This is a genomic window from Methylorubrum podarium (assembly GCF_040270385.1).
Taxonomy (GTDB): Bacteria; Pseudomonadota; Alphaproteobacteria; order Rhizobiales; family Beijerinckiaceae; genus Methylobacterium; species Methylobacterium podarium.
The window spans coordinates 1-49916 of the sequence record NZ_JBELQE010000068.1 but is presented as its reverse complement, the minus strand read 5'-3'; the positions used below and the strand labels follow the sequence as shown (position 1 = coordinate 49916).

At 70.3% G+C, this 49916-nt stretch carries 46 protein-coding genes; 22 read left to right on the top strand and 24 right to left on the bottom strand.

The window, feature by feature from the left end; genetic code table 11:
* Positions 1–1399, top strand: a 1399-nt coding sequence (locus ABS772_RS11975; protein WP_350394804.1) for a cisplatin damage response ATP-dependent DNA ligase, incomplete at its 5' end; no start/stop codon positions are given.
* Positions 1396–1878 (top strand): secondary thiamine-phosphate synthase enzyme YjbQ, encoded by a 483-nt coding sequence (locus ABS772_RS11970; RefSeq protein WP_350394802.1) that lies wholly within the window; start codon positions 1396–1398, stop codon positions 1876–1878. The genes ABS772_RS11975 and ABS772_RS11970, both read left to right, overlap by 4 nt.
* A gap of 6 nt (positions 1879–1884) precedes the next feature.
* Here ABS772_RS11970 and ABS772_RS11965 read toward each other — a convergent pair whose 3' ends face one another.
* Positions 1885–2331, bottom strand: coding sequence for a DMT family transporter (locus tag ABS772_RS11965; RefSeq protein ID WP_350394800.1), 447 nt, complete (start codon positions 2329–2331; stop codon positions 1885–1887).
* 97 nt (positions 2332–2428) lie between these two features.
* Here ABS772_RS11965 and ABS772_RS11960 point away from each other — a divergent pair, with 97 nt between their 5' ends.
* Entirely contained in the window at positions 2429–3325 is an 897-nt protein-coding gene (locus ABS772_RS11960) for a LysR family transcriptional regulator (RefSeq protein ID WP_350394796.1), read from the top strand.
* 190 nt (positions 3326–3515) lie between these two features.
* Here ABS772_RS11960 and ABS772_RS11955 read toward each other — a convergent pair whose 3' ends face one another.
* From ABS772_RS11955 to ABS772_RS11935, 5 genes are all read right to left on the bottom strand, one after another.
* Complete coding sequence (locus ABS772_RS11955; protein WP_238257294.1) at positions 3516–3680, bottom strand: YqaE/Pmp3 family membrane protein; 165 nt, start codon at positions 3678–3680, stop codon at positions 3516–3518.
* A gap of 210 nt (positions 3681–3890) precedes the next feature.
* Positions 3891–6095: an FAD-dependent oxidoreductase gene (locus ABS772_RS11950; protein WP_350394790.1), complete on the bottom strand. Its 2205-nt coding sequence runs from the start codon at positions 6093–6095 to the stop codon at positions 3891–3893.
* A 92-nt stretch (positions 6096–6187) separates the two neighbouring features.
* Positions 6188–6685: a DUF2059 domain-containing protein gene (locus tag ABS772_RS11945; protein ID WP_350394788.1), complete on the bottom strand. Its 498-nt coding sequence runs from the start codon at positions 6683–6685 to the stop codon at positions 6188–6190.
* Positions 6686–6809: 124 nt separating this feature from the next.
* Complete coding sequence (locus ABS772_RS11940) at positions 6810–8018, bottom strand: acetyl-CoA C-acetyltransferase (protein ID WP_238257297.1); 1209 nt, start codon at positions 8016–8018, stop codon at positions 6810–6812.
* 184 nt (positions 8019–8202) lie between these two features.
* Positions 8203–9993 carry an acyl-CoA dehydrogenase C-terminal domain-containing protein gene (locus ABS772_RS11935; RefSeq protein ID WP_350394782.1) on the bottom strand — a complete coding sequence of 597 codons (1791 nt, stop codon included), beginning with the start codon at positions 9991–9993 and terminating at the stop codon, positions 8203–8205.
* A 321-nt stretch (positions 9994–10314) separates the two neighbouring features.
* On the opposite strand from ABS772_RS11935, the gene ABS772_RS11930 reads away from it, so the two are divergent.
* Together ABS772_RS11930 and ABS772_RS11925 are read left to right on the top strand one after the other, a co-directional pair.
* Positions 10315–13590 carry an SEL1-like repeat protein gene (locus ABS772_RS11930; protein WP_350394779.1) on the top strand — a complete coding sequence of 1092 codons (3276 nt, stop codon included), beginning with the start codon at positions 10315–10317 and terminating at the stop codon, positions 13588–13590.
* A 415-nt stretch (positions 13591–14005) separates the two neighbouring features.
* Positions 14006–14326, top strand: a complete 321-nt coding sequence (locus ABS772_RS11925; RefSeq protein ID WP_350394776.1) for a hypothetical protein — start codon at positions 14006–14008, stop codon at positions 14324–14326.
* Positions 14327–14383: 57 nt separating this feature from the next.
* Here the strand turns inward: ABS772_RS11925 and ABS772_RS11920 are convergent, their stop codons facing one another.
* On the bottom strand, positions 14384–15328 hold the full coding sequence (locus ABS772_RS11920; protein ID WP_350394774.1) for an alginate O-acetyltransferase AlgX-related protein: 945 nt from the start codon (positions 15326–15328) through the stop codon (positions 14384–14386).
* Positions 15329–15463: 135 nt separating this feature from the next.
* Here ABS772_RS11920 and ABS772_RS11915 point away from each other — a divergent pair, with 135 nt between their 5' ends.
* The 3 genes from ABS772_RS11915 to ABS772_RS11905 all read left to right on the top strand — a co-directional run bounded on the left by ABS772_RS11915 (position 15464) and on the right by ABS772_RS11905 (position 18163).
* Entirely contained in the window at positions 15464–15982 is a 519-nt protein-coding gene (locus ABS772_RS11915) for a 2'-5' RNA ligase family protein (RefSeq protein WP_350394772.1), read from the top strand.
* A complete protein-coding gene (locus ABS772_RS11910) occupies positions 15979–16782 on the top strand; it encodes a phosphatase PAP2 family protein (RefSeq protein ID WP_238256435.1) in 804 nt (267 codons plus the stop codon). Before ABS772_RS11915 ends, ABS772_RS11910 begins: the two co-directional genes overlap by 4 nt.
* A 73-nt stretch (positions 16783–16855) precedes the next feature.
* Positions 16856–18163, top strand: a complete 1308-nt coding sequence (locus ABS772_RS11905; RefSeq protein ID WP_350394767.1) for a Gfo/Idh/MocA family protein — start codon at positions 16856–16858, stop codon at positions 18161–18163.
* A 186-nt stretch (positions 18164–18349) separates the two neighbouring features.
* Here the strand turns inward: ABS772_RS11905 and ABS772_RS11900 are convergent, their stop codons facing one another.
* The 11 genes from ABS772_RS11900 to coxB all read right to left on the bottom strand — a co-directional run bounded on the left by ABS772_RS11900 (position 18350) and on the right by coxB (position 28357).
* Positions 18350–18496 carry a hypothetical protein gene (locus ABS772_RS11900; protein WP_350394764.1) on the bottom strand — a complete coding sequence of 49 codons (147 nt, stop codon included), beginning with the start codon at positions 18494–18496 and terminating at the stop codon, positions 18350–18352.
* Positions 18497–18570: 74 nt separating this feature from the next.
* Entirely contained in the window at positions 18571–19866 is a 1296-nt protein-coding gene (locus ABS772_RS11895) for a M16 family metallopeptidase (protein ID WP_238256432.1), read from the bottom strand.
* A gap of 6 nt (positions 19867–19872) precedes the next feature.
* Complete coding sequence (gene thrC / locus ABS772_RS11890; RefSeq protein ID WP_350394760.1) at positions 19873–21285, bottom strand: threonine synthase; 1413 nt, start codon at positions 21283–21285, stop codon at positions 19873–19875.
* 85 nt (positions 21286–21370) lie between these two features.
* A complete protein-coding gene (locus ABS772_RS11885; RefSeq protein WP_350394757.1) occupies positions 21371–21808 on the bottom strand; it encodes a DUF4864 domain-containing protein in 438 nt (145 codons plus the stop codon).
* 80 nt (positions 21809–21888) lie between these two features.
* A complete protein-coding gene (locus tag ABS772_RS11880; protein ID WP_350394753.1) occupies positions 21889–22659 on the bottom strand; it encodes an SURF1 family protein in 771 nt (256 codons plus the stop codon).
* A gap of 244 nt (positions 22660–22903) precedes the next feature.
* Positions 22904–23761, bottom strand: a complete 858-nt coding sequence (locus tag ABS772_RS11875; RefSeq protein WP_350394750.1) for a cytochrome c oxidase subunit 3 — start codon at positions 23759–23761, stop codon at positions 22904–22906.
* Positions 23762–23907: 146 nt separating this feature from the next.
* Positions 23908–24516, bottom strand: coding sequence for a cytochrome c oxidase assembly protein (locus ABS772_RS11870; RefSeq protein ID WP_350394747.1), 609 nt, complete (start codon positions 24514–24516; stop codon positions 23908–23910).
* A 13-nt stretch (positions 24517–24529) separates the two neighbouring features.
* Positions 24530–24694 carry a hypothetical protein gene (locus ABS772_RS11865; protein ID WP_017486502.1) on the bottom strand — a complete coding sequence of 55 codons (165 nt, stop codon included), beginning with the start codon at positions 24692–24694 and terminating at the stop codon, positions 24530–24532.
* Between the two features lie 8 nt (positions 24695–24702).
* On the bottom strand, positions 24703–25656 hold the full coding sequence (locus tag ABS772_RS11860) for a heme o synthase (protein WP_350394742.1): 954 nt from the start codon (positions 25654–25656) through the stop codon (positions 24703–24705).
* 155 nt (positions 25657–25811) lie between these two features.
* Complete coding sequence (gene ctaD, locus ABS772_RS11855) at positions 25812–27440, bottom strand: cytochrome c oxidase subunit I (protein WP_238257944.1); 1629 nt, start codon at positions 27438–27440, stop codon at positions 25812–25814.
* A 77-nt stretch (positions 27441–27517) separates the two neighbouring features.
* Positions 27518–28357, bottom strand: a complete 840-nt coding sequence (coxB, locus tag ABS772_RS11850) for a cytochrome c oxidase subunit II (protein WP_238257946.1) — start codon at positions 28355–28357, stop codon at positions 27518–27520.
* 255 nt (positions 28358–28612) lie between these two features.
* Here coxB and fdhD point away from each other — a divergent pair, with 255 nt between their 5' ends.
* Positions 28613–29476, top strand: a complete 864-nt coding sequence (gene fdhD / locus ABS772_RS11845; RefSeq protein WP_350394733.1) for a formate dehydrogenase accessory sulfurtransferase FdhD — start codon at positions 28613–28615, stop codon at positions 29474–29476.
* Between the two features lie 26 nt (positions 29477–29502).
* On the opposite strand, the gene ABS772_RS11840 is transcribed toward fdhD, so the two are convergent.
* On the bottom strand, positions 29503–30546 hold the full coding sequence (locus ABS772_RS11840) for a hypothetical protein (RefSeq protein ID WP_350394728.1): 1044 nt from the start codon (positions 30544–30546) through the stop codon (positions 29503–29505).
* Between the two features lie 623 nt (positions 30547–31169).
* Between ABS772_RS11840 and gltB the strand changes: the two genes are divergently transcribed.
* From gltB to ABS772_RS11810, 6 genes are all read left to right on the top strand, one after another.
* Positions 31170–35903: a glutamate synthase large subunit gene (gene gltB / locus ABS772_RS11835; protein ID WP_350394724.1), complete on the top strand. Its 4734-nt coding sequence runs from the start codon at positions 31170–31172 to the stop codon at positions 35901–35903.
* 15 nt (positions 35904–35918) lie between these two features.
* A complete protein-coding gene (locus tag ABS772_RS11830; protein ID WP_350394721.1) occupies positions 35919–36155 on the top strand; it encodes an antitoxin in 237 nt (78 codons plus the stop codon).
* Positions 36156–36557, top strand: a complete 402-nt coding sequence (locus ABS772_RS11825; protein ID WP_350394717.1) for a type II toxin-antitoxin system VapC family toxin — start codon at positions 36156–36158, stop codon at positions 36555–36557.
* A 68-nt stretch (positions 36558–36625) separates the two neighbouring features.
* A complete protein-coding gene (locus ABS772_RS11820) occupies positions 36626–38059 on the top strand; it encodes a glutamate synthase subunit beta (RefSeq protein WP_350394714.1) in 1434 nt (477 codons plus the stop codon).
* Between the two features lie 147 nt (positions 38060–38206).
* Entirely contained in the window at positions 38207–38446 is a 240-nt protein-coding gene (locus ABS772_RS11815; RefSeq protein WP_238258278.1) for a type II toxin-antitoxin system Phd/YefM family antitoxin, read from the top strand.
* 3 nt (positions 38447–38449) lie between these two features.
* The gene (locus ABS772_RS11810; protein ID WP_350394708.1) at positions 38450–38896 is read left to right on the top strand and encodes a type II toxin-antitoxin system VapC family toxin; all 447 of its coding nucleotides are present in this window, start codon (positions 38450–38452) and stop codon (positions 38894–38896) included.
* A gap of 45 nt (positions 38897–38941) precedes the next feature.
* Here ABS772_RS11810 and ABS772_RS11805 read toward each other — a convergent pair whose 3' ends face one another.
* The 3 genes from ABS772_RS11805 to galE all read right to left on the bottom strand — a co-directional run bounded on the left by ABS772_RS11805 (position 38942) and on the right by galE (position 42631).
* Entirely contained in the window at positions 38942–40378 is a 1437-nt protein-coding gene (locus ABS772_RS11805; protein ID WP_350394705.1) for an SGNH/GDSL hydrolase family protein, read from the bottom strand.
* A gap of 82 nt (positions 40379–40460) precedes the next feature.
* Positions 40461–41642 carry a lytic murein transglycosylase gene (locus ABS772_RS11800; protein WP_350394702.1) on the bottom strand — a complete coding sequence of 394 codons (1182 nt, stop codon included), beginning with the start codon at positions 41640–41642 and terminating at the stop codon, positions 40461–40463.
* Complete coding sequence (gene galE / locus ABS772_RS11795) at positions 41639–42631, bottom strand: UDP-glucose 4-epimerase GalE (protein ID WP_350394698.1); 993 nt, start codon at positions 42629–42631, stop codon at positions 41639–41641. Before galE ends, ABS772_RS11800 begins: the two co-directional genes overlap by 4 nt.
* 169 nt (positions 42632–42800) lie before the next feature.
* Here galE and galU point away from each other — a divergent pair, with 169 nt between their 5' ends.
* Positions 42801–43667 carry a UTP--glucose-1-phosphate uridylyltransferase GalU gene (gene galU / locus ABS772_RS11790; RefSeq protein ID WP_238254512.1) on the top strand — a complete coding sequence of 289 codons (867 nt, stop codon included), beginning with the start codon at positions 42801–42803 and terminating at the stop codon, positions 43665–43667.
* Positions 43668–43999: 332 nt separating this feature from the next.
* Here the strand turns inward: galU and ABS772_RS11785 are convergent, their stop codons facing one another.
* Positions 44000–44896, bottom strand: a complete 897-nt coding sequence (locus ABS772_RS11785) for an N-formylglutamate amidohydrolase (protein ID WP_350394692.1) — start codon at positions 44894–44896, stop codon at positions 44000–44002.
* Between the two features lie 306 nt (positions 44897–45202).
* Between ABS772_RS11785 and cpdR the strand changes: the two genes are divergently transcribed.
* From cpdR to ABS772_RS11765, 4 genes are all read left to right on the top strand, one after another.
* Positions 45203–45559: a cell cycle two-component system response regulator CpdR gene (gene cpdR / locus ABS772_RS11780; protein WP_003603128.1), complete on the top strand. Its 357-nt coding sequence runs from the start codon at positions 45203–45205 to the stop codon at positions 45557–45559.
* Between the two features lie 119 nt (positions 45560–45678).
* The gene (gene grxC / locus ABS772_RS11775) at positions 45679–45936 is read left to right on the top strand and encodes a glutaredoxin 3 (protein WP_238254510.1); all 258 of its coding nucleotides are present in this window, start codon (positions 45679–45681) and stop codon (positions 45934–45936) included.
* Positions 45933–46778, top strand: a complete 846-nt coding sequence (locus tag ABS772_RS11770; protein WP_350394690.1) for a carbon-nitrogen hydrolase family protein — start codon at positions 45933–45935, stop codon at positions 46776–46778. Before grxC ends, ABS772_RS11770 begins: the two co-directional genes overlap by 4 nt.
* Before the next feature lie 20 nt (positions 46779–46798).
* Positions 46799–47272 carry a DUF1178 family protein gene (locus tag ABS772_RS11765; RefSeq protein WP_350394687.1) on the top strand — a complete coding sequence of 158 codons (474 nt, stop codon included), beginning with the start codon at positions 46799–46801 and terminating at the stop codon, positions 47270–47272.
* A gap of 22 nt (positions 47273–47294) precedes the next feature.
* Here the strand turns inward: ABS772_RS11765 and ABS772_RS11760 are convergent, their stop codons facing one another.
* Positions 47295–48362, bottom strand: coding sequence for a PAS domain-containing protein (locus ABS772_RS11760; RefSeq protein ID WP_238254507.1), 1068 nt, complete (start codon positions 48360–48362; stop codon positions 47295–47297).
* A 163-nt stretch (positions 48363–48525) separates the two neighbouring features.
* Here ABS772_RS11760 and msrA point away from each other — a divergent pair, with 163 nt between their 5' ends.
* A complete protein-coding gene (gene msrA / locus ABS772_RS11755; protein ID WP_350394682.1) occupies positions 48526–49185 on the top strand; it encodes a peptide-methionine (S)-S-oxide reductase MsrA in 660 nt (219 codons plus the stop codon).
* Between the two features lie 105 nt (positions 49186–49290).
* Positions 49291–49794, top strand: a complete 504-nt coding sequence (locus tag ABS772_RS11750) for a TIGR00645 family protein (protein WP_238254505.1) — start codon at positions 49291–49293, stop codon at positions 49792–49794.
* Positions 49795–49916: the final 122 nt, after the last annotated feature.

The window sequence follows — 49916 nt, the reverse complement described above, 5'->3', positions numbered from 1 at the left end:
GCCCCCGGCCGTCCCCACCCTCGCTGAGGTCGTGGAAACCCTCGCCACCACCCCGAAGCGCGCCCTGCCGCAGCATCTCGCCCATTGGCTCGACGCCCTCGACGAGACCGGGCGCTGGGCGCTGCTGAAGCTCGTCACCGGCAACCTGCGGGTCGGCGTCTCGGCCCGGCTCGCGAAGACCGCCGTCGGCGCGCTCGGCGGGCACGAGGCGGATGCGGTGGAGGAGGTCTGGCACGGGCTCAAACCGCCCTACACCGAGCTGTTCGCCTGGGTGGAGGGCAGGGCCGAGCGGCCCGAGAGCCGCAACCCGGCCCCGTTCCGCCCGCCGATGCTGTCGCACCCGGTGGAAGAATTCGACGACCTCGAGAAGCTCGAACCCGAGGCGTTCTCCGCCGAGTGGAAATGGGACGGCATCCGCGTGCAGCTCGCCGGCGGACGCGACGGCCAGGGCCGGCAGGTCCAGAAAATCTACTCGCGCACCGGCGAGGACATCTCCGACGCCTTCCCCGATCTCGCCGAGGCGATCACCTTCGAGGGCGTGATCGACGGCGAGTTGCTGATCCTGCGCGAGGGGCGGGTGCAGAGCTTCAACGTGCTGCAGCAGCGGCTCAACCGGAAGGCGGTGACGGGCAAGCTCCTGGACGAATTCCCCGCCCATGTCCGCGCCTACGACGTGCTGTCGGCCGAGGGCGAGGACCTGCGCGGGCTGCCCTTCGGCGAGCGCCGGCCGCGGCTCGAGGCCCTGGTGCGGCGGCTCGACCACGCCCGCATCGACCTCTCGCCGCTCGTCCCCTTCGCGACCTGGGACGATGTCGCCGCCGCCCGCGCCGACCCGGCCTCGGCGGGGGCCGGGGCGGATGCCGACGCCATCGAGGGCGTGATGCTCAAGCGCCTCAACAGCCCCTACCTGCCGGGCCGGCCGAAGGGTCCGTGGTGGAAGTGGAAGCGCGAGCCCTACGTGGTCGATGCGGTGATGATGTACGCCCAGCGCGGCCACGGGAAGCGCTCGTCCTTCTACTCGGACTACACCTTCGGCTGCTGGCGCGAGGGGGCGGAGGGCGAGGAGCTGGTGCCGGTGGGCAAGGCCTATCACGGCTTCACCGATGCCGAGCTGCAAAAGCTCGACCGCTACGTCCGCAACCACACGACCAAGCGCTTCGGCCCGGTCCGCGAGGTCGCCTACGGCCGCGATGCCGGGCTGGTCCTGGAGATCGCGTTCGAGGGCGTGCAGCGCTCAACTCGGCATAAGTCGGGCGTGGCGATGCGCTTTCCCCGCGTCAGCCGCATCCGCTGGGACAAGCCGCCGGCCGAGGCCGACCGGATCGAGGTGCTGGAGCGGATTCTCGCCCGCGGCGAGCGCGAGGTCGCGCCGGGTGCGGCGATGGAGGCATCGGAATGAGGCAGTCGGGTAGAAGCGCCGGAAAGATCGGGCCGCTCGAAGGCTTTTCGGCGGGCGCGGCGACGCGGCAGGCGAGCGCGCGGGTGACGGTCGCCACGCCCGGCCAGGGATTTACTGACATCACCGAGGCGGTCGCGGGTTTCGTCGCGGAGAGCGGCCTCCGCTCGGGCCTCGTCAGCGTGTTCTGCCGCCACACCTCGGCCTCCCTGACGATCCAGGAGAACGCCGACCCGGACGTGCGCACCGACCTGATGACCGCCCTCGACGGGTTCGCGCCGCGCCACGGACAGTACGTCCACGGGATGGAGGGGCCGGACGACATGCCCGCCCATATCCGCACGATGCTGACCGATTCCGGCCTGACCGTGCCGGTGCGCGACGGTCGTCTCGCGCTGGGGACGTGGCAGGGGATTTATTTGATCGAGCACCGCGACCGGGGGCACCGGCGGGAGATCGTGCTGCAGGCGATCGGCGCCTGAACCCGATCAGCGCCGGATCAGGATCACGCCGCCGACCAGCAGGGCGATGCCGACAAGGCGCGGGCCGTCGAGGGGGCGCTGGGCGAGGCCCATCCAGCCGAAATGGTCGAAGGCCACCGAGGCGAGCATCTGCCCCGCGACGAGGAGCGCGATGAAGGCCGCCGCACCGAGCTGCGGCACGAGGACGATGGCGAGCCCGATGAAGAGCGCGCCGAAGACGCCGCCGCTCCAGGCCCACCACGGGATGCGCGCCGCCACGCTCGCCGAGGGGAGTGGATCGCGCAGGGCCACGATGAGCAGCGCCATGCAGGCGAGGCCGACGGCGTAGCTCACGAAGCCGGACCATGCCGCCGAGTTCAGGGCCGTGCGCAGGTTCGTGTTGAGCACCTGCTGGACCACGATGCTGATGCCCGCGCCGAGCGCGAGGAGGGACGGAAGCAGGAGGCGAAGCATCGGTTCTCGGCATCAACGGGGCGCGGCCGGGACATTGACACCATCGCAGCCTCATGCCGTCAAATGCCTCGAATGGCGCAGTCCATGCAATCGAGGCATGATGAACCCCGCCCATCTCGATCTGTTTCGCGCGGTGCTGCGCCACGGCGGCATGACGCGGGCCGCCGCGGCGCTCGGCATCGGCCAGCCGCATGTCAGCCGCGCCATCGCCCAGCTCGAAGCCGATCTCGGTTTCGCGCTGTTCGTGCGTGGCCACGGCGCCGCGCTGCCGACACGGGAGGGCGAGGCTTTCGCCCGCGAGGTCGAGCGGACCTATGCCGGGCTCGACGCCCTGCGCGCGGCGGCGGGCCGGATCCGCGATCTCGGCACCGGCCCGCTGCGCGTCGCCTGCCAGCCCTCGCTCGCCGACCGCCTGCTGCCGCGGGCCATCCGCGGCCTCGCCGGGGACCATCCCGGCGTCCACGTCGCGGTGCAGGTGCCGAGTCCGGACACGATCTGGTCCTGGGCCGCCTCGGGGCAATGCGATCTCGGCCTCGTGCGGCCGCGCTCAGGCTACGAGGCGGTGGTCCGCGAGCCCTTCCTCGCGGTCGATGCGGTCTGCGCGCTGCCCGCCGGGCATGCCTTGGCGAGCCGGGCGACGGTGGCCGTGGCGGACCTCGCGGACGAGCCCATGATCGCCGGTGCGCCGGGCCCGTTGCAGCGCGGCGTCGAGGCGGCCTTCGCGGATGCCGGACTCGTGCCGCACTTCGCCTTCACGGCGCAGTACACGGCGGCTTGCTGCGGCCTCGTCGCCGAAGGCTTGGGCGTGGCCATCGTCGATCTGCTGCCGGCGCGGGCGCTCGCCGGTCTGCCGATCGTGCTGCGGCCGTTCCGGCCGCGCCTGACCATCGAAACGGTGATGATCCACCCGGCGGGACGCCCGCCGGGCCGTCTCGTCGAGCGGCTGATGGCCCATCTGAGGGCGCAGCGCGACGCCCTCGCGGGGTCGGCCTGATCCGCTCATACCGCTTCCGGTCGATCGCTTCGGTGCTGCCTCCCGTCATCCCAGGGCCGCGCAGCGGAACCCGGGATCCACCCGTGACGCCACGCATAGCCGCGCATCACGGGTAGATTCCGGGTTCGCCTTCGGCGCCCCGGAATGACGGTGGTGGGGTCTGGACCGAACCAATCAGCCGGAAACCGTGTCAGCGGTCGCGCAGGAGCAGGTAGAGGGCGTGGATCGAGCCCGGCAGCACGAACAAGATGCAGAGCAGGATGTTGAGGAGGAACTGAAGCCCGAACCCGTTCGTCATCAGCACCGAGATCGGCGGCAGGAAGAACGCGATCAGGATCTTGATGAGGGTCGACAAGGGGAACTCCGGTTCGCTCACAGCAGTCGGGCGGTGAACGAAAGCGGAGCTTTTCGGTTCCGCGGGGGAGGGCTGCCCTCCCCGGGGGGAAAGGGCGCCGGGATCGCGGCAATCGCGTCCCGGATCTGGAATCCGGGACGATCCTGTCGCTCTTCGACTCCCGCAATCGCCTCTTTCCGAAAGCCGGCGGCCGCCTTTCGGAACGATGCTCTACGCCGCCTGCTTCAGCGCGTCGTAGAAGCGCCCGCCGGTCTCGGCCATCGCCACGAGGTTGTCCGGCGGGGTGAAGCGGGGACCGTGCTTGGCTTCGAGCGCGCGGGCCAGGTCCACGAACGCCTTGGCGCCCATGAAGTCGATGTAGGACAGCGCGCCGCCGGTGAACGGGGCGAAGCCGAAGCCGAGGATCGAGCCGACATCCGCCTCGCGCGGATCGATCACCACCCCCTCCTGCATCGTGCGGGCGGCCTCCAGCGCCTGCACCACGAGGAAGCGGTGCTTCAACTCGTCGATGTCGATGCCGTCCGGGTCGAGCCGGTCCGGCTGGATCTCGGCGAGCCCCGGCCAGAGCTTCTTCTGGCCGCCTTCCGGGTAGTCGTAGAAGCCGCGCTTGTTCTTGCGCCCGAGACGGCCGTGGCCCTCGACCATCGCGACGAGGAGCCGCTTCTGGTCCGGATCGACCGCGCTCTCGCCGAGCTGCGCCTCGGTCGCCCGCATGATCTTGAGGCCGAGATCGAGCGCCACCTCGTCGTTGAGAGAGAGGGGGCCGACCGGCATGCCGGCCATCCGCGCCACGTTCTCGATCATCGCCGGAGGCACGCCCTCGGCGAGCATCTTGTGGCCCTCCTTGACGTAGGCCAGGACGCAGCGGTTGGCGAAGAAGCCGCGGGCATCGTTGACGACGATGCCGGTCTTCTTGATCGCGCGGACGTAGTCGAGGGCAGTGGCGACGGCGCGGTCGCCGGTCTGGTTGCCGCGGATGATCTCCACCAGCAGCATCTTCTCCACCGGCGAGAAGAAGTGGATGCCGACGAACTGCGCGGGACGCTTCGACGCCTGGGCGAGCCCCGAGATCGGCAGGGTCGAGGTGTTGGAGGCGAAGATCGCGTGCTCGGGCAGCGCCGCCTCGACCCGGGCGATCACCTCCGCCTTCACTGCCGGATCCTCGAACACCGCCTCGATCACGAGGTCGCAATCCGAGAGCGCGGCATAGTCGGGCGTGGCGGTGATGCGGGCGAGCAGCGCGTCGCGGTCGGCGGTCTTGGCCTTGCCGCGGTTGATCTGGCCGGTGATCAGCTTGTGGCAATGCGCCTTGCCGGCATCGGCGGCCTCCTGGTCGCGGTCGATCAGCACGACCTCCATCCCGGCCTGCGCCGTGACGTAGGCGATGCCCGCGCCCATGAAGCCGGCGCCGATCACGCCGACCTTGGCCACCTTCGTCGGCTCGACGTCCTTCGGCCGGCGGGCGCCCTTGTTGATCTCGCCCATGGAGATGAACAGCGTGCGGATCATCGCCTGCGCCTCCTTGGTGCGCAGGATGTGGGCGAAGTAGCGGCTCTCGACCTTGAGGCCGAGATCCATCGGCAGCTGCAGGCCCTCGTAGACCGAGGCCAGGATCGCCTTGGCGGCGGGGTAGTTGTCGTGGGTCTCGCGGCGGTAGATCGCGTTGGCCGGCGGCCAGATCATCATCCCGGCGGGCGAGTAGACCTTTCCGGACGGCGCCTTGAACTTCGGCACGTCCCAGGGCGCGACCGGCGAGCCGCCCTCGCGGATCCAGGCCTTGGCCCGCTCGACGAGTTCCGCGGCCGGAGCGACGGCGTGGGCCAGCCCCATGTTCTTGGCCATGAGCGGGCGGATCTGCTCGCCCTTGAACAGCATCTGCAGCGCGTCGCCGGTCTGCATCAGCCGGGCGACCCGCTGCGTGCCGCCGCCGCCGGGAAACAGGCCGACCTTGATCTCGGGCAGGCCGACGCGGGTCTTGTCGTCGTCGGCAAGCACCCGGTGATGGCAGGAGAGCGCGAGTTCGAACGCGCCGCCGAGGCAGAGGCCGTGCACTGCCGCGGCGAAGGGCTTGCCGCAGGTCTCGAGCTTGCGGAACACGAGGCTGAGGCGCCGCGACTCCTCGAAGAAGTGGCGCATGGCCACGTCCTCGCCCTCGGCGGCCTTCAGCCGCTCGTACTCGGCGCCGAGGCCCTGGAGCATGGTGAGGTCGGCGCCGCCGGAGAAATTGCTCTTGCCGGAGACGATGACGCAGCCCTTGACGGCCTCGTCGGCCACCACCGCGTCGACGATGCGCTCCAGCTCCGCCATCACCTCCATGGTGATGACGTTCATCGAGCGATCGGGCATGTCCCAGGTTGCGACCGCGATGCCGTCGGCATCGGTCTCGAAGCGGAAGTTCTTCAAAGCTTCGGTCATCGCTCTTCCTCGGGCCTTATCTGAGAAGACCGGCGGCGGAAACGGCCGCCGGTGCTTCGGCTTGAAGCGCCGTCAGGCCGGCGCCCCGCGGATCACTTCTGCGGCGTCGGCATGCCGCCGGGCAGGCCGCCAGGCGCACCGCCGGTCTGGTCGCTGGCGGCGGCGAGCGTCAGCATGTTCAGGAGCCGGGTCACCACCGCCTGCGAGAGCAGGTTCACCTCCGACTTCGGGTCGGCGTTGACGGCCTGGAACTTCTGGTAGGTCTTGTCCTCGTAGATCTTGTCGAGCTCTTTCAGCTCGTCGAGGCTGAACTTGTCGGCGTACTGCTTGGACAGGCCGTCGAGCAGCTCCTTGCGCTGCTTGTCGAACTCGGCCCGGGCCTCCTTGCGCACCTTCTCGGCCTTGTCCTCGGGCATGGTCGAGACGGTCTTCTCGAGCGCCCCGTAGAAGCCGGTATCGAGGTTCTTCAGCACCGTCTTCTCGGTGAGCTGGGTGGCGACGGCGAGCTTGTCGGCGTTGTCGTCGGCCCGCGCCGCGAGCGGCAGGGCCAGCATGACAGCAAGGCAGAGGGCGGCTTTTCTCGACGTCATCGTGGCGTGTCTCCCATTGGCGTTCTGGGCCGACCCCGATCGAAAAGGGCGCGGCGTGGGAGGCCCTTAGCAGCGTTTGCGCGGGGATGGCAGGGCCGGGCGGCGGTTGACGCCGCCCCGTCGATCACACCCGCTCGATGATCGTGGCGGTGCCCATGCCGGCGCCGATGCAGAGGGTGACCAGCGCCCGCTCCTTGCCGGTGCGCTCCAGTTCGTCGAGCACGGTGCCGAGGATCATCGCCCCGGTGGCGCCGAGCGGATGGCCCATGGCGATGGCGCCGCCGTTGACGTTCACCCGGGCCGGGTCGAGGTCGAAGGCCTGGTGGAAGCGCAGGACCACCGAGGCGAAGGCCTCGTTGATCTCGAACAGGTCGATGTCGGACAGGCTCATGCCGGCCCGGGCCAGCACCTTCTTCGTGACGTCGACGGGGCCGGTCAGCATCAGCGCCGGATCGGAGCCGATATTGGCAAACGCCCGGATTCTTGCGCGCGGACGCAGCCCGGCGCGGTCGCCCGCCTCGCGCGAGCCGATCAGCACGGCGGCCGCGCCGTCCACGATCCCGGAGGAATTGCCGGCATGGTGGACGTGGTCCACCGCCTCGACATCCGGATGGGCATCGACGGCGACCGCGTCGAAGCCGCCCATCTGGCCCATCTGGACGAAGGAGGGCTTGAGGCTCGCCAGCGACTGCATGTCGGTGGTGGGCCGCATGTGCTCGTCGCGGTCGAGCAGGGTGATGCCGTTGATGTCCTTCACCGGCACGACGGAATTCGCGAACAGGCCCTCGTCCCAGGACTTGGCCGAGCGCTTCTGCGACTCGACGGCGTAGGCGTCGCAGGCGTCGCGGTTGAAACCGTACTTGGTGGCGATCAGGTCGGCCGAGACGCCCTGCGGCATGAAGTAGGATTTGACCGCGATCGCCGGATCGACCGGCCAGGCGCCGCCTGAGGCGCCAAGGCCGACGCGGCTCATCGATTCGACGCCGCCGCCGACGGTGAGATCGTGCTGGCCGGCCATGACCTGCGCCGCGGCGAAGTTGATGGCGTCGAGGCCCGAGGCGCAGAAGCGGTTGATCTGCACGCCCGGCACGTGGTTGCCGTAATCGGCGACCAGCGCCGCGGCGCGGGCGATGTCGCCGCCGGCCTCGCCGACCGGATCGACGCAGCCGAGCACCACGTCGTCGACCTGCCGCGTGTCGAGCCCGTTGCGGTCCTTCAGGGCGCGCAGAGCCGTCTCGGCCAAGCGCAGCGCCGTCACCTCGTGCAGCGAGCCGTCCGGCTTGCCGCGGCCGCGGGGGGTGCGGACGTGATCGTAGATGTAGGCCTCGGGCATATGCGCTTCCTCGTCTTCCCGGTCGCCTCGATCCCTCTCCCCTCCGCGGGAGAGGGTGGCCCCCGAAGGGGGTCGGGTGAGGGGAGCGACCTTTCCGGATAAACCTGAGCCGGCCCCTCTCCCGCCTCGCATTCGCGAGGCACCCTCCCCCGCAGAGGGGGGAGGGCTTTTCTGCAGCGACTGCTTAAAACGCCTCGGCCGGCAACGCCATGGTCGTCTCGGCGCCGGCCTTGATCCGCGCGAGGCGCAAGGCCGTCTCCGGCAGCATCCGCTCCATGAAGAAGCGGCCGAGCACGAGCTTGGCCTCCATCCGTTCGGTGTCGACGCCCTCGGCCTTCCGCGCCAGCGCCGCCTTGGCGATCTTGCCCCACATGTAGCCGAGCACGACGTTGCCGAGCAGGTGCATCAGGTCGGTGGCCCCGGCGCCCGCGTTGTCGGGCTTCGAGAAGGCGTTCTGCATCAGCCACATCACCGCGGCCTGGAGGTCGTTCAGCGCCGGCTGGAGCGGGCCGACGAAGGGCTTCATCGCCTCGTCCTCGCCGTGGTCCTTGATGAAGGTCTGCACTTCGGTGAGGAAGGCCATCATCGCCCGGCCGCCGTCCTTGGGCAGCTTGCGGCCGATGAGGTCCATGGCCTGGATGCCGTTGGCGCCCTCGTAGATCATGGCGATGCGGGCATCGCGCACGAACTGCGACATACCCCATTCCTCGACATAGCCGTGGCCGCCGAACATCTGCTGCGCCTCGACCGCGTTGGCGAAGCCCCGGTCGGTCAGCACGCCCTTCACCACCGGCGTCATCAGGCCGAGCATGTCCTCGGCTGCCTGACGCTGTCCCGCGTCCTGCGAGCGGTGGGCGATGTCGGAATTGAGCGCCGTCCAGAGGACGAGCGCGCGGCCCGCCTCGTTGAAGGCGCGGATCTGCATCAGGGTGCGGCGCACGTCCGGGTGGACGATGATCGGGTCGGCGGCCTTGGCCGGCTCCTTGGCGCCGGTGAGCGCCCGGCCCTGGAGCCGCTCGCGGGCATAGGCCACCGCGTTCTGGTAGGCGACCTCGGACTGGCCGAGCCCCTGCACGCCGACGGCGAGCCGCGCCTCGTTCATCATCACGAACATCGCGTTGAGGCCGCGGTTCTCCTCGCCCACGAGCCAGCCCTTGGCGCCGTCGTAGTTCATGACGCAGGTGGCGTTGCCGTGAATGCCCATCTTGTGCTCGAGCGAGCCGCAGGACACCGCGTTGCGCGCGCCCACCGTGCCGTCCTCGTTCACGAGGAACTTCGGCACCACGAAGAGCGAGATGCCCTTGGTGCCCGACGGCGCGCCCTCGATCCGGGCGATGACGAGGTGAACGATGTTCTCCGACAGGTCGTGATCGCCCGCCGAGATGAAGATCTTGGTGCCGGTGAGGCTGTAGGAGCCGTCGCCGTTCGGCACCGCCTTGGTCTTGAGGAGCCCGAGATCCGTGCCGCAATGCGGCTCGGTCAAGTTCATGGTGCCGGTCCAGGCGCCCTCGACCATCTTGGGCAGGTAGGTGGCCTTCTGCTCCTGCGAGCCGTGGACCAGCAGCGCGGCGACCGCGCCCTGCGTCAGGCCGGGATACATGCTGAGCGCGAGGTTGGCGCCGGAGCCGAACTCCTGGATCGCCGTGTTGAGCACGTGCGGCAGGCCCTGGCCGCCGAATTCCTCCGACACGGACAGCCCCATCCAGCCGCCGGCCGCGTAGGCGTCGTAGGCCGCCTTGAAGCCCTTCGGCGTGACGACGCTGCCGTCCTCGCGGCGGGTGCAGCCCTCCTGATCGCCCGACAGGTTCAAAGGCGACAGGACTTCCTCGGCGAGCTTGCCGCCCTCGTTCAGCACCGCCTCGACCACATCGGGTGAGGCCTCGGAGAAGCCGGGCAGGTTGTCGTAGCGATGGATCGCGAGGACGTCGTTGAGGAGGAAAAGGGTGTCCTCGACAGGGGCCCGGTAGCTCGGCATCGCGTCAGCCTCCCGCATCATTGTCGGTCGAGCCGAGCCCGCGCGGCCGGCTCCGATCCAAGATAGTTCACATGTAAACTATCCCCCGGCCGCTTCGCAAGGGCCGTCCGCGCTGGACCCCCTGCGGCGCACCGGCAACCACGGACCCCGCAGGCGGGCCGGTCCCGGAAAAGCGCGGCGGTTCAATCGCTTTCTTAACCAGCCATTTACCAAGAACGGAAAAGGTCGCTCCTGTCCGATCCGCGATCTGCCGCATCACGCCTCAGCGCGAATCGGCACTCCGGTGGATACCGGAAGCCGCCGACTTCGGATCTCCGCGCGATGAAACAGACTGCCCCGATCAGCCTCGAAAGCTTCGACCCGGAGGTGCTCGCGGCTGCCCGCGAGGTCGCCCGGCGGGCGGGGGTGCCGCTGGAGAGCTGGATCGCCTCCGTCACCGCGCCCGACACGGCGAAGCCGGGAGCGCGGCGGCGGCGCGCGGACGCCTCGACCATGGCCAAGGACGCAGGCAAGGACGCAGGCAAGGACGCGGGCACGGAGCAGGCGCGGCAGGCCGGAGGACGGCCGACGGACAAGATCGCCGCACCCCGGAAGGAGGCGCCGCAGCACAAGCGCCGCGAGGCGGTTCCCGCCGCCCCGGCCTCCGAGGATTCCGGGACGGTGTCGCCGGCGGCCTCGCTCGAAGCGTCGATCGGCGCGATGATGCGGCGGCTCGACGCCCTCGATCGCTCGATCAGCGAGGAGCGCGAGGCCTCGAAGGCCGACGCGGCCCGGATGATCGGCGACATCGAGCGCAAGGTCGGCGAACTCGCCGGGCAACTCAGCGCGCCCCGGCCGCTGGGCCGCCGCGGACGCCCGCTCGCCACCGAGGTCCGCGACGCCGTCGCCGAGGTGCGCCGCCGCCAGCGCGAGCTGGAGGAGGGCATCGCCGAATGGAATGCCGCCGGCGCGGTCGAGCCGGAGGTGTCGGAGGCCGCCGAGGCCGCGATGCCGGCCGCGGACCCCTACGCGGGTGAGGCCTACGGTCAGGAGCCGTCTCCGGCCATCGTCGAGCTGCAGCGCGAGACCACCCGCCTGCGCGACGCGCTCGGCGGCCTCGCCACCGGCCGCGACGTGGGCGAGCTGGAGCAGACGATGCAGGCCGTCGCCAGCGACCTCCAGCGGGCCCGCGATCCGCAGGAACTCGCCGCCATCGCCGCGCCGATCGAGCTGATGCGCGTCCAGGTGGAGCGCCTCGCCGGGGACGTGGCCGACAACGTTCATGCCCGCGTCGCGGGTGAAGTGGAGCGCTTGGTCGCGAAGGTCGACGACGTCCTGTCCGGCGCCCTGTCGGGTCCCGCCGACCAGAGCGCCCTCGACAGCGTGTTCCGCGAGCTCGACGAGATCCGCCGCCTCGTGGCGTCCCTGGCGGGTCCGGAACGGATTCAGAGCCTCGCCCAGGGCGTGCAGGCGATCAGCGTCCAGATCGCCCAGCTCCAGCGGGACGAGGATGCGGGGATGGCCGCCATCAAGCCGCTGCTGGAGGAGATCCGCGGCGAGCTGAAGTCGCCCGATCCCTCCCGCGAGATGCCCCGCGAGCTTCTCGGACGGTTCGAGGCGCTCGCCGACCGGCTCGGCCGGACCGAGACGGGTCCGGTTGGCGAGCTGATCGCGCGGCTCGAGACCGTGGCTGAGAAGGTCGATCGCGTCAGCGCGGACGGCAGCGGACTCGACGCCCTGGAGCGCCACGTTCTCGCCCTGGCGAGCCGCCTCGACGCCCCGCGCGACACCGATCCGGCGATCGCGCGCCTCGAACGCTCCATGGGCGATCTGCTCGCCCAGGTCGCGGCCCTGCGCAGCGGGACCGACCTGGAATCCACCGTCGCGCGCGCGGTCCGCGACGCCGTGGCGGGCTCGGCCGCCCCGCTCAAGGCGGCCGGCGGCGATTTCGAGCTGCTGCGGGCCGATCTCGCCGAACTGCGGGCGAACCAGAAGGGCTCGGACCAGCGCCTCCAATCGACGATGGAGGGCGTCCACACGGTGCTGATGCGCCTGAGCGAGCAGCTCGATCGGACGATGACGTCCCCCGCCGCCCTCGCCGCCGCCGCTCCGCAGGAGCGCGCGCCCGTCGCGCCGCCGAGCGAGCGCGTCTCGCAGGAGCGCCCCGCCGCCCCGAAGGCGGCGTCCGAGCCGGCCCGCCCGCGCCGGACGGCGACGGCCGAGCCGGTCACGGGGACGGACGCGAGCCGCCTGTCCGATGAATTGCTGGAGCCCGGCGCCGGCCGCCCTGGACCCGGCCGCCCGTCCGCGCCGGAGGCGAGCCCCGCCGTCGGCGGCGCCGACATCAAGACGAGCTTCATCGCCGCCGCCCGCCGCGCGGCGCAGGCCGCCCAGGTGGAAGCCGCGGCCGACGCCCCCCTGACGGCGCGGCTGCGCGACAAGGTCGCCCCGGCCTCCCGCCTGCCGGGGGCGGAGACGGCGCCGCTGTCGCGGATCCGCTCCGCTCTCGACGGCCGCCGCCGGACCCTGTTGCTCGGCCTCGCCGCCGTGGTGCTGGCGCTCGGCGCCTACCAGGCCTTCGTGGCCGGCACGAGCGCGCCGACGGAGGGCGGTTCCCCTGATGCCCGTCCGGTGGCGGGCACCGCGCCCGTGATCGCTCCCGACGCCCCGGCGAGCCGCAGCGCGGACGCCAAGGCCGAGCCGGCGCCGGGCGCCACGGCCCAGACGCAGGCGTCCCCCGCTCAGCCCTCCGCCGACGCGCCGGCCCCCGCCGCCGCCCAGGCGAGCCCGGCCGATCCGGTGACGACACAATCCATCGCCGAATCGAAGGCCCCGGCGGCCAAGCGCGGGCTGCCCCCGGTCGCCGGCATGGCCGCGCTCGGGACGGACCTCGCCGGCCTGCCGCCGGCCCTGGCCAAGCTCAAGCAGGATGCGCTCGACGGCGACGGCGCCGCCGTGTGGGAGATCGCCTCCCGCCAGGCGGAGGGTCGCGGGGTGACGCGCGACCTCGCGCTCGCCGCCCGGTTCTACGAGAAGCTCGCGATGGCCGGCTACGCCCCGGCCCAGTTCAAGGTCGGAAACGCTTACGAGAAGGGCTCCGGCGTGATCCGCGACGTCGAGAAGGCGAAGGTCTGGTACGGCCGCGCCGCGGATCAGGGCAACATCCGGGCGATGCACAACCTGGCCGTCCTGCATGCCGAAAATCCGGCCGCCAACGGCAAGCCCGATTTCACCAACGCCGCGAACGCCTTCCGCCGGGCGGCGGAGCACGGCGTGCGCGACAGCCAGTACAATCTCGCCGTGCTCTACGCCCGCGGCCTCGGCGTCGGCCAGGATCTCGTCCAGTCCTATCTCTGGTTCTCGGCCGCTGCGGCGCAGGGCGATCAGGAAGCGGGCCGCAAGCGGGACGAGGTCGCTACGAAGCTCTCGCCGAAGGATCTGGCCGAGGCGAAGAACGCCGCCGCGAGCTTCCGGGCGAAGGCCGTCGATCCGGCCGCGAACGAGGCCCCGTCGCCCAAGGCCACCGCCGCGGCACCGATGTCCCTGATGGGCGTCCCGTCGCCGGGCATGCCGACCGGCACGTTCCAACCCTCGGCGCAGAAGCGCGTCGGGGTCTGAGCGACCGCTCGGAACGAGATTTCATCGTCGAGACAGGCCGCGTTCCGCCGAGGAACGCGGCCTGTTGGCGTTTGCGCGTTCGGCGCCGCGCATCCACCGCGGCTGGAGCGGGGCTCGCACGGATCTCCGCCCGCCGTACCCACCGCCTCGGCCCGGCCGGATCGCCGCGAGCGTTCGATCAGCCGCCCACTCGGAAATGACTACCCGAGCTGCATGCCTCGACGCTCTCAGTAATGATCGATACTCTTTATATACGTCCAAGCAACGGATCTAATCCCATACGATTTTTGCGTTTATATACGGATTAAAACTCGTTCCATTATTGTGTTTTATCACACTTGGCACGGCAAAATTGCATGTTACGTGCGCTCTTGCTTCGAAATTAATCGGCATTTGAACAAGAGAGGAGCACGACATGCTGCGCTTCGCATCACTCGCCTCGGTCGTCCTGCTGGCAGTCGCCGTGATCCCGGCCGCGGCGCAGCCGGCCCGGGCGAAGAAGAGCACGTGGACCGCATTGCCGTCGCAGGTCGTGCCGCCGGCCCCGCCGCGCGTCGCCAACGACGGGTTCGGCGCGCTCCCGCTCCCCGTGGGCCGCGCGTCCGGCTACTGCGACATCGTGGTGAAGCGCGGCGGCGGCAATCCGACCCAGGACATGACCGGCTCGATCGGCCACGCCAAGAGCTACCAGGCCGGCGGCGGCGGTCCGGCCCGCCAGCGGGTCTGCGCCCGCTGAGTATCCGACCTTCGACGAAAGGTTCGGCGCCCCTCGTACGGGGGGCGCTGCGGTGCGTCAGACCAGCGGCGCCATCTCCGCCTGCCGCACCGGCTTCTCCATCTCCGGCTTCGCGTAGGCCGTCACGTCGAAGTCGTCGCTCGGGATGCGGACGAGGAAGCGCTCGGCCATCTCGAACATCAGGATGTCGGGGCGGACCCGCTCGATGTAGTCCCAGTCGAGGCTCGACGACCAGACGAAGTGCATCTCGCGGAACGTCTCGGCGAGGAAGCTCGTCAGCATGATCGGCGCGAAATGCGCGTAGGAATCCCCGAACAGAACCAGGGTGCGCGGGTCGGCCTGGGGCGAGGGGTTCCGGTAGATGACGTGGGCGCCGACATGCAGGTCGCCCGCCTTGCCCGCCGCCTCGTAGGACTCGACCAGCGGACTCGCGTAGGCGCGGGACGCGTCGCGATGCACCGCCCAGTTCACCACCGTCTCCCGCGGCCGCTCCGGCAGCTTGTCGCCGAGATCCCACAGCCCGTCATGGGGAAAGCGCGGGCGCTCGGCGATATCGGGCGGAGCCACCGCGCCGCAGGCCCGCAGCAGCGCCCGGTAGCCGATCAGGCAGCCCTCGTAGGTCCAGTGCGAATCGGTGCGGCGGTAGAGCGGCTCCCCGTCGTCGCGGGCGGCGCGAAGGGGGGCGACGAGATCGACGTAGCCGCTCATCCGGTCGAGGCGCCTTGCGAGCCGCCGGGCCGGCGAGAGGCGCGGGTCGTAATCGAGGTCGAGGGTGCGGTCGTCGTAGACCGAGAGCTTTTCCGGCACGACGGTGTGGACGTAGCGGATGCCGAGCGCCCCGGCGCGGGCGGCGCGCGCCTCGATCAGCCGCGCCCAGCGGCGCAGGTGCCACCAGCCGGCGAGCGAGCGCCGGTACTGCAGGAGAACCCCGTTGGTGCCCCCGATCAGGAACAGCCACCCGTCGCGTCCCCGGTGGATGATCTCTCTGTTCCTGCGGGCCATCGCTGCTTCCTAGACGCAGCGGTGCCGGCTGAACAGCGCAGGCGCACCACAGCCTGCCCGCTGGATACGCTGGGCCGCCGCACCATCTTGCTCGAACGCGCCGGGCGACCGGCCTCGATCCGAGAGTTCACCGCGTTGCCCGAGCCCGCCCCGCTGATCCTGACGCTGCAGATGGACGAGGCGGCCTTCGCCACCTTCGACGGCCTGAGGCGGCGGCACTTCCCCGAGGCGCTGAACCACATCCCCGCCCACGCCACGCTCTTCCATCACCTGCCGGGCGAGGACGTGGCGGGCGTGACCGAGACGGTGACGGCGCTCGCCCGGACGCAGAGCGCGCCCGAGGTGGCAGTGACGGGCGTGCGCTTCACCGGGCGCGGCGTCGCCTACGCGCTAGAGTCGGACGAATTGGCCGGCTTCCGCGCGCGGGTGGCGGCGGCGTTCCGGGATCATCTCACGGCGCAGGACCGGCAGGGCTGGCGCCCGCACGTCACCGTGCAGAACAAGGTGAGCCCCGACACCGCCCGCGCGCTCCACGCCGCGCTGGCCGAGGACTTCCGGCCTTCGCACTTCCGCGCACCGGGCGTGCTGCTCTGGCGCTATCTCGGCGGCCCGTGGGAGCGGGTCTCGGCCATCGCATTCGGGGATGCGGCATGAGACTGCCCGGTATCGCGCGCACCGGCGGCGGCGCCCTCTGGCGCGGATCCTCGGCCGTCTGGGTGCGGCTCCACCTCAACGAGGTCGGGCCGCTGGTCTCGCTGCTCCTCGTCAGCACCCTCGGCTACGGCTTCTTCGCGCTCGCCCGCGAGGTCGGCGAGGGCTCGACCGCGGCGCTCGACCGCAAGATCCTGCTCGCCCTGCGCAACCCGGCCGACCTGTCCGACCCGCTCGGCCCCGCCTGGCTCGAGGAGGCGATGCGCGACATCACCGGCTGGGGCAGCGTGGTGACCATCGTGTTCCTCACGGCGGCGGCGGTGATCTACCTCGCGCTCGCGGGCCGGCAGCGGGTCGCGGTGTTCGTGCTCGCCGCGGTCGGCGGCGGCGAGGCGGTCTCGACGGTGCTCAAGCTGTTCTACCACCGTCCGCGGCCCGACCTCGTGCCGCACGGCATGGAGGTGTTCACGGCGAGCTTCCCCTCCGGCCACGCGATGATGTCGGCCATCGCCTACCTGACGCTCGCGACCCTCCTCGCCCGCGTCGAGCGGCGGCGCAGCGTCAAGGCGCTGCTGCTGGCGCTCGGCATCGTCATGACGGTGATGGTCGGCATCAGCCGGGTCTATCTCGGCGTGCACTGGCCGAGCGACGTGCTGGCGGGCTGGTGCGTCGGCGCCGCCTGGGCGGCCCTGTGCTGGTTCGTCGCGCTCCAGCTCCAGCGCCGGGGCGAGGTGGAGGACCCCGACCCCACCCCCGCCTCGACCGGTCCGGGCCAGCACAAAGGAACCACCCCGGCGGTCTGACGCGTTCCGGCCGCGTGTGCAGCAAGGCACGGGCTCAGCAGGGCCCGTGTGCAGCAAGGCCGGAAACCCTTTCATGAGCGACGACCTCCGACTGTCCCGGCGCCTCCTCCTCGCGGGCGGCGCCGGCCTGACCGGCACGGCCCTCGGGCTCGGCGGCACCCGTGCCGCCTCGGACCCGCCGGCGCCGTCGGTCCCGGCCGATACCGGGGCGGTCCAGGGCGAGCGGGTCGTCTTCCCGAACTGGCGCGATTCCGGCGACGCGCCGCCCCCGCCGCCGCCCGCGCCGATGCCGCCCTCGGAGCGGGTCGGATTCGCCATCGTCGGGCTCGGGCGCCTGAGCCTGGAGGAGATCCTGCCGGCCTTCGGCGAGGCGAAGAAGGCGAAGCCGGTGGCGCTGATGTCCGGCTCGCCGGAGAAGGCGAAACTCACCGCGGCGCAGTACGGCATCCCGGCCGACGCGATCTATGCTTACGACCAGTGGGATCGGTTGAAGGCCAATCCGGCGGTCAGGGCGGTCTACATCGTCACGCCGAACGGCCTGCACCGGGACAACGTGCTCGCCGCCGCGGCGGCTGGCAAGCACGTGCTGTGCGAGAAGCCGATGGCGAACAGCTCGGCCGAGGCGCAGGAGATGATCGAGGCCTGCAACAAGGCCGGCGTCAAGCTGATGATCGCCTATCGCTGCCAGTACGAGCCGTTCAACCGCGAGGTGGTGCGGCTCGCCCGCTCCGGCGAGTTCGGGCGGGTGAAGATGGTCGAGGCCTTCAACGGCCAGACCACGGCGCTGCCCGAGCAGTGGCGCCTGCGCAAGGCGCTGGCCGGCGGCGGCGCGCTGCCGGATATCGGCCTCTACTGTCTCAACGGCGTGCGGGCGCTGCTCGGCGAGGAGCCGGTCACGATCCAGGCGCAGATCGTCACGCCGGAGAACGATCCCCGCTTCAAGGAAGTCGAGGAGAGCGTCGCCTTCACGCTCCGCTTTCCCTCCGGCGTGATCGCGCAATGCGGCACCAGCTACGGCGTGCACGAGAGCCGCGAGCTGCGCGTCCACACGACGGGCGGCTCGCTCAACCTGCACAACGCCTTCGCCTATCGCGGCCAGCGCCTCACGGTGGCCCACCGCGAGGGCGGCCACGTCCAGCGCGACGAGCCGGTGCTGACACCCAAGAACCAGTTCGCGCTCGAACTCGACCACATGGCCGCGTGCATCCTCACCGACCGCCGCCCGCGCACGCCCGGCGAGGAGGGCCTGCAGGACATGATCCTGATGGAGGCGATCTACGCGGCCGCGCGCTCCGGCCAGCCGGTCACGGTCGGCCCGCTCGCCGGAACGGGGCAGGGGGCCGACGCGACGCGGGGACCGGCGCTGGAGGAGGGGAAGTAGTCCGGCCGTTTCGTCATCACGAGGCGGGGCCGAAGTGATCCAGGACGCTGACCTCTCGGGATAGGTCGCGCCGTCTGGATTGCTTCGCTCGGCTCGCCATGACGGGGAGGGCACCCTCGCCGTCACTGCGAGCCCGCAAGCGAGCCGTCCCGCACGGCGACGGACAGGGAGTCAGGGGGTTGGGTCTCACTCCCCCCAGCGCACGAACAGCCCGACGGCGACGATGACGAGGATGGCGAGCAGCCATGCCTCGCCCACGGTCAGCGCGTAGGCGAGCAGACCGAAGAAGCCCAGGGCGATGCCGAGCATGGTCGCGACGGCGACGGGATTCATGGCGGGCGGTGTTTCACTCGAACCGGTTCCCGGCGCCCCTGGAGGGGCCGGGCTTGCCCCGAGATAGGGTGCCGTCAGGCCGCCTGAAGGGCCGCCGTGACGCGGGCGAGCGGCGGCAGCCCCTTGACCGGGCCGATCGCGGCCAGGGTCGGGGCGCCGCTCAGCAGGGTCCGGCCGGCCGCGCGCACGTGCTCGACCTCGACCGCATCGACCTTGGCGATCAGCTCCTGCGGCGGGATCACCCGGCCCCAGGCGAGAAGCTGGCGGGCGTTGCGCTCGATGCGCCCGCCCGGCGTCTCCAGGGCGGAGAGCAGGGAGAGCTTGAGCTGCGCCTTGGCGCGGGCGAGTTCGGCCGCGTCGAGCCGCTCCGCCGCCTCGCGGGTGGTGGCGATGGTGACATCGACGAGTTCGGCGAGATCCGCGCCGGAGGTGCCGGCGCCGATGCCGAACAGACCGCAATCGTTGAAGGGCCAGTGGAAGGCCTGGATGTCGTAGGCGAGCCCGCGGGTCTCGCGCACCTCGTGCCAGAGCCGCGAGGTGAGGCCGCCGCCGAGCACCTGGGAGAACAGGTGGAGCGCGTAGTAGCCGTCGTCGCGGAAGGAGAGGCCGGGAAGGCCGAGGACGAGGTTGGCCTGTTCGAGCCGCTTCTGCATCCGCCGCTCGCCGCCGCCGTAGACACCAGAGACCACCGGAGGCGCCTCGACGGATCGGAGGCCGCCGAAATGGCGCTCGGCCGCCTCGACGATCTCGGCATGCTCCACCGCGCCGGCGGCGGCGAGGACCATGCGCTCCGGCACGTATTCGCGGGCGATGTAGGCCTCGATCGCCGCCCGGTCGAAGCTCTGGATCGTCTCGGGCCGGCCCAGGATCGGCCGGCCGATCGGCTGGTCGGGGAAGGCGGTCTCGATGAAGGCGTCGTAGACCACGTCGTCGGGCGTATCCTCGACGGCGGCGTATTCCTGCAGGATGACGCCCTTCTCGCGGGCGAGTTCGCCGGCGTCGAAGACCGAGCGGGTCAGGATGTCGCCGAGCACGTCGAGGGCGACGCCCGCATCCTCGCCGAGCACCCGGGCGGTGTAGCTCGTGCTCTCGGTGCTGGTGGCGGCGTTGATCTCGCCGCCGACATTCTCGATGTCCTCGGCGATCTTCCGCGCCGAGCGCGTCGCCGTGCCCTTGAACGCCATGTGCTCGATGAGGTGGCTGAGTCCGTGCTCGTCCGGCCGCTCGTGCCGCGAGCCCGCCCCGACCCAGACGCCGAGCGTGGCGGTCGCGACGCCGGGGATCGTCTCGGTGGCCACGGTGAGCCCATTGCCGAGCCGGCTGACCGTGAGGCCGGGGGAGGCGCCGAAGGTCGAGAAGTGCTGGTTCATGTCACCTCAGGCGCCGCGCGTGATGCGGGCATGCTCCGTGATGTAGCGCTCGATGGCGGCCTGATCATTGGCCAGATTCGCCACGGTTTCGGGTCGGGTCATTAGGTCGGCGAGGTGGGGCGGCAGGACCGGGCGTCCGCCGCCGGTCGCTTGCGAGACCGCGTCCGGGAATTTCGCGGGATGGGCGGTGGCGAGCGCCACCACCGGCGTCGCCGGGTCCTTCTCCAGGAGCTTGCGGCCGGCGCGCACGCCGATGGCGCTGTGCGGGTCGAGCACGAGGCCGGTCTTGCGGTAGGTGCCGGCGATCTCGTCCACGACGTCCGGCTCGCGCACCGCCGCCGCGTCGAATTCTTCGCGCACGCTGGCCAGGACCTCGGGGCTCAGGGTGAAGCCGCCGGACTGCTTCAGGCCTGCCATCAGGCGTCCGAGCGCCGAGGCGTCGCGGTGCAGCGCCTCGAACAGCAGCCGCTCGAAATTCGACGAGATCTGGATGTCCATCGACGGCGAGGTGGTCGGCTGCACGCCGCGCGGCTCGTAGGCGCCGTGCTCCAGGGTGCGGGCCAGGATGTCGTTGGCATTGGTGCCGATCATCAGCCGCTCGATCGGCAGGCCCATCCGCTTGGCGACCCAGCCGGCGAGGATGTCGCCGAAATTGCCGGTCGGCACCGCGAACGACACCGTTCGATGCGGGGCGCCCAGCGCGACCGCAGAGGTGAAGTAGTAGACGGTCTGCGCCGCCACGCGGGCCCAGTTGATCGAGTTGACGCCCGACAGCTTGACCCGGTCGGCGAAGTCGCCGTGCTGGAACATCGCCTTCACGATGTTCTGGCAATCGTCGAAATTGCCGTCGATCGCCAGCGCGTGGACGTTGGGCGCGTTGACCGTGGTCATCTGCCGCCGCTGCACGTCCGACACGCGGCCGTGCGGGAACAGGATGAACACGTCGACCTGATCGAGCCCCTTGAACGCCTCGACCGCGGCACTTCCCGTATCGCCCGAGGTGGCGCCGACGATGGTGGCGCGCGCGCCCTTCCGGCGCAGGACGTAGTCCATCAGCCGCCCGAGGAGCTGCATCGCCACGTCCTTGAACGCGAGCGTCGGCCCGTGAAACAGCTCCATCAGGAACAGGTTGTCGTCGATCTGCGTCAGCGGGCAGATCGCCGGATGGCGAAAGGTGGCGTAGGCCTCCTCGATCATGCCGTCGAGGGCGTCGTCCGGAATCTCGCCGTCGATGAGCGGGCGCAGCACGCGCTTGGCGACCTCGGCGTAGCGCAGGCCGGCGAAGCCCGCGATCTCGTCGCGGCCGAGCTGCGGCCAGCTCTCGGGCACGTAGAGGCCGCCGTCGCGGGCGAGGCCGGCGAGCAGCGCATCGGAAAAGCTCAAGGGCGCGGCGGCGCCGCGGGTCGAGACGTGCAGCAAGGATGCCTCCGGGAAGGCGCCTCCTCTACACGATCGATTCCGCCGTGTCGAAGCGGAGCAGGACCGGTTTCTCGGCGCCGCGGCGTCAAATCTTCTCGCCGGGCGCCTTCTTCAGGTGGCACCCGGTGATGCGCCACGCGCCGTCGACCTGCCGCTGGAGCGTGTAGAGCGCCACCCAATCGATGCCGGCCTCGTCCTGGAGGCTGACGCCCTGGGCGATCTCGTCCTCGCCCGCCTCCTCCGCCGTCTCGAAGCGGTAGCTGCGCGGACGCAGCACGGGAGCATAGCCCTTCTCCACCATGACGATGAAGCTGTCGGCGGAGGGGAAGAGGTTGCGGATCTGCGGCGCGGCCTCGGCGTAGGCGCCCGCCGCGTCGTTCCGGCGGAACGCCTCGATCTGCCGCTCGATGGTGGCGCGGGCGGCCGTGCGGGCCGTGTCGCGGGCGGTGTCGCGGGACGCGTCGTCCGCCCGGGCCGCGACGCCGATCAGGATAACGAACAGGAGGCTGATGACGGCGCGCATGGAAGGCACTCCGCGGATCGTTTCGCGGGCGGTTTCCTCCCGCGCGACGCCGAATCCTGGCATCACGCGTGCCAACGCCCTCAGCCGGCCTTCGGCTCCGCCGGATCGTGCAACCGCCGCCACGCGAAAACGGAAAAGACGCCGACGAGGCAGGCGGCGATGCCGAACCACGTGAAGGCGTATTGCAGGTGGTTGTTGGGCAGATCGACCCGGAGCTGGCCGCCGCGGGGCCAGCCGCCGGGATTGGCCGTCGCGTCCGCCTCGATCAGGTAGGGGGCGAGGTTCGTCAGGCCGCGGGCGGCGCCGATGCCGGCGACGTCGCGGGTGAACCACGCATCGCGCTTGGGGTCGGATTCCGGTACGAACAGCCCGCGGACCTCGCTCGCCCGCAGCATGCCCGTCACCGTCGCCTCGCCCGGCACCTGGCCGGCGGCGCGGTCCTTGGGGTCCTTCAGCTCGGTCGGCACGAAGCCGCGATTGATCAGGATCGTCGTGCCGTCGTCGCGCTTGAGCGGCGTGAGGACGTAGAAGCCCTGGAGCGCCCGGCCGGGCTCGCCCGGCGCCAACCCGTGCACCAGGGTCTCCTTGTCGTGGAGGAAGGTGCCCCGCGCCCGCACGCGGCTGAACTCGTCGGCCTTCGCGTCCCAGGTGTCGAAGGGGGGCGGGGCGGCCGGCGGCTCGGCGTGCGAGCGCTCGACGATGCGGGCGATCAGCGCTTCCTTCTCGCCCTTACGGGCGAGCTGCCACGTGCCCAGTCCCAGCAGGATCGCGAGGCAGACCAGGGCCGCGAGGCCCGGCGCCCACAGGCTGCGCGAGCGCGCGCTGCGCTCGGTCGGGGACAGCCCGGTCACGGGCGGACGCGTCCCTTCGCGGCCCGGCCGGCGAACGGGACCGCCGCGAGCGGGCCGCGGCGCCCGCGCAGGCCGGCCGAAGCCGGCGGGGTCGTGGCGACTCGGTTCAACGGATGCTCCTCGTTCACCGCCGAAATCGTTTCGCCGGTATGGTGCAACGGCCCGCCCGCCGCACGCGAAAAAGGGCGGCTCGCGCCGCCCTTCAGGGTTGCCGTCGGTGCAGGTCCGCGGACGGCGGTCGGCCTCAGTGGGCCGCGCCGCCGGTGCCCGCGCCCCAGACGTAGATGGCGGCGAACAGGAACAGCCACACCACGTCGACGAAGTGCCAGTACCAGGCCGCGAACTCGAAGCCGAGATGCTGCTTCGGGGTGAAGTCGCCGGCATAGGCGCGCAGCAGGCAGACGGCGAGGAAGATCGTGCCGATGATGACGTGGGCGCCGTGGAAGCCCGTCGCCATGAAGAAGGTCGCCGAGTAGATCGAGCCCGAGAAGCCGAAATGGGCGTGGGCGTACTCGTAGGCCTGGCAGGCGGTGAACAGGACACCGAGGATGATGGTGAGCCAGAGGCCGTACTTCAGGCCCTTGCGGTCGCCGTGCAGCAGGGCGTGGTGGGCCCAGGTCACGGTGGTGCCCGAGGTGAGCAGGATCAGCGTGTTCAGGAGCGGCAGGTGCCAGGGGTCGAACGCCTCAATGCCCTTGGGCGGCCACATGCCGCCGGTGAACTCGACGCGCTGGGGCTGGATCGGGTCGGCGGTGTAGAGGGCGGCCTCGAAATAGGCCCAGAACCACGCCACGAAGAACATCACCTCGGAGGCGATGAACATGATCATGCCGTAGCGGTGATGCAGCTGGACCACGCGGGTGTGGTCGCCGGAATTCGCCTCGTGGGTGACGTCCTTCCACCACGACAGCATGGTGTAGAGCACGCCCAGCGTGCCGGCGCCGAACACGTAGGGGCCGATGGCGAGGCCGCCGGCGGAGAGGCCTTTCATCCAGAAGACGGCGCCGAAGGCCATCAGGAACCCGGAGAAGGCGCCCAGCAGCGGCCAGGGGCTCGGGTTGATGATGTGGTAGTCGTGGTTCTTGGCGTGCGCCCCGGCCATCGCGATGGTTCTCCCTAAGCCCTTGCCCGTCACCGGCTGACGGCCGGGCCCTGTTGCCTTGGAGGCCCGGTGGGACCGGGCCTCGGTTGAAAATCCTCTACTTCGGCGGCCGCGCCATTGTCACGCTTGAGCCGCCGAGCGATCCCTCAAAAATTGCGCGTCGGGCCGGACTTGGCCGCTTCCGCCACCGGCGCGCCGTTCTTCGAGGGGTAGTAGGTGTAGGACAGCGTCATCTCCGACAGGGTGCCGATGTCCGGATCCTTGCGCAGGGCCGGATCGACGTAGAACACCAGCGGGAATTCCGCCGACTCGCCCGGCTGCAGGGTGTGCTCGTCGAAGCAGAAGCACTGCACCTTGACGAAGTAGCTGCCCATCAGGTCCGGCTGCACGTTGAACACGGCGATGCCGGTCGAGGGCGCGGGGCCGGTATTCGTCACCTTGAAGAACACGGTCGCCGTCTGGCCCGGCACCGCCTCGACCCGGGACTGTTCCGGCTGGAACCGCCAGGCCAGGGTCTTGGCGACGTTGGTGTCGAACCGGACCGAGACCGGTGCCAGCGCCTCGGTTACCGGCGCGGAGGGCGCGGCGCCGACGAGCGGCGTGCCGCCATAGCCGGTCGCCTTGCAGAACATCGAGTAGAGCGGCGCCGAGACCGCCGCGAGGCCGCCCATGCCGAGCACCACGGCGGCGCAGGCGAGCACGGTCCAGCGCGCGCCGCGCGCCGCCTGGTTCTGCCGCTCCGTTGCATCCGTCATCGGTTCGAAGCCCTCAGAGCGGCCGCTGCAGGACCTGCGGTCCGAGCTTGGCGATCGTCAGCACGAAGAAGATCAGCACCAGGGCGCCGAGCGTCAGGGCGATGGCGACCGAGCGCTTGCGGCGGGTCTTGGCCTCTTCCGGCGTGAGCGGGCGCACGCCTTCCGGCAAATCGGACATCTCGGGCCTCACGCCACGACCGCGCGGAAGAGTCCGAGCCCCTGCTCGGCGAGCAGCGCCGAGAAGAGCAGGAACAGGTAGAGGATCGAGAAGGCGAACAGCCCCATTGCCGCCTTGCGCTCGGGCTCGCCCTCGCGCTGCCGGTAGACCTGCACCGCGCCCGCCAGCATGCCGAGGCCGCCGAGCACGCCGACCGCGGCGTAGAGCCAGCCGCCGAAGCCGAGCCAGACCGGCAGGAGGGCGAGCGGGGCGAGGAGCAGGGAGTACCAGACGATCTGGCGGCGGGTGGAATCCGGGCCGGCGACGTTCGGCATCATCGGGATGCCGGCGCGGGCGTACTCGCCGCTCTTCACCAGCGCCAGCGCCCAGAAGTGCGGCGGCGTCCAGATGAAGATGATCGCGAACAGCACCAGCGACTCGATGCCGACATGGCCGGTCACCGCCGCCTGACCCACCACCGGGGGGAGGGCGCCGGCGGCACCGCCGATGACGATGTTCTGCGCGGTCGCCCGCTTCAGCCACATCGAGTAGATCACCGCGTAGAACACGATGGTGAAGGCCAGCAGCCCGGCGGCGAGCCAGTTCGAGGCGAGGCCCAGGATCAGCACCGAGCCGACCGACAGGACGATGCCGAAGGCGAGCGCCTCGTCGGGGCGGATGCGCCCGTCGGGGATCGGCCGCTTGGCGGTGCGGGTCATCAGGGCGTCGATGTCGGCGTCCCACCACATGTTGAGGCAGCCCGAGGCGCCGGCCCCGACGGCAATCATCAGGAGCGAGATCGCCGCGACCACCGGGTTCACGGTGGCGTGCGAGACCACCATGCCGACGAGCGCGGTGAAGATCACGAGCACCATCACCCGCGGCTTCAGCAGGGCGAAGAAGTCGGAGACCTCGCCGCCTGCGGCGGAGGAGAGCGACACGCGGCCGGCGTCGGCGCTCAGGCTGTTCGACAGGCTCGTCATGGAAACCGTGATCTGACGCTTGTTCTGGTGGTCTCGGATCGCGCCGTTCCTGGCGCCGCCCTTTGCTGGAGGCCTCTCTGAAGCGGCGAGAGGCCCCCGGGAAAGAGCGAGGACCGCCTCGGCGGTCCTCGCGATCCTGATGTGTTCGTCCCGCCTTAGTGGGCCGGCTCGTCGACGATCTTGGGGAGCGTCTCGAACTGGTGGAAGGGCGGGGGCGAGGACAGGGTCCACTCCAGGGTGGTGGCACCCTCGCCCCACGGATTGTCCGCGGCGCGGGTCTTGGAGCGGAAGGCCAGCACGATGCCGATCACGAACACGACCATGCTGAGGGCGAAGATGTGACCGCCGAGCGTGGCGACCTTGTGCCAGCCGGCAAACGCCTCCGGGTAGTCGGCGTAGCGGCGCGGCATGCCGGCGAGCCCGAGGAAGTGCATCGGGAAGAACAGGACGTTCGCGCCGATGAAGGCCAGCCAGAAGTGCAGCTTGCCCGCCCACTCGGGGATGACGTGGCCGGTCATCTTTGGGAACCAGTAGTAGACACCGGCGAAGATGATGAACACGGCGCCGAGCGAGAGCACGTAGTGGAAGTGCGCGACGACGTAGTAGGTGTCGTGCAGGTACTTATCGACCGAGGAGTTCGCGAGCACGACGCCGGTGACGCCGCCGACCGTGAACAGGAAGATGAAGCCCACCGCCCAGTGCATCGCCGCGGTGAAGCGGATCGAGCCGCCCCACATCGTCGCGATCCAGGAGAAGATCTTCACGCCGGTCGGGACCGCGATCACCATGGTCGCGAAGACGAAGTAGGACTGCGTCTGGAGCGACAGGCCGACGGTGTACATGTGGTGGGCCCACACGACGAAGCCGACGACGCCGATGGCGACCATGGCGTAGGCCATGGCGAGGTAGCCGAAGACGGGCTTGCGCGAGAAGGTGGCGATGATGTGCGAGACGATGCCGAAGGCCGGCAGGATCATCACGTACACCTCGGGGTGACCGAAGAACCAGAACAGGTGCTGGTAGAGCACCGGGTCGCCGCCGCCGGCCGGGTCGAAGAAGGTGGTGCCGAAGTTGCGGTCGGTCAGCAGCATCGTGATCGCGCCGGCCAGCACCGGGAGCGACAGGAGCAGCAGGAAGGCGGTGACGAGCTCGGCCCAGGCGAAGAGCGGCATCTTGTGCAGCGTCATGCCGGGGGCGCGCATGTTGAGGATGGTGGTGATGAAGTTGATCGCGCCGAGGATCGAGCCCGCACCGGCGAGGTGGAGCGAGAAGATCGCGAAGTCGACCGCCGGGCCGGGATGGCCGGTGGAGGAGGAGAGCGGCGGGTAGACGGTCCAGCCGGTGCCCGCGCCGGCCGCGCCGGGGGAGCCCTCGACGAACAGCGAGCAGAGGAGGCAGGCGAAGCCCGACACCGTCAGCCAGAACGAGATGTTGTTCATCCGCGGGAACGCCATGTCCGGCGCGCCGATCATCAGCGGGACGAACCAGTTGCCGAAGCCGCCGATGAGGGCGGGCATCACCATGAAGAACACCATGATGAGGCCGTGGCCGGTGACGAACACGTTGTAGGTCGCCGGGTTGGAGAAGTACTGGAGCCCGGGCTCCTCCATCTCCATGCGGATGCCGAAGGACAGGAACGCGCCGATGATGCCCGCCATGAAGGCGAAGACCAGGTAGAGCGTGCCGATGTCCTTATGGTTCGTCGAGAGGAACCAGCGGGAGAAGAAAGAGGGCTTGTGGTCGTGGTGGGCGTCATGCCCGGCATGTGCTGTGGCGGTGGCCATCGATCCTTGCCTTAATCAGATGTCTGTCGCCTCTGGCGAAGGGAGAACCGGCCGGCTCGCGCCGGCACGGGAAAGCGTCAGCGGGCGTCCGCGAGGCGCGCGCCGTTGTCGATGGCGGCGTACTTGGTCTTCGCCTCGGTCAGCCACTCGGCATAGGCCTGCTCGCTGACCACGCGCACGGTGATCGGCATGTAGGCGTGACGGGCGCCGCACAGCTCGGAGCACTGGCCGTGATAGGTGCCCTCGCGGTCGGCCTTGAACCACCACTGGTTCAGGCGGCCGGGGATCGCGTCGATCTTGCCGCCGAAGGAGGGGATCGCCCAGGAGTGGATGACGTCGTCCGAGGTCACCTGCACCTTCACGATCTTGCCGACCGGCACGACCATGTCGTTGTCGGTGGCGAGAAGCTTCGGCTGCTGCTCCTCGTCGACGTTGGCATCGAAGGTGAAGCCGCCCTTGTCGCCCTCGGCCGGGTAGACGTAGGACCAGTACCAGGCGTGGCCGACCACCTTGACCACGACGTCGGCCTTCGGGTCCGAGAGCTGCGTGCGCAGGGTGCGGAACGAGGGAATCGCCACCGCCACGAGGATCAGGACCGGGATGATGGTCCAGGCCACCTCGATCATCGTGTTGTGCGTGGTGCGCGACGGCGTGGGGTTCGTCTTCTCGTTGAACTTGAAGACGCAGTAGAGAATGAGGCCGAGAACGAAGACCGAGATCGCGAAGGCGAGCCAGTGCAGCCCGTGCTCGAAATTGAGGAGGTCGGCGGCCTCGGCCGTGACCGGGATCTGACGGCTCATCTGCCACGGCTCGGGCTGACCGATTCCGGCCGCGAGAGCGGAGGAGGACGAACCGAGGAGAGCGCCGAGCGCGGCGAGCCCCCACGATGACCGATGTTGCACCTGCGTCGTCCGCATATCCCCGCTTGGCTCCCCTGATGCCTATGGTTTGTTTGCCCTTGAATTTGCCGACCGGCGTCGCAAATCCGAGGACTGCCCGAGCTTGTCGCGGGCCTTGCCGGTTCCGGCGTGACCGTATCGCTGCCGGATGGGCGGTTGCGACGTAGAACCATACTGATCGTAAAACCGCAACCGCAACAGCGTCGCTAAGCGTCGCTTGGACGCGGCGGCAGGGTTGCGCGACGGGCAATTTGGCTGCTTCTGGGGATACGGATGCAGGATCTCAGCCGTAATTCTGAATACGATGTCGGCGACGGGCCTCCTGCGACGTCGATCAAGGTCGGAACGCTCGTCGTCGCCTACGACGCGCCCGAGGCGCGGCCCGACGCCCGCGCGCTCGCCGTCGAGATGCCGGTCAACGTCGTCTACGGCACCGTGCCCTACGCGGTGATGATGCTGACGCCGGCCGACCTCGAGGACTTCGCCTACGGCTTCAGCCTCACCGAGGGCGTGATCGAGTCGCCCGACGAGATCCGCGGCGTCGCCGTCGAGCCCGGCGAAGGCGGCCTGCGGCTCCTGGTCGATCTCGCCCCGGGGCGGCTGCGCGAGCACCTCGCCCGCAAGCGCGCGATCAGCGGACGCACCGGCTGCGGCGTGTGCGGCATCGAGGATCTCTCCGCCCTGCCGACCGCCCGGACCCGTTCGGGAAAAGGTCCGCAGGTGACGCTGGCGGCGATCCAGACGGCGCTGACGGCCCTCTCCGACCGCCAGACCCTGAACCGGGAGACCCGCGCGGTCCACGCCGCCGGCTGGGCCGGGCTCGACGGGGCCCTGTCCGCGGTGCGCGAGGATGTCGGCCGCCACAATGCTCTGGATAAGTGCATCGGCGCGCTGCTGCGCCGGGGCGTGCGGCCGGACGAGGGTTTCCTCGTCATCACCAGCCGCTGCTCCTTCGAGATGGCGGAGAAGGCCGCGACGCTCGGCGCCTCGGTCCTGGTGGCGATCTCCGCCCCGACTTCGCTCGCCATCGAGCGGGCACGCTGCCACGACATGACGCTCTGCGCCATCGCCCGCTCCGACACGCTCACCGTGTTCTCCGGGCGTGAGCGACTGCTGCTGGCGGGGGAGGGCGGCTGAGCCGCCGCTCCCGCCCGGGGATCGCCTTACTCGGTGCCGCCGGCCTCGCCGGCCCCGCCGGGAACCACCGTCGCGCCGCCGATCACCCGCACGTTCTTGCGCGAACCGTCGGCCGGCGGATCCTGCCAGCCCTTGCCCGCGGCCGGCGCCGGCTTCGACTCGGCGGTCCTGGCGGGCTCCGTCGCGGCGTCCTTGGAGGCGTCCTTGGCCGGCTCCGGCTTGGCGGCTTCGGCCTTGCCGGTCTCCGGCCGCGGCGTGTTCGCCTTCGGCTCGACCGCCTTGGCCTCCTTCGCCTCCGGCTTGGCCGGCTCGGATTTGGCGGCCGGCGTCATCCCGGAGGATCCGGCGGGGCCGGACCGGAGCGACGGCTCGGGAGCGGACGGGGCGATTCGCGCCTGGGACGGGAGCTTGGGCGTCGGCGCAGTCCGGGCCGCCGCGCGACGCGGCGCCTCCTGGCGGCCGACCGCGTCGGGATTGACCCCGAGGGGATTGGACTCGGGCCGCGCGGCCGGCGGCACGCGCTCGATTCGGGCCTCGCGGGGCGCATCCCGCTCGCCGCCCAGGGGCGCATTGCGCAAACCAGGGACCGAGGGGATGTCGGCCGGCGGCACGATGCGCTCCGCCTCTCGGATCGGCCGGCGCGGACGCATGTCGTCCTCGGTCCAGCCGTAGCCGGGCGCCGCCGGACGGATCCGCTCGGAGGGATAGTAAACGCCGCCCAGCGGCTCGCGCCCGATCACGTCGCCCTCGCGGGCATCGACAACGAGCCGCAGCCGCTGGCCGCGGGGGCTCGTCGCCTCCACGCGGTAGTTCCGGCCGTCGTAACGGGGGCGGGCGATCTCGGTGAAGCCGCGGTCGCGCAGGTCGTCGACGACCTCCCGCGGCGGCAGCAGGCCGGCATCCTCGAAATAGACCGCCCGCGGCGGGCCGTACATCTCGCGGTAGAAGCCCTGGGCGGCGGCTCCGTGAAGGCCGGCCCCGGTCAGGAGCGCGGCGGCGAGCCCGAATCCGAGTCCGCGGCGCAGCGCCGCTGTCCGGACACGACCGATGGCATGACGGCTCGAAGCCATGGGGACCCCGCGAACCAAGCTTTAGCAGAGAGGAAGGTCCCGGGAGCCCGCTGTTGACCGCGGGTCCCCCGGCGTCACGGCAGACGCGATCCCCGCATTCCCTCCGTGCCGGCAAGGTTTTCTAAACGATTGAATGGGGCGACATTGCGGACCGGCCCGGAACCTGCCAGGGGCTTGGGGGCACCGCGGTGCCGCGGGGCACGCCTCGCGCCATTGAACCGCGGCTGCGCTGCGCGAATTCGACCCATGTTCAAAAGGCCGAAGGCGATGCCCGGCGGCCCCTTGCTGGAATGAATGAAATCTGGCAACGTCCGCCTATAGGACAGCAAGACTGTCCCATTTGTCGCGCTTACCTTTTTGTCGTGCTTGGCCGTCCGGCGAGCTTTGGGGATCCATCACGTGATCGACGTGACGTCCGAACGAGCTGATAAACCGGTGATCGCCAAGGCGATCCGGGCGAGCGCCGGCTGAGCGAGCCGGGGTTCAGCCCGCGGGTTGGCGGGCGATTCCGGCAGGAAGAACCCCATCTGACCCGACTTGAAATGACGGCGGCGGCCCGATCACCGTTGGTGTTCGGGCATGAAACATGCTCGCGTGCGGGCAGGGTCGGAGATCTGCGGACGATGCGTGAAATCCCGTCTGAACTGTCGGTGCCGGCCGTGATCGGCGAGACCGTGGCCCCCGAGACGGCCGCGCCCTCGCGCGCCGGGGCGAAGCCGCTCATCCTGCGCGATCCGGCTCTTCCGCTGGCGGAAGGCGCCTACGACCCCGCCCACGAGCGCGATGCCTGCGGCGTCGGCTTCGTCGCGGACATGCACGACCGGCGCAGCCACAGCATCGTCGAGCAGGGTCTGAAGATCCTGGAGAACATCGACCACCGCGGCGCCGTCGGCGCCGACCCGACCATGGGCGACGGCTGCGGCATCCTCACCCAGATCCCGCACGGCTTCTTCTCGGAGGAATGCTCGCGCCTCGGCTTCGAGCTGCCGCCCGCCGGCCAGTACGCCATCGGCCAGTTCTTCCTGCCGAAGGACGCGGATGCCCGCGCCGCCATCGAGGCGATCGTCGAGAAGACGCTCGCCGACGAGGGCCTGCCGCTGCTCGGCTGGCGCGACGTGCCGGTGGATTCGAGCGACCTCGGCAAGGCGGTGAAGGAGACCGAGCCGCACCACCGCCAGCTCTTCATCGGCTGCCCGGCCAGCGTCACCGATCAGGACGCCTTCGAGCGGCGCGTCTACATCGCCCGCAAGGTGATCTCGAACCAGGTCTACGGCCTCGACGACGCGCGGGTGAAGGCGTTCTACCCCGTCTCCGTGTCGAGCCGGACCATCGTCTACAAGGGCATGGTGCTCGTGCACCAGCTCGGCCACTACTATCTCGACCTCAAGGACCCGCGCTTCGTCTCGGCGCTGGCCCTCGTCCACCAGCGCTTCGCGACGAACACCTTCCCGACCTGGCGCCTGTCGCACCCCTACCGGATGGTCGCGCATAACGGCGAGATCAACACGCTGCGCGGCAACGTGAACTGGATGGCCGCGCGCCAGGCCAGCGTCGATTCGGAGCTGTTCGGCAACGACATCTCGAAGCTCTGGCCGATCTCCTACGAGGGCCAGTCCGACACCGCCTGCTTCGACAACGCCCTCGAGTTCCTCGTGCAGGGTGGCTACTCGCTCGCCCACGCGATGATGATGCTCATCCCCGAGGCCTGGGCCGGCAACCCGCTGATGGGCGAGGAGCGGCGCGCCTTCTACGAGTATCACGCCGCGCTGATGGAGCCGTGGGACGGCCCGGCAGCGGTCGCCTTCACCGACGGACGCCAGATCGGCGCGACGCTGGACCGCAACGGCCTGCGCCCCGCCCGCTACATCGTCACCGATGACGGCCTCGTCGTGCTCGCCTCCGAGATGGGCGTGCTGCCGATCCCGGACGAGAAGATCGTCCAGTCCTGGCGCCTGCAGCCGGGCCGGATGCTGCTGATCGACCTGGAGAAGGGCCGCATCGTCTCCGACGAGGAGATCAAGGGCGAGCTGGCCTCGGCGCATCCCTACGCCGAGTGGGTGAAGAACACCCAGATCGTGCTGGAGGATCTGCACCCGATCCAGCCGCGCGCCTCGCGCATGGACGTGTCCCTGCTCGATCGCCAGCAGGCCTTCGGCTACACCCAGGAAGACCTCAAGCTGCTCATGGCCCCCATGGCCGTGACCGGCCAGGAGGCGGTCGGCTCGATGGGTTCGGACACGCCGCTCTCGGCGCTCTCCGACAAGCCGAAGCTGCTCTACACCTACTTCAAGCAGAACTTCGCGCAGGTCACCAACCCGCCGATCGACCCGATCCGCGAGGAGGCCGTGATGAGCCTCGTCTCGTTTATCGGCCCGCGGCCGAACCTGCTCGACATGGAGGGTGCCTCCCGCCGCAAGCGGCTCGAGGTCCGTCAGCCGATCCTGACCAACGGCGATCTCGAAAAGATCCGCTCGATCTCGCATTTCGAGGACCGGTTCGACACCAAGACGCTCGACATCACCTACGCGGCCGAATCCGGCGCGGCGGCGATGGAGGGGGCGCTCGATCGCCTGTGCGACCGGGCCGAGGTCGCGGTGCGCGGCGGCTACAACATCATCATCCTGTCCGACCGGATGGTGGGGCCGGACCGCATCCCGATCCCGGCGCTGCTCGCCACCGCGGCCGTTCACAACTACCTGATCCGCAAGGGGCTTCGCACCTCGGTCGGACTCGTGGTCGAGTCGGGCGAGCCGCGCGAGGTGCACCACTTCGCCTGCCTCGCGGGCTACGGCGCGGAAGCCGTGAACCCCTACCTCGCCTTCGAGACGCTTGTTGCGATGAAGGACGAGTTCCCGCCGGACCTCACCGACGACGAGATCGTCTACCGCTACATCAAGTCGATCGATAAGGGCCTGCTCAAGGTCATGTCCAAGATGGGCATCTCGACCTACCAGTCCTATTGCGGCGCGCAGATCTTCGACGCGATCGGCCTGAACTCCGATTTCGTGGCCAAGGACTTCTTCGGCACGGCGACGACTGTCGAGGGCATCGGCATGGCCGAGGTCGCCCAGGAGACGGCCCTGCGCCACCAGGACGCCTTCGGCGACGCCCCGATCTACCGCAACGCCCTCGATGTCGGCGGCGAGTACGCCTATCGGCTCCGCGGCGAGACCCATACCTGGACACCCGACACCGTGGCGACGCTGCAGCACGCGGTGCGCCTCGGCGCGGCCGAGCGCTATCGCGAATACGCGCGGCTGGTGAACGAGCAGGAGAACCACCTCAAGACCCTGCGCGGTCTGTTCCGGATCAAGACCGCGGCCGATCTCGGCCGTCAGCCAATCGACATCGGCGCGGTCGAGCCGGCCGCCGAGATCGTGAAGCGGTTCGCCACCGGCGCGATGTCCTACGGGTCGATCTCGAAGGAGGCGCACGAGACGCTCGCCATCGCGATGAACTCGTTCGGCGGCCGCTCGAACTCGGGCGAGGGCGGCGAGGAGCCGCGCCGGTTCGTGCCGGGGCCCGACGGACGCTCGCGCCGCTCGGCCATCAAGCAGGTCGCCTCGGGCCGCTTCGGCGTCACGACCGAGTACCTTGTCAACGGCGACATGGTTCAGATCAAGGTGGCACAGGGAGCGAAGCCCGGAGAAGGGGGTCAGCTGCCCGGCCACAAGGTCGATGCCAAGATCGCCAAGGTCCGCTACGCGACGCCGGGCGTCGGCCTGATCTCGCCGCCGCCGCACCACGACATCTACTCGATCGAGGATCTGGCCCAGCTGATCTTCGACCTGAAGAACGTGAACCCGGCGGCCGACATCTCGGTCAAGCTGGTCTCCGAGGTCGGCGTCGGCACGGTCGCGGCGGGCGTCGCCAAGGCGCGCGCCGACCACATCACGATCTCTGGCTTCGACGGCGGCACGGGCGCGGCCCCGCTCACCTCGATCAAGCACGCGGGCGGCCCCTGGGAGACGGGTCTGGCCGAGACGCAGCAGACGCTCGTGATGAACGGGCTGCGCGGCCGCGTCGCGCTCCAGGCCGACGGCGGCATCCGCACCGGCAAGGACGTGATGATCGCGGTGCTGCTCGGCGCCGACCAGATCGGCTTCTCGACCGCGCCGCTGATCGCGGCCGGCTGCATCATGATGCGCAAGTGCCACCTCAACACCTGCCCCGTGGGTGTCGCCACCCAGGATCCGGTGCTGCGCAAGCGCTTCAAGGGGACGCCCGAGCACGTCATCAACTACTTCTTCTTCGTGGCCGAAGAGCTGCGGGAGCTGATGGCGGCGATGGGCTTCTCGAAGCTGGAGGACCTGATCGGCCGCTCCGACCTCCTCGACAAGCGCGAGGCGATCGAGCACTGGAAGGCCCGCGGCCTCGACTTCTCCAAGCTGTTCCACCGGCCCGAAGTCGGGCCGGAGGTGGCGATCCGCCATGTCGAGACGCAGCACCACCCGATCGACACGGTGCTCGACCGCCGCCTGATCGCGGGGGCCGAGAACGCCCTCGCAACCGGCGAGCCGGTCGTGCTCACCGACGTGATCCGCAACTCGGATCGCGCCGCGGGCGCGATGCTCTCCGGGGCGGTCGCCAAGAAGTACGGCCATGACGGCCTGCCCGACGACAGCATCGTGGTGCGGCTCAGCGGCACCGCCGGCCAGAGCTTCGGCGCGTGGCTCGCGGCGGGCGTCACCCTCGACCTCGTCGGCCACGGCAACGACTACGTCGGCAAGGGCCTGTCGGGCGGCAAGCTGATCATCCGTCCGAGCGACGCGCTGAAGGCGCCCCCCGCCCGCACGATCATGGCCGGCAACACCGTCCTCTACGGCGCGATCGCGGGCGAGTGCTACATCCGCGGTGCGGCGGGCGAGCGCTTCGCCGTGCGCAATTCCGGCGCCATCACCGTGGTCGAGGGCATGGGCGACCACGGCTGCGAGTACATGACCGGCGGCGTGGTGGTCTCGATCGGCGTGACCGGCCGCAACTTCGCGGCGGGCATGTCCGGCGGCATCGCCTACGTGCTCGACGAGGACGGCTCGTTCCGCGACCGCTGCAACCTGTCGATGGTCGATCTGGAGCCCGTGGAGGAAGAGGACGACATCATGCGCCGCTTCCACCAGGACGGCGACCTGGAGACCAAGGGCCGGGTCGACATCCTCGCCGACATGTCGGGTCACGACGAGGAGCGGCTGTCGCAGCTTCTCACCAACCACCTGAAGTACACGGGTTCGCCGAAGGCCAAGCAGATCCTCGACGATTGGGCGGGCCACCGCACCAAGTTCGTCAAGGTGATGCCGGTCGAGTATCGTCGGGCCCTGCGCGAGATGGAGATGGCGCGGATGCCGGTGGCGGCGGAGTAGGGAGGGCAGACGGCGATGGCCGAGCCGACGACGCGCGTGCGCCTCGTCCGGACCGCGAACGGACAGAGGCTCGACATCCCGCCCGGCTTCATGCTGGGCGGGGACGAGGCGGTTCTTCGCGCGGAGGGGGACCGCCTCGTGGTGGAGCCGGTCGCCGTCCCCTCTCTCCTGTCGGTGCTCGGCAGCCTCGACGATCTCGACGAGGATTGGCCGGACATCGAGGATGGACCGCCGGACGACGTCCGGCTCTGAATGCGGTATCTGCTCGACACCAACATCCTCTCGGCGCTGGTTCGCTCGCCGGGGGGACGGGTGACGGAGCAGATCCGGCGCGTCGGTGAGGCGCAGATTTATACGAGTGTCATCGTCGCGGCGGAACTTCGCTACGGCGCGGCACGCAAAGCCTCCGAGCGGCTGTCTCGACAGGTCGAGGCCGTGCTCGGATCGATCCCGATCGAATCCTGGCGCGAGCCGTTCGACCGGACCTACGCGGAACTGCGTCTCAGGCTCGAGCAAGCCGGGACGCCGATCGGTGCGAACGACGGGCTCATAGGGGCTCAGGCGCTGGCGGACGGCAGCGTCCTGGTGACGGACAACACGAGGGAGTTCGAACGGATCACCGGCCTGACGATCGAGAACTGGCTTCGGCCCTGATCGATCGGAATGTCACGGTGCGACGGATGGATCTCGCGACAGGCAAAGCGGTGCGATTGGACTGATCGATGGGCAAGGTCACAGGGTTCCTCGAATACGACCGGCAGGAGCAGAAGTATCAGCTCGCCGCCGACCGCGTTCGGCACTTCCGCGAATTCACGCTGCCGCTCGACGAGCACGACCTGTCCAAACAGGCCGCCCGCTGCATGGATTGCGGCATTCCGTTCTGCCACGGCCCGACCGGCTGCCCGGTCCATAACCAGATCCCCGACTGGAACGACCTCGTCTACCAGTCGGACTGGGAGGAGGCCTCGCGCAACCTCCACTCCACCAACAATTTCCCCGAGTTCACCGGCCGCATCTGCCCCGCGCCCTGCGAGGAGGCCTGCACGCTGAACCTCGAGAACCAGCCGGTCGCCATCAAGACGATCGAGCAGGCGATCGCGGACCGGGCCTGGAACATGGGCTGGGTCAAGCCCGAACCGTCGGCGACCCGCACCGGCAAGCGCGTGGCGATCGTCGGCTCCGGCCCCGCCGGCATGGCGGCGGCGCAGCAGCTCGCCCGGGTCGGGCACGACGTGCACGTCTACGAGCGCGAGCCCAAGGCCGGCGGCCTGCTCCGCTACGGCATCCCCGACTTCAAGATGGAGAAGCGCCACATCGATCGGCGCGTGAAGCAGATGGAAGCCGAGGGGGTCGTCTTCCACTACAAGGCCAATATCGGCGTGAACGTGCCGCTGGAGGAGCTGACGAGCCAGTTCGACGCCGTGCTGTTCTGCGGCGGCGCCGAGGATCCGCGCAACCCGCAGCTGCCGGGCCAGGAGCTCGACGGCGTGCACTACGCCATGCCCTATCTCGTGCAATCGAACCGCCGGGTCGGTGCCGAGCCGATGCCGGGCAACGGCGAGCTGCCGATCCTGGCGGCCGGCAAGAACGTCGTCGTCATCGGCGGCGGCGACACGGCGTCCGACTGCGTCGGCACCGCCTTCCGCCAGGGCGCGCTCTCGGTGACGCAGCTCGACATCCGCCCGCGCCCGCCGGAGCGCGAGGACAAGCTGACGGTGTGGCCCTACTGGCCGACCAAGATGCGCACCTCGTCGAGCCAGGCGGAGGGCGCCGAGCGCGAGTTCCAGGCGGCGACCCTGCGGCTCGAAGGCAACCGCAAGGGCCAGCTCACCGGCGTCGTCTGCGCCCGCGTGGACGAGCGGCGCCAGCCGGTGGAGGGCAGCGAGTTCGTGCTGCCGGCCGACCTCGTCTTCATGGCGATCGGCTTCGCCGGCTCGGTGCAGAAGGGTTTGGTCGAGGAATCTGGCGTCGCGGTCGACAAGCGCGGCAACGTCACCGCCAACGACGAGGACTACCTGACCTCGAACCCGAAGATCTACGTCGCCGGCGACATGCGCCGCGGCCAGTCCCTGGTCGTCTGGGCGATCCGCGAGGGCCGTCAGGCCGCCCGCTCGATCGACGAGGCGCTGATGGGCGCGACCGTCCTGCCGCGGTAGGCGGCCGTTTCCGGACGATCGGAGGGCCGTCGCAGCGATGCGGCGGCCCTTCCTTTTGGGCGGGCCCGAGGCGCGACTATGGGCGCAATAACGCTTGCAAGCGCGAGACGCGACCCTAATGTGACTACAATGGTCACGGAGGATTCGATGCAGGAGATCCAGCTTCGCGAGGCGAAGGCGACCCTGTCATCCGTTATCGATCAGGCTCGAAGGGGGCAGCCCTCGATCATCACGAGGCATGGGCGGCCCGAGGCCGTCGTGCTGAGCTTCGAGGAGTGGCAGCGATTGTCTCAGGTTCCGTCATTCGGCAGGCTGCTGATGACGGCTCCCCTGGAAGCGGACGATCTGCCGGTGCGCGACGGCGGATTCAGGGATGCGGAACTCTGACGCTTGTACCTTGTCGACACGAACGTGCTCTCCGCCGGAGCACCGACCAAGGCCGTCGCCGTCGAGGACGTCACGGCCTGGATGGAGCGCAACACCGCCGCCCTGTTTCTCTCGGTCGTCACGATCGCCGAGATCGAGGACGGCATCGCCAAGTGTCGGCGGGAGGGAGCGAGCCGCAAGGCCGACCGTCTGTCGGAATGGCTGGAGACACTCCTCCACCTCTACGCAGACCGGATTCTGCCGGTCGATCTCCAAACGGCACGGCACATCGGCGTCATGAGGGATCGTGCGAAGGGGCAGGGTCATGACCCCGGCTGGGCGGACCTCGCGATCGCCGCGACGGCCCGGCGCCACGCGTTCACGCTTCTGACGTGCAATCTCAGGCACTTCCGCCCGCTCGACGTGACGGCGCTCGATCCCTTCGAGGCGCTGCCCCCCGACATCGCCTGACACGGGCGTCCACGCCTCCGACCCACGCGGAGGGATCGGATCGCCTCACCCCGGCGGCCAGCGGAAATCGTCCGCCCGGCCGGGCTGGGGCAGGGGAGCGGCCCCCCGTTGCAGGCTGCGCTCGCGGGTGCCGGTGGCGTCGCCCTCCTGCGGGCGGCCGGTGAGCAGCGTGCCGCCGGGCGAGGTCTCGGTGCGGCCGAGCGGCACGACGGGCCCGGCCGCGGGCTTGACCGGCAGGCTCGGAATGCCGGGCGGCTCGGGCAGGCTCGGCAGCATCGCGGTGATCTTGCGGTCGATCGCCGCCGTGTCGTCGCTGCCGAGGCCGGCCCCGCCCTCGCCGGGCGTAGCCGCGATCGCGGCGGCGGGCTGCTCGGAGGGCAGGCCGCCCTTGGCGCCCATCAGGCGCTTCAGCTCGACATCGGCGAAGTGGGCGACCTTGCGCGCGCCGGCGGCGGTGAAGTGGATGCCGTCGGAGGTCCGCAGCCGCGCCTCCTGGCCGTCCACGTCGGGCCCCGACGCGGTGAAGCGGTTGCGGTCGTCGACGAAGCCCTGCCAGACCTCGGCATAGGACTGGCCGGCCCGCTGCACCCGCTCGCGCACGACGTCGTTGATCGCCGCGAAGTCGCGGCTCAAGGATTCGCTTCGAACCGGCGGCAGGCCGACCCAGACCAGTGGCACCTTGTGCTCGGCGAACACCTTCGCGACCGCATCGACCCGCGCGCCGTAGAGCTCGCGCCACTTGTCGGACAGCGCCTCGTAGCTCTGGTCGCCCTCGCGGATCGCCTGCCGGTCGTTCACGCCGACCATCATCAGGGCGTAGGACAGGTTGGGCGTCGCCTTGAGGAAATCCTCGGCGCTCTTGGCCCAATCGACCACGTCCTTGCGCACGAGGCCGCTATCGGCCTTCGAGCGGTCGAGCACCGCGATCTCGGCATTGTCGGTGAACGCCTCGTCGATGCCCTTGGCGAGGTAGCTCGCGAGCGAATCGCCGAACACGGCGATCTGGGTCGTCGGGGCCGTCTTCGGCACCTTGGCCTTGGGCTGCTGCGCCACCGTCGGCGCCGGGCTCGGCCGGCGGCGGCGGGCGGCGCGCTCCTCGTCCGAGCGGCCGGCGGCGGCGGGCGCCCGCGGGCGCGAGGGCCGGGCATAGCCCGGCGAGGGCTGCGGCGGTGGGGTCGGCTGGGCCCGCGGCTGATCCTCCCAGGGCCAGTAGAACTGGCGCGGCGCCTCCTGCGGCGGCGCGGCCCGTCGGGCGGGCGCCCGGCCGTACTCGTCGGCGTAGGCCCCCCGCGCCCGGCGGCGCGGCGGCGGCGCGTAGTACGGGTCGGCGGCGGGCGCGTCGTAGCTGTCGCCCCACTGCGCCGCGGCCGGCTGCGGCAGGACGGACCACGTCGCGGCGAGCCAGAGGGCCGCGAGGACGAGAAGGCCGAGGATCGCAGGGGAACGCGGGCACGCGGTGCGATCGGTCGGGCGACGGTGCATGCGCGAAGCCTCGATCGAAGGGGAGGGGCCGGGCTCGCCCGACCTCACATCCGCTCAGGATAGCGCCTCGGATCGTCCGCGTCTAAGGCCGCCCCTCCAGGCGCTCCAGCAGAGCCGGCCGGGCGTAGCCGTCCGCGGGCAATCCCTCGCGGATCTGGTACTGCCGCACCGCCTCGCGCAGCTTCGGACCGGCCCGCCCGTCCTGGTCGCCCGCGTAGAGGCCCCGTGCGGCGAGCCCCGCCTGGAGGCGCTTGAGACCCGGCCCGTCGAGGCGCGCGGCGCCGTTGGGCCAGGGCGCGGCCAGCGCCGGGCCGCCGGCCAGCCGGTCGGCGAGGTGGCCCACCGCCAGCGCGTAGGAATCGGAGGTGTTGTAGCCGCGGATCACCTCGAAATTGTCGGTGATGAGGAAGACCGGCGCCCCGAGGCCGCCGGGCAGGAACAGGCTCGCCTCGCCGCCCGCGGGCAAGGGCTTGCCGTCGGTGCGGCGCACGCCGCGGGCGGCGAAGTCGGCGAGCGGACCGCGATAGCGGGTCAGGTCGAAGTCCTTGGGCAGGCTGACCTCGTAGCCCCAGGAGAGGCCGGGCTTCCAGCCGAGCGAGCGCAGGTAATGGGCGATGGAGGCCAGAGAATCGGCCTCCGAGCGCCAGATGTCGCGCCGCCCGTCGCCGTCGAAATCGACCGCCTCCTTGAGGTAGACCGAGGGCAGGAACTGCACCTGCCCCATGGCCCCGGCCCAGGAGCCGACCATCCGAGCCGGCGCGATGTCGCCGTTCTCGAGGATCTGCAGGGCGGCCAGCAGCTCGTCGCGGAACAGGCTGCCGCGGTGCCGGGCGTAAGCCAGGCTCGCCAGCGCCCGGATCGTCGGCAGGGAGCCGGCGCTGGCACCGAAATCCGATTCGACGCCCCAGAAGGCCAGGACGATCGCGCGCGGAACGCCGGTCTTCGTCTCGATGGCGGCGAGCGTGGAGGCGAGCCGCTTGCCCTGGGCCTGCCCCTTGACGATGCGGGCGCCCGACGCCGCGCCGACGAGGTAGTCCCAGACCGGCCGGCTGAACTCGCCCTGGCGGCGGGTGCGGGCGACCACGTCCGGGTCGGGCCCGCCCAGGCCGGCGAAGGCGGCGTCGAACGTCCCCTGCGAGATGCCGCGGGCCGCGGCGTCGGATCGTAGGGAGGCGACGAAGCCGGAGAAATCGCCGTCCTGCGCGGCCGCCGGGCTCGCCAGCAGCGCGAGGGCGAGGACGAGGACCGCGCCGGGCGCCCTCACCGCCGGTTCCGCTTCGCCAGGGCGTCCTCCCAGGCGAGCGCCTGGGCGACGATGGCGTCGAGGTCGTCGTGCTTCGGGGTCCAGCCGAGCTCGTTGCGGATGCGGTCGGCGCCGGCGATGATCTGGGCCGGGTCGCCCGCACGGCGCGGCGACAGGCGCACCTCGAAGTCGCGGCCGGAGATGCGCTTGACCACCTCCACCACCTCCAGCACCGAATAGCCCCGGCCGTAGCCGCAATTGAGGGTCAGGCTCTCGCCGCCGCCCCGCAGGTGGTCGAGCACGGTCAGGTGCGCCGCGGCTAGATCCGAGACCTGGATGTAGTCGCGCAGGCACGAGCCGTCGCGGGTCGGATAGTCGGTGCCGAACACCTCCAGATGCGTGCGCTGCCCCAGCGCCGCCTGCGTCGCCACCTTGATGAGGTGGGTGGCGGCCGGCATCGATTGCCCGGAGCGCCCGCGGGGATCGGCCCCGGCCACGTTGAAGTAGCGCAGCACCCCGTAGGTGAAGCCGTGCGCCACCGCCGCGTCGGCGAGCATCCACTCGCTCATCAGCTTCGAGCGGCCGTAGGGGTTGATCGGGTTCGTCGCCAGCGTCTCGGGCACCGGCACGATCTCCGGCTCGCCGTAGACGGCGGCCGTCGAGGAGAAGATGAAGTGCTTCACATTCGTGCGCGAAGCGGTTTCGATCAGCGCGCGCGTCTTCACGGTGTTGGCGAGGTAGTAGCCGAGCGGATCGGCGACCGATTCGGGCACGACGATCTTGGCCGCGAAATGCGCGACCGCGTCGATCCGGTGGCGCAGGATCGTCTCGGTGACGAGGGCTTGGTCGGCCACGTCGCCGACGACGAGGCGCACCTCGGGCGGCAGCGCCCAGTCGTAGCCGGTCGAGAGATCGTCGAGGACCACGACCTCCTCGTGCCCGGCATCGACGAGCGCGAGCACCATGTGGCTGCCGATATAACCCGCGCCGCCCGTGACCAGAACCGCCATCGTCCCCCCCGCTCCGTCTTCCGCCATCCGGCGACCGAACATTCAAGCCTGTTTAGTGACGAAATCCTGCCAATCACACCCAAGCGGGGCTGTTGGCGGCGGCTCGCGTCCTATTTGATCTCGTCGATCAGGGCTTGCCCCGACACACGCCAAGAACGGGTCCCGCCACATGAAACGAATTCGCAAGGCCGTCCTTCCCGTCGCGGGCCTCGGCACGCGCTTCCTGCCGGCCACCAAGGCCGTGCCGAAGGAAATGCTCACCGTCGTCGACCGCCCCGTCGTCCAGCACGTCGTCGATGAGGCCCGCGAGGCCGGCATCGAGCACTTCATCTTCGTAACCGGCCGCGGCAAGGCGGTGATCGAGGATCACTTCGACATCGCGTTCGAACTCGACCACACCTTGCAGGAGCGCGGCAAGACGGCAGCCTACGAGGAGCTGAAGAAGGACCTCCCCAAGGCCGGGCAGACCAGCTTCACCCGCCAGCAGGCGCCGCTCGGCCTCGGCCACGCGGTCTGGTGCGCCCGCGAGATCGTCGGCGACGAGCCCTTCGCCGTGCTGCTGCCCGACATGCTGAGCCGCGGCTGCATGGGCCAGATGCTGAAGGCCTACGAGCAGCACGGCGGCAACGTCATCGCCGTGGAGGAGGTGAAGCCCGAGGAGACCCACCAGTACGGCATCGTCGCCGTGGGCGAGACCTTCGGCCAGACCTTCGAGATTACCGGCATGGTCGAGAAGCCGAAGCAGGGCACCGCGCCCTCGAACTTCATCATCTCCGGCCGCTACATCCTCCAGCCCGAGATCTTCTCGATCCTGGAGCGGGGCGAGAAGGGGGCGGGTGGCGAGATCCAGCTCACCGACGCCATGATCCGGCTGGCCGAGCAGCAGAAGTTCTACGGAATGCGCTTCGACGGGCGCACCTACGACACCGGCTCCAAGATCGGCTTCCTCACCGCCAACCTCGCCTACGGCCTGGAGCGGCCGGAACTGGCCGACGCCCTGAAGGCGGAGATCCGGGCGCTGTTGGGCGATGCCTGAGCCGGCATGATCCGACCCCGGCCCGGGACCGCCCCGGCCGCTTGTGTCGGCCCAAGGGAGACTGTGTGACGAGGGAGTGAAATCCGCCCATGCGAAAACGCCATCGAGCTATGCGCTGATCGCAGGTGAAAACGTTACCGTTTCCCTTGCGATTTGTGCGCCGCGATGCGATTTGTGCATTGCGAGATCGCGATGGCGTCGCGGTCCCGTAGCCCTTCTTGGGCGTTTCCTCCCTAGACTTCGGGCCGTCCTTCGGGGCGGCCTTTTTTCTTGGCTGATCGAGTCTCGGCCGCTCCAGCCTCGGGCGGCGCGAGGCCCCGGCTCCGGCGGGACTACTCGGCCGCCATGCGAGGGGCCGACACCTCCACCGTCTCGGCGGCGACCCCAGCAAAGACCTCGGCGAGATTGTCCGCGAGCGTCGCGAACCCGGCCGTCAGCGCCAGCGACTGCTCGTTCATGTAGAGCGCCCGGTTGATCTCGATCTGCAGCGCGTGCCGCCCGAGCCCCGGCTCGCCGTAATGCTCGGTGATGAAGCCGCCGGCATAGGGCTTGTTGCGCACCACCTTGTAGCCGAGCGCCCTCAGGCGGCTCTCGACGCCCTCCACCAGGGAGGGCAGGCAGGCCGTAGCGAAGCGGTCGCCGAGCACGAAGTCGGCCTGCGCGCTCTCGTCACGCCCCAGGCTCGACGAGGGCATCGAGTGGCAATCGATCAGGAAGGCCCGGCCGAAGGTCCGCGCCGTGCGATGGATGAGCCCGCGCAGGGTCCGGTGATAGGGCTTGTAGAGTGTCTCGATGCGCCGCACCGCCTCCTCCACCGGCAGCCGCTCCCGGTAGATCTCCTGCCCGTCGGCGACGATGCGCGGCACCGTGCCCAAGCCTCCGGCCACCCGCATGGAGCGGGTGTTGGCGTAGGAGGGCAGGCGGCCGGCGAACATGCGGGGGTCGAGCTCGTAGGGCTCGCGGTTCACGTCGAGATAGGCGCGGGGGAAGTTCGCCCGCATCAGGGGCGCGCCGAGGCCGACGACGGACGCGAACAACCGGTCGACATGGGCATCTTCCGAGCGGCGCAGGGCGAGCGCGTCGAGCCGGGACGAGGCGAGGAAGGAGACGGGGTAATGCGCGCCGGAATGCGGCGTGTTGAACACGAACGGGATCGCGTGCTGCGCCGGCTCGTCCACGACGAAGGGTGGATCGAACGCCTCGGGGCCGTCGGGCTGTGATGGGCTCATCGAGACGTGGGTGCCTGAGCATGGCGCGGAGGGAACATCGCGCCACTTTGCGGCGGCTCGCCCGCCCTGTCCACCATGCGCCGCACCGTGGCGCGAGAGGGACACGACGGGCGCTCCGGCCGCTGGGTGCGGCCCGGCACCGGGCAGGATTAATGCTCTGTTTACCAAGCCGACGCTTTATGAAATGAACACCACCGAGCGTCTCACACAAAGCTCCGGCTGCGCTGTCCTGCCCCGAAGGGAGATGGTAGCGACCGGTCGTTGCCGAGACACTCCAAAGGCGCATGGGCACCGGGACGCCGTTCGATGAAGATCCTGCTCGCGGAAGACGACAACGACATGCGCCGGTTTCTGGCCAAGGCGCTCCAGAACGCCGGCTACGACGTGCTGTCCTTCGACAACGGCCTGTCCGCCTATAACCGCCTGCGCGAGGAGCCGTTCGAGCTCCTGCTGACCGACATCGTCATGCCGGAGATGGACGGCATCGAGCTGGCGCGCCGCGCCACCGAGCTCGATCCCGACATCAAGGTGATGTTCATCACCGGTTTCGCCGCGGTGGCGCTGAACCCGGATTCCAAGGCGCCGAAGGATGCGAAGGTGCTCTCGAAGCCCTTCCACCTGCGCGACCTCGTCAACGAGGTCGAGAAGCTGCTGGCCGCCTGAGGCGCTCGCCGGGAGCCGGGGCGGCGTTCTTCCCGCGCTGTGGCCCGGCCGCAGTAGGAAGACGCCCGCGGCTCGCCTATATCCGTCGCTTCCCCTCTCCTCGGGCGCGCGACGGACCCATGCAGCCGGTCACGATCTACACCACGGCCTGGTGCCCCTATTGCTCGGCGGCCAAGAGCCTGCTGCGCGAGAAGGGCGTGTCCTTCCACGAGATCGACGTCGAGAAGACGGCGGGCGCCCGCGCGACCATGGTCCAGCGGGCCGGCGGGCGCACCTCGGTGCCGCAGATCTTCGTCGGCGACCAGCATGTCGGCGGCTGCGACGACCTCTACGCCCTGGAGCGGGCCGGCGACCTCGATCCCCTGCTCGCGGCATGACGGACCTGTCCGACCGCAAGCCGTTCGTCGCCGCCTGCGTGCAGATGCGCGGCGGGCGTGACCCGGCCGCCAACCGCGAGGCTGCGGTGGCGGCGGTGCGCGCGGCGGCGCGCCGGGGTGCGGCCTATGTGCAGACGCCGGAGACGACCTCGCTGATCGAGCGCGACCGCACGGCCCTGTTCGAGAAGGTCGGACCGCAGGAGCGCGACGCGACGCTTGCGGCGCTGCGCGAGGTTGCGCGGGCGGAAAAGATCGTTCTGCAGATCGGCTCGCTGGCGATCCGCGAGGGCGAGAGAATCGCCAACCGCGCCTTCCTGATCGACGCGGCGGGCGAGATCCAGGCGGCCTACGACAAGCTCCACCTCTACGACGTCGATCTGCCCAACGGCGAGAGCTGGCGGGAATCGGCGACCTATTCGGGCGGCGATTGCGCCGTCGTCGCCGAGACGCCCCTCGCCAGCCTCGGGCTGACGATCTGCTACGACATTCGCTTTCCCGCCCTCTACCGGGCGCTGGCCGAGGCCGGCGCCACGGTGATGACCGCGCCGGCCTGCTTCACCCGCCAGACCGGCGAGGCGCACTGGCACATCCTGCAGCGGGCGCGGGCCATCGAGACCGGCTCCTTCATGATCTCGGCGGCGCAGGGCGGGCGGCACGAGGACGGGCGCGAGACCTTCGGGCACTCGCTCATCGTCGATCCGTGGGGCCGCATTCTCGCCGAGGCCGAGGGCGACGCGCCGGGCCTCATCCTCGCCGAGATCGACCTCGCGCGGGTCGCGGAGGCGCGCGCCCGCATCCCCACCCTGTCCCACGCGCGCAGCTTCGGCGTGCGGCGCGCCTGAACGCTCCCCATCTCTCCCGCATGATCCGCTTCACCCTCGCCTGCGACTCGGGCCACCGGTTCGAGAGCTGGTTCCCGTCCAACGCGGCCTACGACGAACAGGCGGCCCGCGGCCTCGTGACCTGCCCGTTCTGCGACTCGCTCAAGGTCGCCAAGGCGCCGATGGCGCCCGCGGTGGCGCGCACCGATCGCGGCCGGGCCGAGGCTCCGGCGGCGCAGCTCCCCGTTCCCGCCGGGGCGGACCAGGCGCCGACGCCGATGATCGCCGAGCCGGAGCGGCAGTTGCGCGCCCTCCTGCGGGCCGTGCGCGAGCACGTGGTCGCGAGCGCCGAGCATGTCGGCGACCGCTTCGCCGACGAGGCGCGGGCGATCCATTACGGCGATGCCGAAGGGCGCCCGATCTACGGCGAGGCGAGTGCGCAGGAGGCGCGGGCGCTCGTCGAGGAGGGCATCGAGGTGATGCCTCTGCCGCCCGCCCCCGACGACCGGCACTGAGGTTCCGTCGGCGGCGTGAGGCTCAGGCCTCGATGCGCTGGGCCGGGAAGCGGAACGCGACGGTGGTGCCCGCCGGGTCCCGCGGCAGGACGCTGTTCGTGCCGCCGACCTGCCGGGTCAGGACGCTGATCAGGGTCGCCTCGAAGCTCCCGTCGGCCGCGGCGGACAGGCCGATCCCGTCATCCTCCACCGACACGATCAGATCGTCCCCGTCGCGACCGACGCGAAGGGCGAGCCGGCCGGCCCGCGACGGGAAGGCGTGGCGGATGGCGTTGGAGACCACCTCGTTGACGACCAGCGCGAGCGGTCCCGCCGCCTTCGGCCGGATCCGGAACGGTGCGAGATCGAGGTCGAGGGCGATGTCGCGCCGGCCCGACGCCTCGATCAGGGTCACGGCGATCTCGCGGGCGAGGTCGGCGAGATCGTGGCCCGCGGCGCTCTCCTCCTCCGAGGCGGGCTGGCGGTAGAGCGCGCCGAGGGCATCGACCCGCCCGATCGCCTCGGCGAGCGCCGCGCGCACCGCCGGATCCCGGCTGTTGCTGCTCTGAAGCGTCAGCATCGCCGAGATCATCTGGAGATCGTTGCGGGCGCGGTGCCCGATCTCGCTCAGCAGCAGCGCGTTGGCGTCGAGGGCCGCCCTGGTCCGGTCGCGCTCGGCGGCGAGGGCGTGGCGCTCGCTGACATCGAGCTGCGAGGCGAAGAAGAACAGGAGCGTGCCGTCCTCGTCGTGGACGGGGCTGATGTAGAGCGCGTTGTGGAAGGTCGAGCCGTCCTTGCGGTAGTTCAGAAGCTCGGCCTGGATGTCCGTCTCGTCACGGATCGCCGCGCGCAGCCGCGACACCGTGTCGAGATCCGTGCCGGGCCCCTGCAGGAAGCGGCAATTGCGCCCCATGACCTCCAGCCGCGCGTAGCCGGTCAGTCGCAGGAACGCGTCGTTGGCGTAGATGATCGGGTTGTCGAGCTGGCGCGGGTCGGTGATGATCATCGCCATCCGCGTCGCCCGCACGGACGCCGCGAAGGGATCGCCCCGGCTCGACCGGGCGCTCGTCCGGATCCGCTCGGCCAGCTGCCAGTCGTCGCCAGGCTCCATCCGCTCCCGATCGCTCCCCCGATGCAAGCCGCCGGGGCCGTGACCGCGCGTCCGACCCCGTCGCCAAAGCGGACGGCAATGACCATATCACGCGAATTCGAGCGTGATGCCAGCGGGTTCTACGGCTCCGCGCCGCGTCTCGCGATCACCAGAGGACACAGCGATGCTCCTGTTCCGCAAGCGACCCGAGATGCCGACGCCGTCCGAAGCGCTCCCCGGCCGGCCGCAGCCCCTGCCGACCGCCGAGCGCCACTTCGTCAACGGAAACCCGCTGAAGGGGCCCTATCCGGAGGGTGTCGAGACGATCGTGCTCGGGCTCGGCTGCTTCTGGGGGGCGGAGCGCAAATTCTGGCAGCTGCCTGAAGGCGTCCACGTCACCGCCGTGGGCTATGCCGGCGGCTACACGCCGAACCCGACCTACGAGGAGGTCTGCAGCGGCCTCACCGGCCACAACGAGGTCGTGCTCGTGGCCTACGACCCGGCCGTGCTGCCGCTGGAATCCGTGCTCAAGACCTTCTTCGAGAGCCACGATCCGACCCAGGGCTACCGCCAGGGCAACGACGTCGGCACGCAGTACCGCTCCGGCATCTACACGCGGGACGGGGCGCAGGCCGCCACGGCGCGGACCGTGCGGGACGCCTACGCGCGGGCCCTCGACGCGCGGGGCTTCGGGCCGGTCACGACGGAGATCGTGCCGCTCGACACCTTCTACTTCGCGGAAGAGTACCACCAGCAATACCTCGCCAAGAATCCCGGCGGCTATTGCGGGCTCGGCGGCACCGGCGTGTCCTGCCCCGTCGGCGTCGGCGTGGCGGCGGAGTGAATCCCCGCCCGGCCCCCGCGCGGCGGACCCAAGCGTGACCGTCTTGCGGGGCCGCGGCGCCCGTGCCACATCCCGGCCCGCTCGGAAGGCCGGGATCGAGAGACAATGCTGGAACGTGGCTTCGAACGCTTCCTCTTCGCCTGCCGCTGGCTGCTGGCGCCGTTCTACGCCGCGCTGACGGTCACCCTCGTCGTCCTGCTGGTCCGGGTCCTGATGGAGCTCGGCCACGTCGTCGCGCACACGCTGGACTCGACCGAATCGCAGACCATCCTCGGCGTGCTCGCCCTGGTCGACCTGACCTTCACCGCCTCGCTGCTGATCATCGTGATCTTCTCGGGCTACGAGAATTTCGTCTCGAAGTTCGATCACACCGACCACAAGGATTGGCCCACCTGGATGGGCACGATCGACTTCACCGGGCTCAAGCTGAAGCTGATCTCCTCCATCGTCGCGATCTCGGCGATCCAGCTCCTGAAGTCGTTTCTCGACGTGAAGAACTACAGCGACCGCGATCTCGCCTGGCTGGTGGGCATCCACATGGTCTTCGTGGTCTCCGGCCTGCTGATGGCTCTCACCGACCGGATCTCGGCCGGACACCACGAGAAGTAGTTTCTTGTCATTCCTACCGCGCGTGCAGCGGAGGGGGGTGTTGATGACGAGGAGCAACGACTAGTGGTGGGGGGTCGCGGAGATGGCGGGGAGGGAGGAGATCAGGGGGGGCTAGAGGCAGG

Coding starts and splice junctions, on each gene's coding strand:
- galU (WP_238254512.1), top strand. CDS start 42,801: ATGAAACGAATTCGCAAGGCCGTCCTTCCCGTCGCGGGCCTCGGCACG.
- grxC (WP_238254510.1), top strand. CDS start 45,679: ATGCAGCCGGTCACGATCTACACCACGGCCTGGTGCCCCTATTGCTCG.
- ABS772_RS11830 (WP_350394721.1), top strand. CDS start 35,919: ATGGCCGAGCCGACGACGCGCGTGCGCCTCGTCCGGACCGCGAACGGA.
- ABS772_RS11765 (WP_350394687.1), top strand. CDS start 46,799: ATGATCCGCTTCACCCTCGCCTGCGACTCGGGCCACCGGTTCGAGAGC.
- ABS772_RS11925 (WP_350394776.1), top strand. CDS start 14,006: ATGCTGCGCTTCGCATCACTCGCCTCGGTCGTCCTGCTGGCAGTCGCC.
- ABS772_RS11820 (WP_350394714.1), top strand. CDS start 36,626: ATGGGCAAGGTCACAGGGTTCCTCGAATACGACCGGCAGGAGCAGAAG.
- ABS772_RS11970 (WP_350394802.1), top strand. CDS start 1,396: ATGAGGCAGTCGGGTAGAAGCGCCGGAAAGATCGGGCCGCTCGAAGGC.
- ABS772_RS11750 (WP_238254505.1), top strand. CDS start 49,291: ATGCTGGAACGTGGCTTCGAACGCTTCCTCTTCGCCTGCCGCTGGCTG.
- coxB (WP_238257946.1), bottom strand. CDS start 28,357: ATGCGGACGACGCAGGTGCAACATCGGTCATCGTGGGGGCTCGCCGCG.
- ABS772_RS11825 (WP_350394717.1), top strand. CDS start 36,156: ATGCGGTATCTGCTCGACACCAACATCCTCTCGGCGCTGGTTCGCTCG.
- ABS772_RS11910 (WP_238256435.1), top strand. CDS start 15,979: ATGAGACTGCCCGGTATCGCGCGCACCGGCGGCGGCGCCCTCTGGCGC.
- ABS772_RS11805 (WP_350394705.1), bottom strand. CDS start 40,378: ATGCACCGTCGCCCGACCGATCGCACCGCGTGCCCGCGTTCCCCTGCG.
- ABS772_RS11860 (WP_350394742.1), bottom strand. CDS start 25,656: ATGACGAGCCTGTCGAACAGCCTGAGCGCCGACGCCGGCCGCGTGTCG.
- ABS772_RS11770 (WP_350394690.1), top strand. CDS start 45,933: ATGACGGACCTGTCCGACCGCAAGCCGTTCGTCGCCGCCTGCGTGCAG.
- ABS772_RS11815 (WP_238258278.1), top strand. CDS start 38,207: ATGCAGGAGATCCAGCTTCGCGAGGCGAAGGCGACCCTGTCATCCGTT.
- ABS772_RS11865 (WP_017486502.1), bottom strand. CDS start 24,694: ATGTCCGATTTGCCGGAAGGCGTGCGCCCGCTCACGCCGGAAGAGGCC.
- ctaD (WP_238257944.1), bottom strand. CDS start 27,440: ATGGCCACCGCCACAGCACATGCCGGGCATGACGCCCACCACGACCAC.
- ABS772_RS11960 (WP_350394796.1), top strand. CDS start 2,429: ATGATGAACCCCGCCCATCTCGATCTGTTTCGCGCGGTGCTGCGCCAC.
- ABS772_RS11950 (WP_350394790.1), bottom strand. CDS start 6,095: ATGACCGAAGCTTTGAAGAACTTCCGCTTCGAGACCGATGCCGACGGC.
- ABS772_RS11840 (WP_350394728.1), bottom strand. CDS start 30,546: ATGGCTTCGAGCCGTCATGCCATCGGTCGTGTCCGGACAGCGGCGCTG.
- ABS772_RS11900 (WP_350394764.1), bottom strand. CDS start 18,496: ATGAATCCCGTCGCCGTCGCGACCATGCTCGGCATCGCCCTGGGCTTC.
- fdhD (WP_350394733.1), top strand. CDS start 28,613: ATGCAGGATCTCAGCCGTAATTCTGAATACGATGTCGGCGACGGGCCT.
- cpdR (WP_003603128.1), top strand. CDS start 45,203: ATGAAGATCCTGCTCGCGGAAGACGACAACGACATGCGCCGGTTTCTG.
- ABS772_RS11940 (WP_238257297.1), bottom strand. CDS start 8,018: ATGCCCGAGGCCTACATCTACGATCACGTCCGCACCCCCCGCGGCCGC.
- ABS772_RS11930 (WP_350394779.1), top strand. CDS start 10,315: ATGAAACAGACTGCCCCGATCAGCCTCGAAAGCTTCGACCCGGAGGTG.
- ABS772_RS11920 (WP_350394774.1), bottom strand. CDS start 15,328: ATGGCCCGCAGGAACAGAGAGATCATCCACCGGGGACGCGACGGGTGG.
- msrA (WP_350394682.1), top strand. CDS start 48,526: ATGCTCCTGTTCCGCAAGCGACCCGAGATGCCGACGCCGTCCGAAGCG.
- ABS772_RS11895 (WP_238256432.1), bottom strand. CDS start 19,866: ATGAACCAGCACTTCTCGACCTTCGGCGCCTCCCCCGGCCTCACGGTC.
- ABS772_RS11945 (WP_350394788.1), bottom strand. CDS start 6,685: ATGACGTCGAGAAAAGCCGCCCTCTGCCTTGCTGTCATGCTGGCCCTG.
- ABS772_RS11875 (WP_350394750.1), bottom strand. CDS start 23,761: ATGGCCGGGGCGCACGCCAAGAACCACGACTACCACATCATCAACCCG.
- ABS772_RS11760 (WP_238254507.1), bottom strand. CDS start 48,362: ATGGAGCCTGGCGACGACTGGCAGCTGGCCGAGCGGATCCGGACGAGC.
- galE (WP_350394698.1), bottom strand. CDS start 42,631: ATGGCGGTTCTGGTCACGGGCGGCGCGGGTTATATCGGCAGCCACATG.
- ABS772_RS11905 (WP_350394767.1), top strand. CDS start 16,856: ATGAGCGACGACCTCCGACTGTCCCGGCGCCTCCTCCTCGCGGGCGGC.
- ABS772_RS11885 (WP_350394757.1), bottom strand. CDS start 21,808: ATGCGCGCCGTCATCAGCCTCCTGTTCGTTATCCTGATCGGCGTCGCG.
- ABS772_RS11870 (WP_350394747.1), bottom strand. CDS start 24,516: ATGACGGATGCAACGGAGCGGCAGAACCAGGCGGCGCGCGGCGCGCGC.
- ABS772_RS11785 (WP_350394692.1), bottom strand. CDS start 44,896: ATGAGCCCATCACAGCCCGACGGCCCCGAGGCGTTCGATCCACCCTTC.
- ABS772_RS11935 (WP_350394782.1), bottom strand. CDS start 9,993: ATGCCGAGCTACCGGGCCCCTGTCGAGGACACCCTTTTCCTCCTCAAC.
- ABS772_RS11965 (WP_350394800.1), bottom strand. CDS start 2,331: ATGCTTCGCCTCCTGCTTCCGTCCCTCCTCGCGCTCGGCGCGGGCATC.
- gltB (WP_350394724.1), top strand. CDS start 31,170: ATGCGTGAAATCCCGTCTGAACTGTCGGTGCCGGCCGTGATCGGCGAG.